General features: G+C 71.4%; 52 protein-coding genes (2 of these 52 cut by a window edge). 38 read left to right on the forward strand and 14 right to left on the reverse strand.

Going from position 1 to position 57671, the window contains the following annotated elements; genetic code table 11:
• The 4 genes from lepA to hemW all read left to right on the forward strand — a co-directional run.
• A protein-coding gene (gene lepA / locus IE107_RS05340) for a translation elongation factor 4 (RefSeq protein WP_189541567.1) crosses the window boundary here: on the forward strand, positions 1-1000 show its 3' portion. It extends 875 nt beyond the left edge of the window; 1000 of the gene's 1875 nt are visible here — the last part of the coding sequence; its start codon lies off the left edge, out of view; it ends in the stop codon at positions 998-1000.
• A gap of 336 nt (positions 1001-1336) precedes the next feature.
• Complete coding sequence (locus IE107_RS05345; RefSeq protein ID WP_189541569.1) at positions 1337-3226, forward strand: AMP-dependent synthetase/ligase; 1890 nt, start codon at positions 1337-1339, stop codon at positions 3224-3226.
• Between the two features lie 215 nt (positions 3227-3441).
• Positions 3442-5364 (forward strand): ATP-binding SpoIIE family protein phosphatase, encoded by a 1923-nt coding sequence (locus IE107_RS05350; protein WP_189542098.1) that lies wholly within the window; start codon positions 3442-3444, stop codon positions 5362-5364.
• A 72-nt stretch (positions 5365-5436) separates the two neighbouring features.
• Positions 5437-6678 carry a radical SAM family heme chaperone HemW gene (hemW, locus tag IE107_RS05355; RefSeq protein WP_189541571.1) on the forward strand — a complete coding sequence of 414 codons (1242 nt, stop codon included), beginning with the start codon at positions 5437-5439 and terminating at the stop codon, positions 6676-6678.
• Between the two features lie 44 nt (positions 6679-6722).
• On the opposite strand, the gene IE107_RS05360 is transcribed toward hemW, so the two are convergent.
• Both IE107_RS05360 and IE107_RS05365 read right to left on the reverse strand, forming a co-directional pair.
• Positions 6723-7559: a DUF3097 domain-containing protein gene (locus IE107_RS05360; RefSeq protein ID WP_189541573.1), complete on the reverse strand. Its 837-nt coding sequence runs from the start codon at positions 7557-7559 to the stop codon at positions 6723-6725.
• A gap of 23 nt (positions 7560-7582) precedes the next feature.
• Entirely contained in the window at positions 7583-8305 is a 723-nt protein-coding gene (locus IE107_RS05365) for an MBL fold metallo-hydrolase (RefSeq protein WP_189541576.1), read from the reverse strand.
• 199 nt (positions 8306-8504) lie between these two features.
• Between IE107_RS05365 and hrcA the strand changes: the two genes are divergently transcribed.
• The 9 genes from hrcA (at position 8505) to IE107_RS05410 (ending at position 18982) form a co-directional block, all read left to right on the forward strand.
• Positions 8505-9521, forward strand: a complete 1017-nt coding sequence (hrcA, locus tag IE107_RS05370; protein ID WP_189541578.1) for a heat-inducible transcriptional repressor HrcA — start codon at positions 8505-8507, stop codon at positions 9519-9521.
• Positions 9522-10661: a molecular chaperone DnaJ gene (gene dnaJ / locus IE107_RS05375; RefSeq protein WP_189541580.1), complete on the forward strand. Its 1140-nt coding sequence runs from the start codon at positions 9522-9524 to the stop codon at positions 10659-10661. It abuts the gene before it with no gap.
• Between the two features lie 123 nt (positions 10662-10784).
• Positions 10785-11858, forward strand: a complete 1074-nt coding sequence (locus IE107_RS05380; protein WP_189541582.1) for a nitronate monooxygenase — start codon at positions 10785-10787, stop codon at positions 11856-11858.
• A complete protein-coding gene (locus tag IE107_RS05385) occupies positions 11855-12601 on the forward strand; it encodes a 16S rRNA (uracil(1498)-N(3))-methyltransferase (protein WP_189541583.1) in 747 nt (248 codons plus the stop codon). The genes IE107_RS05380 and IE107_RS05385 overlap by 4 nt, the downstream gene beginning before the upstream one ends.
• Before the next feature lie 158 nt (positions 12602-12759).
• On the forward strand, positions 12760-13236 hold the full coding sequence (locus tag IE107_RS05390; protein ID WP_308434208.1) for a hypothetical protein: 477 nt from the start codon (positions 12760-12762) through the stop codon (positions 13234-13236).
• A 79-nt stretch (positions 13237-13315) separates the two neighbouring features.
• Positions 13316-16558, forward strand: a complete 3243-nt coding sequence (locus IE107_RS05395) for a S41 family peptidase (protein WP_189541585.1) — start codon at positions 13316-13318, stop codon at positions 16556-16558.
• Between the two features lie 107 nt (positions 16559-16665).
• Positions 16666-17025 (forward strand): histidine triad nucleotide-binding protein, encoded by a 360-nt coding sequence (locus IE107_RS05400; RefSeq protein ID WP_189541587.1) that lies wholly within the window; start codon positions 16666-16668, stop codon positions 17023-17025.
• A gap of 18 nt (positions 17026-17043) precedes the next feature.
• Positions 17044-17952, forward strand: a complete 909-nt coding sequence (locus tag IE107_RS05405; protein ID WP_189541589.1) for a ribonuclease Z — start codon at positions 17044-17046, stop codon at positions 17950-17952.
• A 37-nt stretch (positions 17953-17989) separates the two neighbouring features.
• Entirely contained in the window at positions 17990-18982 is a 993-nt protein-coding gene (locus tag IE107_RS05410) for an adenosine deaminase (RefSeq protein ID WP_189541591.1), read from the forward strand.
• On the opposite strand, the gene IE107_RS05415 is transcribed toward IE107_RS05410, so the two are convergent.
• Positions 18946-20301, reverse strand: coding sequence for an MFS transporter (locus IE107_RS05415; protein WP_189541593.1), 1356 nt, complete (start codon positions 20299-20301; stop codon positions 18946-18948). The two genes, IE107_RS05410 and IE107_RS05415, sit on opposite strands and share 37 nt — an antisense overlap.
• 340 nt (positions 20302-20641) lie before the next feature.
• On the opposite strand from IE107_RS05415, the gene IE107_RS05420 reads away from it, so the two are divergent.
• The 9 genes from IE107_RS05420 (at position 20642) to era (ending at position 29173) form a co-directional block, all read left to right on the forward strand.
• Positions 20642-21766, forward strand: coding sequence for a carbohydrate kinase family protein (locus tag IE107_RS05420; protein WP_189541595.1), 1125 nt, complete (start codon positions 20642-20644; stop codon positions 21764-21766).
• A gap of 142 nt (positions 21767-21908) precedes the next feature.
• Positions 21909-22940, forward strand: coding sequence for a PhoH family protein (locus IE107_RS05425; RefSeq protein ID WP_189541597.1), 1032 nt, complete (start codon positions 21909-21911; stop codon positions 22938-22940).
• A 9-nt stretch (positions 22941-22949) separates the two neighbouring features.
• Positions 22950-23447 (forward strand): rRNA maturation RNase YbeY, encoded by a 498-nt coding sequence (gene ybeY / locus IE107_RS05430; RefSeq protein WP_189541599.1) that lies wholly within the window; start codon positions 22950-22952, stop codon positions 23445-23447.
• Positions 23444-24736, forward strand: coding sequence for a hemolysin family protein (locus IE107_RS05435; protein ID WP_189541601.1), 1293 nt, complete (start codon positions 23444-23446; stop codon positions 24734-24736). The genes ybeY and IE107_RS05435 overlap by 4 nt, the downstream gene beginning before the upstream one ends.
• Positions 24733-25086 (forward strand): MmcQ/YjbR family DNA-binding protein, encoded by a 354-nt coding sequence (locus tag IE107_RS05440; RefSeq protein WP_189541603.1) that lies wholly within the window; start codon positions 24733-24735, stop codon positions 25084-25086. Before IE107_RS05435 ends, IE107_RS05440 begins: the two co-directional genes overlap by 4 nt.
• A 77-nt stretch (positions 25087-25163) precedes the next feature.
• Complete coding sequence (locus tag IE107_RS05445; RefSeq protein ID WP_189541605.1) at positions 25164-25517, forward strand: cytidine deaminase-like protein; 354 nt, start codon at positions 25164-25166, stop codon at positions 25515-25517.
• Between the two features lie 211 nt (positions 25518-25728).
• Entirely contained in the window at positions 25729-27108 is a 1380-nt protein-coding gene (locus tag IE107_RS05450; RefSeq protein ID WP_373302397.1) for a WxL domain-containing protein, read from the forward strand.
• A gap of 83 nt (positions 27109-27191) precedes the next feature.
• On the forward strand, positions 27192-28136 hold the full coding sequence (locus tag IE107_RS05455) for a WxL protein peptidoglycan domain-containing protein (protein WP_189541607.1): 945 nt from the start codon (positions 27192-27194) through the stop codon (positions 28134-28136).
• 62 nt (positions 28137-28198) lie between these two features.
• A complete protein-coding gene (era, locus tag IE107_RS05460; RefSeq protein WP_189541609.1) occupies positions 28199-29173 on the forward strand; it encodes a GTPase Era in 975 nt (324 codons plus the stop codon).
• A 236-nt stretch (positions 29174-29409) separates the two neighbouring features.
• On the opposite strand, the gene IE107_RS05465 is transcribed toward era, so the two are convergent.
• Together IE107_RS05465 and IE107_RS05470 are read right to left on the reverse strand one after the other, a co-directional pair.
• Positions 29410-29676 carry a protealysin inhibitor emfourin gene (locus IE107_RS05465; RefSeq protein WP_189541611.1) on the reverse strand — a complete coding sequence of 89 codons (267 nt, stop codon included), beginning with the start codon at positions 29674-29676 and terminating at the stop codon, positions 29410-29412.
• Between the two features lie 31 nt (positions 29677-29707).
• A complete protein-coding gene (locus IE107_RS05470) occupies positions 29708-30784 on the reverse strand; it encodes a M4 family metallopeptidase (RefSeq protein ID WP_189541613.1) in 1077 nt (358 codons plus the stop codon).
• Positions 30785-31078: 294 nt separating this feature from the next.
• On the opposite strand from IE107_RS05470, the gene leuA reads away from it, so the two are divergent.
• The 4 genes from leuA (at position 31079) to IE107_RS05490 (ending at position 35431) form a co-directional block, all read left to right on the forward strand.
• On the forward strand, positions 31079-32866 hold the full coding sequence (gene leuA, locus IE107_RS05475; RefSeq protein WP_189541615.1) for a 2-isopropylmalate synthase: 1788 nt from the start codon (positions 31079-31081) through the stop codon (positions 32864-32866).
• A gap of 238 nt (positions 32867-33104) precedes the next feature.
• Positions 33105-33782 carry a TerB family tellurite resistance protein gene (locus tag IE107_RS05480; protein WP_189541616.1) on the forward strand — a complete coding sequence of 226 codons (678 nt, stop codon included), beginning with the start codon at positions 33105-33107 and terminating at the stop codon, positions 33780-33782.
• Between the two features lie 45 nt (positions 33783-33827).
• Entirely contained in the window at positions 33828-34574 is a 747-nt protein-coding gene (recO, locus tag IE107_RS05485) for a DNA repair protein RecO (RefSeq protein ID WP_072483560.1), read from the forward strand.
• A 35-nt stretch (positions 34575-34609) separates the two neighbouring features.
• A complete protein-coding gene (locus IE107_RS05490; protein ID WP_189541617.1) occupies positions 34610-35431 on the forward strand; it encodes an isoprenyl transferase in 822 nt (273 codons plus the stop codon).
• Positions 35432-35465: 34 nt separating this feature from the next.
• On the opposite strand, the gene IE107_RS05495 is transcribed toward IE107_RS05490, so the two are convergent.
• The 4 genes from IE107_RS05495 to IE107_RS05510 all read right to left on the reverse strand — a co-directional run bounded on the left by IE107_RS05495 (position 35466) and on the right by IE107_RS05510 (position 38636).
• Positions 35466-35900 (reverse strand): Fur family transcriptional regulator, encoded by a 435-nt coding sequence (locus IE107_RS05495; RefSeq protein WP_189541618.1) that lies wholly within the window; start codon positions 35898-35900, stop codon positions 35466-35468.
• Positions 35901-35965: 65 nt separating this feature from the next.
• Entirely contained in the window at positions 35966-36859 is an 894-nt protein-coding gene (locus IE107_RS05500; RefSeq protein WP_189541619.1) for a metal ABC transporter permease, read from the reverse strand.
• A gap of 2 nt (positions 36860-36861) precedes the next feature.
• The gene (locus IE107_RS05505; RefSeq protein ID WP_189541620.1) at positions 36862-37644 is read right to left on the reverse strand and encodes a metal ABC transporter ATP-binding protein; all 783 of its coding nucleotides are present in this window, start codon (positions 37642-37644) and stop codon (positions 36862-36864) included.
• A 38-nt stretch (positions 37645-37682) separates the two neighbouring features.
• Positions 37683-38636: a metal ABC transporter substrate-binding protein gene (locus tag IE107_RS05510; RefSeq protein ID WP_189541621.1), complete on the reverse strand. Its 954-nt coding sequence runs from the start codon at positions 38634-38636 to the stop codon at positions 37683-37685.
• Positions 38637-38841: 205 nt separating this feature from the next.
• Here IE107_RS05510 and IE107_RS05515 point away from each other — a divergent pair, with 205 nt between their 5' ends.
• Both IE107_RS05515 and IE107_RS05520 read left to right on the forward strand, forming a co-directional pair.
• The gene (locus IE107_RS05515; protein WP_189541622.1) at positions 38842-40224 is read left to right on the forward strand and encodes a glycine--tRNA ligase; all 1383 of its coding nucleotides are present in this window, start codon (positions 38842-38844) and stop codon (positions 40222-40224) included.
• Positions 40225-40473: 249 nt separating this feature from the next.
• A complete protein-coding gene (locus tag IE107_RS05520) occupies positions 40474-40713 on the forward strand; it encodes a DUF6243 family protein (RefSeq protein ID WP_189541624.1) in 240 nt (79 codons plus the stop codon).
• A gap of 129 nt (positions 40714-40842) precedes the next feature.
• Here IE107_RS05520 and IE107_RS05525 read toward each other — a convergent pair whose 3' ends face one another.
• Positions 40843-42327 carry an MFS transporter gene (locus IE107_RS05525; RefSeq protein WP_189541626.1) on the reverse strand — a complete coding sequence of 495 codons (1485 nt, stop codon included), beginning with the start codon at positions 42325-42327 and terminating at the stop codon, positions 40843-40845.
• A gap of 70 nt (positions 42328-42397) precedes the next feature.
• Here IE107_RS05525 and dusB point away from each other — a divergent pair, with 70 nt between their 5' ends.
• From dusB to IE107_RS05545, 4 genes are all read left to right on the forward strand, one after another.
• Complete coding sequence (gene dusB, locus IE107_RS05530; protein ID WP_189541628.1) at positions 42398-43546, forward strand: tRNA dihydrouridine synthase DusB; 1149 nt, start codon at positions 42398-42400, stop codon at positions 43544-43546.
• Between the two features lie 603 nt (positions 43547-44149).
• Positions 44150-46897, forward strand: a complete 2748-nt coding sequence (ppdK, locus tag IE107_RS05535; RefSeq protein ID WP_189541631.1) for a pyruvate, phosphate dikinase — start codon at positions 44150-44152, stop codon at positions 46895-46897.
• 525 nt (positions 46898-47422) lie between these two features.
• On the forward strand, positions 47423-48397 hold the full coding sequence (locus IE107_RS05540; protein ID WP_189541633.1) for an ArsR/SmtB family transcription factor: 975 nt from the start codon (positions 47423-47425) through the stop codon (positions 48395-48397).
• Positions 48398-48599: 202 nt separating this feature from the next.
• Positions 48600-49004, forward strand: coding sequence for a VOC family protein (locus tag IE107_RS05545; RefSeq protein ID WP_189541635.1), 405 nt, complete (start codon positions 48600-48602; stop codon positions 49002-49004).
• Between the two features lie 36 nt (positions 49005-49040).
• On the opposite strand, the gene IE107_RS05550 is transcribed toward IE107_RS05545, so the two are convergent.
• On the reverse strand, positions 49041-49970 hold the full coding sequence (locus tag IE107_RS05550) for an oxidoreductase (RefSeq protein ID WP_189541637.1): 930 nt from the start codon (positions 49968-49970) through the stop codon (positions 49041-49043).
• Between the two features lie 85 nt (positions 49971-50055).
• Here IE107_RS05550 and IE107_RS05555 point away from each other — a divergent pair, with 85 nt between their 5' ends.
• Positions 50056-50844: a sulfite exporter TauE/SafE family protein gene (locus IE107_RS05555; RefSeq protein ID WP_189541639.1), complete on the forward strand. Its 789-nt coding sequence runs from the start codon at positions 50056-50058 to the stop codon at positions 50842-50844.
• Positions 50845-50901: 57 nt separating this feature from the next.
• Here IE107_RS05555 and IE107_RS05560 read toward each other — a convergent pair whose 3' ends face one another.
• Together IE107_RS05560 and IE107_RS05565 are read right to left on the reverse strand one after the other, a co-directional pair.
• Positions 50902-51525, reverse strand: a complete 624-nt coding sequence (locus IE107_RS05560) for a class F sortase (protein ID WP_189541641.1) — start codon at positions 51523-51525, stop codon at positions 50902-50904.
• A gap of 99 nt (positions 51526-51624) precedes the next feature.
• Complete coding sequence (locus IE107_RS05565) at positions 51625-52314, reverse strand: GVDTG sorting domain-containing protein (RefSeq protein ID WP_189542150.1); 690 nt, start codon at positions 52312-52314, stop codon at positions 51625-51627.
• A 568-nt stretch (positions 52315-52882) separates the two neighbouring features.
• On the opposite strand from IE107_RS05565, the gene IE107_RS05570 reads away from it, so the two are divergent.
• Positions 52883-53509 (forward strand): NADPH-dependent FMN reductase, encoded by a 627-nt coding sequence (locus IE107_RS05570; RefSeq protein ID WP_189541643.1) that lies wholly within the window; start codon positions 52883-52885, stop codon positions 53507-53509.
• Between the two features lie 76 nt (positions 53510-53585).
• Positions 53586-53924 (forward strand): divalent-cation tolerance protein CutA, encoded by a 339-nt coding sequence (gene cutA, locus IE107_RS05575; RefSeq protein WP_189541645.1) that lies wholly within the window; start codon positions 53586-53588, stop codon positions 53922-53924.
• A gap of 19 nt (positions 53925-53943) precedes the next feature.
• Here cutA and IE107_RS05580 read toward each other — a convergent pair whose 3' ends face one another.
• A complete protein-coding gene (locus IE107_RS05580) occupies positions 53944-54657 on the reverse strand; it encodes a SanA/YdcF family protein (protein WP_189541646.1) in 714 nt (237 codons plus the stop codon).
• 183 nt (positions 54658-54840) lie between these two features.
• Between IE107_RS05580 and IE107_RS05585 the strand changes: the two genes are divergently transcribed.
• From IE107_RS05585 to dnaG, 3 genes are all read left to right on the forward strand, one after another.
• Positions 54841-56166, forward strand: a complete 1326-nt coding sequence (locus tag IE107_RS05585; protein ID WP_189541649.1) for a deoxyguanosinetriphosphate triphosphohydrolase — start codon at positions 54841-54843, stop codon at positions 56164-56166.
• A gap of 92 nt (positions 56167-56258) precedes the next feature.
• Positions 56259-57518, forward strand: coding sequence for an NAD(P)/FAD-dependent oxidoreductase (locus IE107_RS05590; protein WP_189541651.1), 1260 nt, complete (start codon positions 56259-56261; stop codon positions 57516-57518).
• Positions 57519-57620: 102 nt separating this feature from the next.
• A protein-coding gene (gene dnaG, locus IE107_RS05595) for a DNA primase (protein ID WP_189541653.1) crosses the window boundary here: on the forward strand, positions 57621-57671 show its beginning. It continues 1860 nt past the right edge of the window; the window shows 51 of its 1911 coding nt (coding positions 1-51); it begins with the start codon at positions 57621-57623; the stop codon falls past the right edge of the window.

Here is a 57671-nt window from a genome sequence, read left to right on the forward strand (position 1 = left end):
CATCACCTCCCTGAACAAGGGCGCGAGCGAGGCGCTGGGCGGCTACAAGGACCCCAAGCCGATGGTGTTCTCGGGGCTGTACCCGCTCGACGGATCGGACTACCCGGACCTGCGCGAGGCGCTCGACAAGCTCCAGCTCAACGACGCCGCCCTGGTGTACGAGCCGGAGACCTCCGCCGCCCTCGGCTTCGGCTTCCGCGTCGGCTTCCTCGGCCTGCTCCACCTCGACGTGATCCGGGAGCGCCTGGAGCGAGAGTTCGGCCTCGATCTGATCGCCACCGCTCCCAACGTGGTCTACCGCGTCGACATGGAGGACGGCACCGAGCACACCGTCACCAACCCGAGCGAATTCCCCGAGGGCAAGATCGACAAGGTGCACGAGCCCGTCGTGCGCGCCACGATCCTGGCCCCCAGCGAGTTCATCGGCGCGATCATGGAGCTCTGCCAGAACCGTCGCGGCACCCTGCTCGGCATGGACTACCTCTCCGAGGACCGGGTCGAGATCCGCTACACCCTGCCGCTCGCCGAGATCGTCTTCGACTTCTTCGACCAGCTGAAGTCCAAGACGCGGGGTTACGCCTCGCTCGACTACGAGCCCACCGGCGAGCAGACCGCCCAGCTCGTCAAGGTCGACATCCTGCTCCACGGCGACAAGGTCGACGCCTTCTCCGCGGTCACCCACAAGGACAAGGCGTACGCGTACGGCGTCCGGCTCGTCGCCAAGCTGCGCGAGCTGATCCCGCGGCAGAACTTCGAGGTGCCGATCCAGGCCGCCATCGGCTCCCGGGTCATCGCCCGTGAGACCGTCCGCGCCATCCGCAAGGACGTCCTCGCCAAGTGCTACGGCGGTGACATCTCCCGTAAGCGGAAGCTGCTGGAGAAGCAGAAGGAAGGCAAGAAGCGGATGAAGATGGTCGGCAACGTGGAGGTGCCGCAGGAGGCCTTCATCGCCGTGCTGTCCACGGACGAGTCGGGCGGCGAGGGCAAGGGCAAGAAGTAGCCCGCCCGAGTCCGCCCCGGGCCCGGACCGCGGGCCGCGGCCGGTGTCCGGATCCGCCCGCCCCTGCCCCGTGGTAGTCCGAACGGGCTCCTGTGTCGCAGCACTTCGCGACACGGGGGCCCGTTTGTTATGAAGCGGCGGCCGCTTGCCCCTTACGCGGTGGACGCGGGCGCTCTACCCTGATCACGGCTTCGTAGTTACTCGCCAGTTAAACAAGCCGCGCGCGGAACAAGCCCCGCAGGACTGGCGCCACAGGATCAAGTACGCAGACACCCGCAGGATCAAGCAGCAACCAGCAGCCGGTCGTGAAGCACTGCCGCAGGCCCGGAGGACGTCGTGAGCGACACACAGACCTTGATCGAGAACCGACCGCCCTCCGTGGCGAATCTCTTCATCGACCGCGTGGCGGCCACCCCGGACGGGGAGGCCTACCGCTACCCCGTCCCCTCGGCCACCGGCGAGGGCCCCGATGAGTGGAAGTCGCTGAGCTGGGCGCAGGCCGCCGAGCGGGTCTACGCCGTCGCGGCCGGGCTCATCGGGCTGGGCGTGCGGCCGGAGGAACGGGTCGCGCTCGCCGCCAGTACGCGGGTGGAATGGGTCCTCGTCGACCTCGGTGTGCTGTGCGCGGGTGCCGCCACGACCACGATCTACCCGTCGACCAACGCGGAGGAGTCGGCGTTCATCCTCTCCGACTCCGGGAGCCGGGTGCTGGTCGCCGAGGACGCCGCCCAGCTGGCCAAGGCCCGCGAGCGCCGCGCCGAGCTGCCGGACCTCGCCCATGTCGTCGTCATCGACCCCGAGGGCGCCGGAGCGGCCGAGGGTGACCCGGAAGGCTGGGTGCTCACCCTCGCCGAGCTGGAGGCCCGCGGCACCGAGTACCTGGCGCAGCACCCGGAGGCCGTCAAGGAGCGGGTCGCCGCCATCACGGCCGACCAGCTGGCCACCCTGATCTACACCTCGGGCACCACCGGCCGCCCCAAGGGTGTGCGCCTGCCGCACGACAACTGGTCGTACATGGCCAAGGCCACCGTGGCGACCGGCCTCATCAGCGTCGAGGACGTCCAGTACCTCTGGCTGCCGCTCGCGCACGTCTTCGGCAAGGTCCTCACCTCCGGCCAGATCGAGGTCGGCCATGTCACCGCCGTCGACGGGCGGGTGGACAAGATCATCGAGAACCTTCCGGTGGTCCAGCCGACGTACATGGCCGCCGTGCCCCGCATCTTCGAGAAGGTCTACAACGGCGTCGCCGCCAAGGCACGGGCCGGCGGCGGGGCCAAGTACAAGATCTTCCAGTGGGCGGCCGGGGTCGCCCGCGAGTACGCGACGGTCTCGCAGGACAACTTCCGGCGCACCGGCACGGCTTCCGTCCCCTTCGCCCTCGGCGCCAAGCACAAGGTGGCCGATGCCCTCGTCTTCGCCAAGATCCGCGAGGCCTTCGGTGGCCGGCTCCGCGCCTGCATCTCCGGCTCCGCGGCGCTCGCCCCCGACATCGGCCTCTTCTTCTCCGGTGTCGGGATCCACATCCTGGAGGGCTACGGTCTCACCGAGTCCAGCGCCGCCTCCTTCGTCAACCCGGGCGAGGCCTACCGCACCGGCACCGTCGGCAAGCCGCTCCCCGGCACCGAGGTACGGATCGCGGACGACGGCGAGATCCTGCTGCGCGGCCCCGGGATCATGGAGGGCTACCACGGGCAGCCGGAGAAGACCGCCGAGGTGCTGGAGCCGGACGGCTGGTTCCACACCGGCGACATCGGCGAGCTGTCCGTGGACGGCTATCTGCGGATCACCGACCGCAAGAAGGACCTGATCAAGACGTCCGGCGGCAAGTACATCGCCCCGGCGGAGGTCGAGGGACAGTTCAAGGCGGTCTGCCCGTTCGTCTCCAACATCCTGGTGCACGGCGCGGACCGTAACTTCTGCACCGCACTGATCGCCCTCGACGAGCCCACCCTCCTCGGCTGGGCCGCCGAGAACGGCCTGGGCGGCAAGCCGTACGCCGAAGTGGTGGCCTCCCCGCAGGCCGTCGCGCTCATCGAGGGCTATGTGAAGCGGCTCAACGAGGGGCTGCAGCGCTGGCAGACCATCAAGAAGTTCCGGCTGCTGCCCCGCGACCTCGACATCGAGCACGGCGAGCTGACGCCCAGCCTCAAGCTGAAGCGGCCGGTCGTCGAGCGCGAGTACAAGGGCCTCATCGACGAGATGTACGCAGGGACCCGCGAGTCCTAGCGCCTGTCCGGGCCCGATCCGCCGGACAGGGGTCGTCCCCACGGTGTTTCTCCCCACTCATTTTCTCCGCTCACTTCGGCAACTCATTGCTTATGGGCATGGTCCATCTGTCACTCTGTCGGTGTCGTCAGCGCCGCCCAACGAGAACAGACAGACAGCAACGAGAACAGACAGAGCGAGAACAGGTCAGGAGCTGCACCGTGGGGTCCATTCCCTTGCAGCGGGACATCGTTCAGCGTCCCGGTATTCCCGCAGGCCGTGCGGATGCGCGGCCGGCCGCCCATACGTCCCTGCCCGGAAACCTCCTCGCCCCCTCCGCCGCCCGCCGGTTCGTCCGGGCCGCGCTCGGCGAGTGGACCGGGCTCGGCCTGCCGGCGGCCGTGGGCTTCAGCGAGCGCGTGGCCGAGGACGCGGAGATCGTCGTCAGCGAGCTGGTCACCAACGCGGTCGTGCACGCCGGGACCAACGTGGAGCTGGTCGCCCGGCTGGAGGAGGCCGCCGAGGACGAGGTCGCGGCCCTGGTGCTGGAGGTCTCCGACCACCACCCGGCCCGCGCCGTGCGCAGCGACCGCCCGGAGTCCGGGAGCGCGGCCGACGCGGCGGAGGGCGCCGGCCTCGTCGGCCCCGACGAACCCGCCGAGTACGGTCGCGGGCTCCAGCTCGTCGGCACCCTCTCCGAGCGCTGGGGCATCACCTACCGCACCGGCCTCAAGACCGTCTGGGCCCGGCTTCCCGTGGACGACTGGAACCCTTTTCCGGAAGCGGCGGCCGAGCCCGGATTCCAGCAGGGCCTGCGCGCCGCCGAGCTGCTCGCCCCCACCGCCCGCCGCGCGCTGCGCGACGACGCGGACTGGGCCGGCCGCGGCGCGCTCTCGTTCCTCGCCGAGGCCTCGGACCTGCTCGCCGGCCAGCTCGACGAGGACATCGTCGCGGCGCTCTCCGGGCAATTACTGGTGCCCAGACTTGCCGACTGGTGCGCGATCTGGCTGGAACCCGAGAACGGCGGCCCCTCGGCCGTCCCCCGGCTCGCCAGCGTCTGGCACCGGGACGAGGCCGAGACCGGAGAACTGCGCACCCTGCTGGAGCAGGACCCGATCCGGCTCCCCGAACGGGTCGGCACCGGGCCCGTCTCCATGCCGTGGCCCGGCGGCGAGGAGGGCGGGGAGACCGAGGAACGCGCCGTTTCCGCCCTCGCCTACCGGATCACCTCGGGCGGCCGGACCCTCGGCGCCGTACTTCTCGGCCGGGAGGGTCTCGCCCGCGTCCCCGACGAAGTGACCGCGCTCATCGAGGACTTCGTACGCCGGGTCGGGCTCGCCGTCGGCGCGGCCCGCGAGTACACCCGGCAGGCCACCATCAGCCGCATCCTGCAGCGCGCGCTGCTGCCCGGCAAGGTCGCCGACATACCCGGGGTCTCCAGCTCGCTGGTGTACGAGCCCAGCGACGACGGCGTCGTCGGCGGTGACTTCTACGACATCTTCCCGTGCCCCGGCGACCGCTGGTGCTTCGTACTCGGCGATGTGCAGGGCAGCGGCCCCGAGGCCGCCGTCGTCACCGGCCTCGCCCGGCCCTGGCTGCGGCTGCTGGCCCGGGAGGGCTTCGGCGTCGGCGAGGTCCTGGACCGGCTCAACCGGCTGCTCCTCGACGACGCGATGGAGGCCGCCGAGGCGGCCGCGCTCATGGTGGCCGCGGCCGGTGGCCAGCAGACGGCGGACACCGGCCAGTCCCGCTTCCTGTCCCTGCTGTACGGCGAGCTCGTACCGCTGCCCGGCGGCGGCGTGCGCTGCACCCTGGCCAGCGCCGGCCACCCGCTGCCGCTGCTGCTGCGGCCCGACGGCGAGGTGCGCCCGGCCGCCGAGCCGCAGATGCTGCTCGGGATCTTCGACGACGTGGCGTACGAGAGCCAGAGCTTCGAGCTGGCGCCCGGCGACAGCCTGCTGTGCGTCACGGACGGGGTGACGGAGCGGCGCTGCGGAACGCTGATGTTCGACGACGGGGACGGACTGGCCCAGGCGCTGGCCGGCTGCACCGGGCTGTCGGCGGACGGGATCGCGGACCGGATCAAGCGGGCGGTGCACGAATTCGCCGAGCGGCCGCCCGACGACGATCTGGCGCTGCTGGTGCTCCAGGCCGGGTGAGGACCCGCGTCCGGGGACGGGCGGCCCGAGTGATCACGGACGTGGCCGGGGCTTCTCCGGCGGCGAGCGACAATGGGCGGTATGCCTTCCGTACTGCCCGATGGTGAACCCGTACCCGACGACGGGGCGCTGCCCCGCCACGCCCTGGAAGGCGCGGCCGGCCGGCCGCTCGGCTTCTACCTGCACGTGCCGTACTGCGCGACCCGCTGCGGCTACTGCGACTTCAACACCTACACCGCCACCGAGCTGCGCGGCTCCGGTGGCGCGCTGGCCTCCCGGGACAACTACGCCGAGCATCTGATCGGCGAGGTCCGCCAGGCCCGCAAGGTCCTCGGCGACGATCCGCGCCCGGTCCGCACGGTCTTCGTCGGCGGCGGTACGCCGACCCTGCTGGCCGCCGCGGACCTGGTCCGGATGCTGGGGGCGATCCGTGCGGAGTTCGGCCTCGCGGACGACGCCGAGATCACCACCGAGGCCAACCCGGAGTCCGTCGGTCCGGCGTACCTCGCCGAGCTGCGGGAGGGCGGCTTCAACCGGATCTCGTTCGGGATGCAGAGCGCCCGGCAGCACGTGCTGAAGATCCTGGACCGCACGCATACGCCGGGGCGGCCCGAGGCGTGTGTCGCCGAGGCCCGGAAGGCGGGCTTCGAGCACGTCAACCTCGACCTGATCTATGGCACGCCCGGGGAGTCCGACGACGACTGGCGGGCTTCGCTGGACGCGGCGATCGGCGCGGGGCCGGACCATGTCTCGGCGTACGCGCTGATCGTCGAGGAGGGGACGCAGCTGGCCCGGCGGATCCGGCGCGGCGAGGTACCGATGACGGACGACGACGTCCACGCCGACCGCTATCTGATCGCCGACGAGGCGATGGCCGCGGCGGGCTTCTCCTGGTACGAGGTGTCGAACTGGGCCCGCACGCCCGAGGGCCGGTGCCTGCACAACGAGCTGTACTGGCGCGGGGCCGACTGGTGGGGTGCCGGGCCGGGGGCACACAGCCATGTCGGCGGGGTGCGCTGGTGGAACGTGAAGCATCCGGGGGCGTACGCGCAGGCGCTGGCCGAGGGACGGTCGCCGGGGGCCGGGCGGGAGATCCTCTCCGCGGAGGACCGGCGGGTCGAGCGGATCCTGCTGGAGCTCCGGCTCGCGGACGGGTGCCCGCTGTCGTTGCTGGCACCGGCGGGGCTTGCCGCTTCCCGCCGCGCCCTGGCGGACGGGCTCCTGGAGTCCGGGCCGTACGAGCAGGGGCGGGCGGTGCTGACGTTGCGGGGGCGGTTGCTGGCGGATGCGGTGGTACGGGATCTGGTGGACTGAGGGGCGGGGCCGTCGCCGGGGGCTCTGCCCCGGCCGCCCGCTCCTCAGCCGCCGGAGGGGCTCGTGTTCGGCGCTGTCACGAAGTCGATCAGGTGCTCCACCGAGCCCAGCAGCGCCGGCTCCAGGTCGCGGTACGAGCGGACCGTGGACAGGATGCGCTGCCAGGCCGCGCCGGTGTTCTCCGGCCAGCCGAGCGCGCGGCACACGCCCGTCTTCCAGTCCTGGCCGCGCGGCACCGCCGGCCAGGCCGTGATGCCCACGGAGGACGGCTTCACCGCCTCCCACACGTCGATGTAGGGGTGGCCGACCACCAGCACGTTCGCGTCCGACACCCGGGCGGCGATCCGGGACTCCTTGGAGCCGGGGACCAGGTGGTCGACCAGGACGCCCAGCCTGGCGTCCGGACCGGGGGAGAACTCGCCCACGATGGCGGGGAGGTCGTCGATGCCCTCCAGGTACTCGACGACCACGCCCTCGATCCGCAGGTCGTCGCCCCAGACCCGCTCGACGAGCTCCGCGTCGTGCCGGCCCTCCACATAGATCCGGCCCGCCCGTGCGACCCGGGCGCGCGCCCCGGGGACCGCGATCGAACCCGAGGCGGTACGGGCGGGGCGCACCGGAGCGGCGGACGAGGGGCGGACCAGGGTGACCACCCGGCCCTCCAGCAGGAAGCCGCGCGGCTCCATCGGGAACACCCGGTGCTTGCCGAAACGGTCCTCCAGAGTCACCGTCGGCCCCTGGGCCGTCTTCTCGCAGCGGATCACCGCACCGCAGAATCCCGTGGAGACCTCCTCCACGACCAGATCGGTTTCGACGGGGACCTCGGGAACGGGGGCGGACTTCTTCCACGGCGGGGTCAGGTCCGGCTGGTAGCTGCGCATCGGACGACGATAGGCCCTGAGGGTCACGACACGCCGAAGCGCACGGCCAGTTGTTCGCGCTGTTCCCGTACGAACGCCGCGTCCACCACCGCCCCGTGCCCCGGTACGTACACCGCGTCCTCACCGCCCAGCGCCAGCAGCCGGTCCAGCGCGGCCGGCCAGCGGGCGGGAAACGCGTCCCGGCCCGCCTGCGGTTCGCCGGACTCCTCGACCAGGTCGCCGCAGAGCACGATCGCGGGGGAGCCGGGGACGACCGCGACCAGGTCGTGGCCGCTGTGCGCGGGGCCCACGTCGGCCAGCAGCACCTCGCGCCCGCCGCCCAGATCGAGCGTCCGCTCGCCGCGCACCGGGTGCTGCGGGACCACCAGCGCCTCGACGGCCTCCGCCGCGTCGTGCTCATCGACCCCGTGGCGCACCGCCGAGGTGTGCAGTTCCGCCGTCTCCCGCTCCAGCAGCTCCGCCAGGCCGACCGCCCCGTACACCTCGGCGCCGGGGAACGCGGCGGTGCCCAGGACATGGTCGAAATGGGAGTGGCTGAGTGCGATATGCGTCACCCTCCGGCCCAGCAGAGCCCGCGCCTGGTCCCGTACCTCGGCGCCCTCACGGAGCGTCGATCCGGTGTCGTAGAGCAGCACTCCGTCCGTTCCGGCCACCAGTGCGACCGTTGCGTCCCATCCGGGAAGGCGCCGCCGGCCCACTCCGTGACCGATTCGCTCCCACCCGAACTCTTCCCAAGAGGCATCCATACCGGGACGCTATCGGCAAACGGCCTGTCCGGTCTCGCGGTGGCGTGGCCGGTCGCCCTTGCTAGGTCCCCACTCGGCCGCCGTACACTTGCCGGGGGATTGCTGGCACTCGCGTTGACAGAGTGCCAGGCGGATTCCTGGGCAGAGAAACAGGAACGTCCCGAGAACCACCGAGGAAACACAGCTGGAGGTGTGCGCGATGCTCAGTGAACGCAGACTCGAAGTGCTCCGCGCCATCGTCCAGGACTATGTCGGCACGGAGGAGCCCGTCGGCTCCAAGGCGCTCACCGAGCGGCACAAGCTGGGAGTCTCCCCGGCGACCGTCCGCAACGACATGGCGGTGCTGGAGGACGAGGGCTTCATCGCCCAGCCCCACACCAGTGCCGGACGCATCCCGACGGACAAGGGCTACCGCCTCTTCGTCGACAAGCTCGCGGGCGTCAAGCCCCTCTCGTCGCCGGAACGTCGCGCCATTCACAACTTCCTCGACGGCGCGGTCGACCTCGACGACGTCGTGGGCCGCACCGTACGGCTGCTCGCGCAGCTGACCCGGCAGGTCGCCATCGTGCAGTACCCCTCGTTGACCCGGTCGACGGTGCGGCATGTGGAGCTGCTGTCGCTGGCGCCCGCCCGGCTGATGCTCGTGCTCATCACGGACACCGGCCGGGTCGAACAGCGCATGATCGACTGCCCCGCCCCGTTCGGCGAGACCTCGCTGGCCGATCTGCGGGCCCGGCTCAACAGCCGGGTCGTCTCACGCCGCTTCGCGGACGTCCCGCAGCTGGTGCAGGATCTGCCGGAATCCTTCGAGAGCGAGGACCGGGCAACCGTGTCCACCGTGCTCTCCATCCTGCTGGAAACCCTCGTCGAGGAGACGGAGGAGCGGCTGATGATCGGCGGCACCTCCAACCTCACCCGCTTCGGGCACGACTTCCCCGTGATGATCCGGCCGGTGCTGGAAGCACTGGAGGAGCAGGTCGTGCTGCTGAAGCTGCTCGGCGAGGCCAAGGACTCAGGCATGACCGTACGGATCGGGCACGAGAATGCCCACGAGGGGCTCAACTCCACGTCCGTCGTCGCGGTCGGCTACGGTTCGGGCGACGAGGCAGTCGCCAAACTCGGCGTGGTCGGACCGACCCGCATGGACTACCCCGGAACGATGGGAGCGGTACGCGCAGTGGCACGTTACGTCGGACAGATCCTGGCGGAGTCGTAAGTGGCCACGGACTACTACGCCGTACTCGGCGTGCGCCGCGACGCGTCCCAGGACGAGATCAAGAAGGCATTCCGTCGGCTCGCCCGTGAGCTGCATCCGGATGTGAACCCCGATCCGAAGACCCAGGAGCGGTTCAAGGAGATCAACGCCGCCTACGAGGTGCTGTCGGACCCGCAGAAGAAGCAGGTCTACGACCTCGGCGGCGACCCGCTGTCCGCCTCCGGCGGCGGTGGTGGCGCGGGTGGATTCGGACAGGGCGGCTTCGGCAACTTCTCCGACATCATGGACGCGTTCTTCGGTACGTCGTCGCAGCGCGGACCCCGTTCGCGCACCCGGCGCGGCCAGGACGCGATGATCCGCCTGGAGATCGACCTGGCCGAGGCCGCGTTCGGCACCACCAAGGACATCCAGGTCGACACGGCCGTCGTCTGCACCACGTGCAGCGGCGAGGGCGCCGCCCCCGGCACCTCCGCCCAGACCTGTGACATGTGCCGCGGTCGCGGTGAGGTCTCCCAGGTCACCCGTTCCTTCCTCGGCCAGGTCATGACCTCGCGGCCCTGCCCGCAGTGCCAGGGCTTCGGGACGGTCGTGCCGACCCCGTGCCCGGAGTGCGCCGGCGACGGCCGCATCCGGTCGCGGCGCACGCTCACCGTGAAGATCCCCGCCGGTGTCGACAACGGCACCCGCATCCAGCTCGCGGGCGAGGGCGAGGTCGGCCCCGGCGGCGGCCCGGCCGGCGATCTGTACGTGGAGATCCACGAGCTCTCGCACGCGGTGTTCCAGCGCCGCGGCGACGATCTGCACTGCACGGTCACCATCCCCATGACGGCGGGCGCGCTCGGCACCAAGGTGCCGCTGGAGACGCTCGACGGCCTGGAGGAGGTCGACATCCGGCCGGGCACCCAGTCCGGCCAGTCGGTCCCGCTGCACGGGCGCGGCATCACGCATCTGCGGGGCGGCGGGCGCGGCGACCTGATCGTGCACGTCGAGGTGACGACCCCGACGAAGCTGGACCCGGAGCAGGAGCGACTGCTGCGGGACCTGGCGAAGATGCGCAACGAGGAGCGGCCCACCGGCCAGTTCCAGCCCGGCCAGCAGGGGCTGTTCTCCCGGCTGAAGGACGCCTTCAACGGCCGCTGACCGGCCCCGCACACCGTTTCCGGACGCCGGACGGGCCCGCTCGGCGGGGCCGTCCGGCGTTTGAGTACAAAGCGGACCCCTCCCACGCGCCCCGCGCGGCGCCGGACGTGACACGATGCGGTCATGTCATCCGCGTTGACCGATCTCTGCCGGTATCCGATCGTGCAGGCCCCGATGGCGGGCGGCACGTCCGGTCCGCAGCTCGCCGCAGCCGTCTCCGAGGCGGGCGGGCTCGGTTTCCTGGCCGCCGGGTACAAGACGGCCGACGGTATGTACAACGAGATCAAACAGCTGCGCGGGCTGACCGGTCAGCCCTTCGGCGTGAATCTCTTCATGCCGCAGCCGGCGCTCGCCGACCCGAGCGCCGTGGAGGTGTACCGGCATCAGCTCGCGGGCGAGGCCGCCTGGTACGAGACCCCGCTCGGCGATCCGGACTCCGGCGGCGACGACAACTACGACGCCAAACTCGCCATCCTGCTGGAGGACCCGGTCCCGGCCGTCTCGTTCACCTTCGGCTGCCCGACCCGCGACACCCTCGACGCGTTCGCCGGCGTCGGCACGTACACCGTCGTGACGGTCACCACCCCCGAGGAGGCCCAGGCCGCCCAGTGGGCGGGCGCCGACGCGGTCTGCGTCCAGGGCGTCGAGGCGGGCGGCCACCAGTCCACCCACCGCGACGACCCGCAGACCGACGGCGCCGGGATCGGGCTGCTCTCGCTGGTGTCCCAGGTCCGTGAGACCGTGCAGATCCCGATCGTCGCCACGGGCGGGCTGATGCGCGGCTCCCAGATCGCCGCGGTGCTGGCCGCGGGTGCGGAGGCGGCGCAGCTCGGCACGGCGTTCCTGGTCTGCCCCGAGTCGGGGGCGAGCCCGCTGCACAAGCAGGCGCTGACCAACCCGCTGTTCGTACGGACCGCCCTGACCCGGGCGTTCTCCGGCCGCCCGGCCCGGGGCCTGGTCAACCGGTTCATGCGCGAGCACGGACCGTACGCCCCCGCCGCCTATCCCCAGGTCCACTATCTGACCGCCGGGCTGCGCAAGGCGGCGGCGAAGGCCGGGGACGCGCAGGGCATGGCCCTGTGGGCGGGCCAGGGGCACCGAATGGCACGCGAGCTGCCCGCGGGCCGGCTGGTCCGGCTGCTCGCCGAAGAACTGGACGCCGCACGGACGGCAGTGAGCACAGGGAGTACGCAGTGACCGCACCGGTCTTCGTCGTCGAACAGGTCCCCGAGGGGCCCGAGTTCGTCCTGGAGGGACCCGAGGGCCGGCACGCCGTGTCGGTGAAGCGGCTGCGCGCCGGTGAGGAGGTCGTGCTCACCGACGGGCGCGGCCACTGGACCGAAGGCGTCGTCGGGGCCGCCGAGGGCAAGGACCGGCTCGTCCTCACCGGCCTGGGCGCGGTCCGGGAGGAGCCCGTGCCCGGGCCGCGCATCACCGTCGTCCAGGCCCTGCCCAAGGGCGACCGGGGCGAGGTCGCCGTGGAGACGATGACGGAGACCGGTGTCGACGCGATCGTGCCCTGGCAGGCGGCGCGCTGCATCACGCAGTGGAAGGGCGACCGCGGGCTCAAGTCCCTTGCCAAATGGCGCAACACCGCCCGGGAGGCGGGGAAGCAGTCCCGCCGGGTGCGCTTCCCCGAGGTGGCCGACGCGATGACGACCAAGCAGGTCGCCGCGCTCCTGGCCGCGGCGGACTTCGCCGCCGTGCTGCACGAGGACCGGGAGCACGACAGCGAGCCGCTGGCCACCGTACGGCTCCCCGCCCAGGGCGAGATCGTGCTCGTCGTGGGTCCCGAGGGCGGTGTGTCGCCGGACGAGCTGGCGGTCTTCGCCGCGGCAGGCGCCCGGACCTGCCGGCTCGGGGCGAGCGTCCTGCGTACGTCGACGGCGGGCACGGCGGCGGCGGCACTGTTGCTGGGGCGCACCGGCCGCTGGTCGTGACCTCGTTGTGAGCCCGCTGTGCGCCCCGGCGCGTACGACGGAGCCGCCCGCGGTTCCGCCCGCAAGCCGTCTACCGTTTCACGGGCGAACGGTGGGAAGCTGCCCGTATGGGGACATCGAGGGCATGGGCCCGGGGAAGAGAACGGCGCTTTCTGGCCGTGTCCGCACTTGTGGTCGCGGCGGGTGCCGTCGCCTGTGAGCCGGCGGGCGGACTGAATTCCGCGTCCATCGCCGTGACCACCGACCAGGTCGGCACCGGCGCACTGGAGCGCAACGGGGTCGTCGTGCGATGGCTGAACTGCACCGCCGGGGTCGACGGGAACGGGATCGCGGCCGCCTCGCCCGCCGCCTCGGCCCGCCGGACCGCGGACGTCAACTGCACCGGCAAGACCGGGGGCGGCGAGGCCATCATGCTCACCGGCAAGGTCACCCAGGCGCTCAGCGGGCGGTGCGTGCGCGGCGATCTGACCGCGACGGCGGGTGGGAGGTCCGTCTTCCGGGCGGATGCGCTCGGCAACTGCGACGCCACCCCGTCGACCGTCGTGGTCGACCCGCCGCCGGCCGGTGGCGGCGTCGGCTTCCGGCCGACGGTCACCGTCACGGTGACGGTGACCGAGAGGCCCATGGGCAAGTGAGCCCGGCGGCGTTCCGCGGCCCGTCGCACTCCGGCCAACCCGGTTACGCAGAGCAGGGCCGCGGCCTAGGGTGAGCGGTGTGACACAGCTTGCCTACCTCCGATACCCCCATGTCCAGGGCGATTCGATCGCCTTCACCGCCGAGGACGATGTCTGGCTGGCGCCGCTGGACGGCGGCCGGGCCTGGCGCGTCAGTGCCGACAACCGGCCTGTCACCGGCCCCCGGATATCACCCGACGGGACCCGGGTCGCCTGGACGTCCACCCGGGACGGGGTGCCCGAGGTGCACATCGCGCCGGCCGGCGGCGGCCCCTCGGAGCGGCTCACCTACTGGGGCGACGAACGGACCGCCGTCCACGGCTGGACGCCCGGGGGCGAGGTGCTGGTCGTCAGCGCCCAGGGGCAGGCGTCGCACCGGCGCACCTGGGCCAGGGCCGTCCCGGTCGACGGCGGTCCCGCCCGGACCCTGCCGTACGGGCCGGTCGGATCGCTCGCGTACGGGCCCGGCGGCCGGGTCCTGCTGCTCTCGGTCACGATGGGGCGCGAGGCCGCCACCTGGAAGCGCTACCGGGGCGGCACGGCAGGCAAGTTGTGGATCGAGCAGGAGCCCCCGGCGGACGGACCGGCGGAGTTCGTCCGGCTCCACGCGGAGCTCGACGGGAACATCGAGTGCCCGATGTGGGTGGGGGAGCGGATCGCCTTCCTCTCCGACCACGAAGGCGTCGGCGCGCTCTACTCCTCGCTCCCGGACGGCTCCGACCTGCGCCGCCACACCGGCGTCGACGGCTTCTACGCCCGCCACGCGACCACCGACGGCACCCGTGTCACCTACGCCTCGGCCGGTGAACTCTGGCTGCTGGACGGCCTGGAGGGCGACGCTTCCCGCCGCCTCGACATCCGGCTCGGCGGCCAGCGCACGGACCTCCAGCCGCACTCCGTGCACGCCGCCGGCCACCTCGACTCCGCCTCCCCGGACCGCACCGGCCGCGGCAGCGCCGTCGGGACACGCGGCGCCGTCCACTGGGTCACCCACCACGGGGGCCCGGCCCGCGTGCTCGCCGCGGAACCGGGCGTACGGGCCCGGCTGCCCCGCACCTTCCAGGCCGACGGCGACCAGCACGTCGTCTGGGTCACCGACGCCGAGGGCGACGACGCCCTGGAGTGCGCACCCGCCACCGGCACCGCCCCCGGCGCCGCACCGCGACGCCTCGCCGCGGGCCGCATCGGCAGGGTCCTGGACCTCGCCCCGTCCCCCGACGGCAGCCGGTTCGCCGTCGCCGCGCACGACGGGCGGGTCCTGATCGTCGAGCGGGAGAGCGGCGAGGTCCACGAGGTGGACCGCAGCGAGCACGGCGACGCCTCCGGCCTCGTCTTCTCACCCGACTCCTCCTGGCTCGCCTGGTCCCACCCCGGGCCCGAGCCGCTCAGCCAGCTCAAGCTCGCGCACCTCGCCGATCTCTCGGTCACCGAGGCCACCCCGCTGCGCTTCCGGGACTTCTCCCCGGCGTTCACCGGCGACGGCAAGCACCTCGCGTTCCTCTCCGAGCGGTCCTTCGACCCGGTCTACGACGCCCATGTCTTCGACCTGGCGTTCATCGGTGCCTGCCGCCCGCATCTGCTGACGCTCGCCGCCACCACGCCCTCCCCGTTCGGGCCGCAGCGCCACGGCCGCCCGACGGAGAAGGAGAAGGGCGGCGGCGAGGGCGACCAGGACAACCCGACCGCGCTGCCCGTCACCCGCATCGACCTCGAAGGGCTCGCCGACCGGATCCTGCCGCTGCCCGTCGGGGCCGCCAACTGCTCCACGCTGCGGGCCGCGAAGGACGGGCTGCTGTGGCTGTGCCACCCGGTGACCGGGGTGCTCGGAACGAGCGGCGCCACCCCCGACTCCGGGCGGCCCGAGACCGTGCTGGAGCGGTTCGACCTGGAGAAGCTGCGCTGCGAGGAACTCGCCTCGGACGTCAGTGACTTCGCGGTCAGCGGGGACGGCAGGCGGGTCGTCCTGCACACCCGGGGCAAGCTGCGCGTCGTGCCGTCCGACAGCCATGTCGCCGCCGACGACGAGGACGGCGGCAGCGACGGCGGCGTCACCGTCGATCTCTCCCGGATCCGGCGGACCCTCGAACCGGCCGCCGAATGGCGCCAGATGTACGACGAGGCCGGGCGCATCATGCGGGACAACTTCTGGCGCCCCGACATGGGAGGCCTCGACTGGGACGGGGTCCTGGAGCGCTACCGCCCGGTGCTGGAACGGGTCGCCACCCACGACGACCTGATGGACCTGCTGTGGGAGGTGCAGGGGGAGCTCGGCACCTCGCACGCCTATGTGGTGCCGCCCGGTGGATGGCGCGACGACTCGGCCCGGCAGGGGCTGCTCGGCGCGGACATCTCCCGTACGGAGGCGGGCAGTTGGCGCATCGACCGGATCCTGCCGTCCGAGACCTCCGACCCGGAGGCCCGCTCGCCGCTCGCCGCGCCCGGGGTGGCGGTGCGCTCCGGGGACACGATCCTCGCCGTCGACGGCTGCCCGGTCGACCCGGTGACCGGGCCCGGCCCGCTGCTCACCGGCTCGGCGGACAAGCCGGTCGAGCTGACGGTCTCTCCGGTGGACGGCGGCGACCCCCGCCATGTCGTCGTCGTACCCCTCGCCGACGAGGAGGCGCTGCGCTACCACGCGTGGGTCGCGGACCGGCGGGCGTATGTGCACGAGCGCTCCGGCGGGCGCCTCGGCTACCTCCACGTCCCCGACATGGTCGGCTCGGGCTGGGCGCAGCTCCACCGCGATCTGCGGGTCGAAGTGGCCCGTGAGGGGCTGGTCGTGGACGTCCGGGAGAACCGCGGCGGCCACACCTCACAGCTGATCGTGGAGAAGCTCGCCCGCCGCGTCGTCGGCTGGGACATGCCGCGCGGCAGGCGGCCCTTCAGCTACCCGCAGGACGCGCCGCGCGGGCCGGTGGTCGCCGTGGCCAACGAGTTCTCCGGCTCGGACGGCGACGTCGTGAACGCCGCGATCAAGGCGCTGGGCATCGGGACGGTCGTCGGCACCCGGACCTGGGGCGGCGTGGTCGGCATCGACGGCCGGTACCGGCTGGTGGACGGGACATCGGTCACCCAGCCCAAGTTCGCGTTCTGGCTGGAGGGTTACGGCTGGGGTGTGGAGAACCACGGGGTCGATCCCGATGTCGAGGTCGTGATGACGCCGCAGGACCATGTGGCGGGGCGGGATCCGCAGCTGGACGAGGCGATCCGGATCGCGCTGGCGTCACTGGCACGGACACCGGCGAAGCGGGCGCCGGAGCTGCCGGAACTGCCGGGGGCATAGGGGGAGCGGAGGCGGTGTGCCTGCGGCGGGCAGGGGAGCAACACCCGCCGCAGGCGGCCCGATAGCATGCGGTACAGCGATCACCGTCAACCCGAGGAGCCGGCCCCATGGCAGGAGAACCGCAGCCCGACTGCCTGTTCTGCAAGATCGTCTCGGGCGAGATCCCGGCAACCATCGTCCGCGAGACCGAGACCACCGTCGCCTTCCGGGACATCAACCCGCAGGCTCCCACCCACGTACTCGTCATCCCGCGCGTCCACCACCGTGACGCCGCCGCGCTCGCCGCCGCCGAGCCGGCGATCGCCGCCGACATACTGCAGGAGGCCGGGCGGGTCGCCGCCGACGAGAAGATCGTGGACACCGGGTACCGGGTCGTCTTCAACACCGGCTCCGGTGCCGGCCAGACCGTCTTCCATGCGCACGCCCATGTCCTGGGCGGCCGCGGACTGCAGTGGCCCCCCGGCTAGAGCGGCCGGTCGCACACCGTGTCCGTACGCGAACTCGTGGTCCTCGGCACCGCCAGCCAGGTCCCGACCAGGCACCGCAACCACAACGGCTATCTGCTGCGCTGGGACGGCGAGGGCATCCTCTTCGACCCCGGTGAGGGCACCCAGCGCCAGATGCTGCGGGCCGGTGTCGCCGCGCACGACATCGACCGGATCTGCGTCACGCACTTCCACGGCGACCACTCGCTGGGCCTGGCCGGGGTGATCCAGCGGATCAACCTCGACCAGGTCCCGCACCCGGTCACCGCTCACTACCCGGCGAGCGGGCAGCAGTTCTTCGAACGGCTGCGGTACGCCACCGCCTACCGCGAGTCCGTGGAGCTGACCGAGGCCCCGGTCACCGCCGACGGGGCGCTCGCCACCACCGACGCGTACACGCTCAGCGCCCACCTGCTCTCGCACCCCGTCGAGTCGTACGGCTACCGGCTCGTCGAGCCCGACGGGCGACGCATGCTGCCCGAGAAGCTCGCCGCGCACGGCATCAAGGGCCCGGACGTCGGCCGGATCCAGCGCGAGGGCGCCCTCGGCGGCGTCACGCTCGACGACGTCTCCGAGCGCAGGCGCGGCCAGCGGTTCGCGTTCATCATGGACACGAGGCTCTGCGAGGGCGTGCATGTGCTCGCCGAGGGCTGCGACCTGCTGGTCATCGAGTCGACCTTCCTGGACGAGGACGAACGGCTCGCCACCGAACACGGCCATCTGACCGCCGGTCAGGCGGCCCGGGTGGCCCGGGACGCGGGCGTACGGCACCTCGTGCTGACGCACTTCTCGCAGCGGTACGACGACCCGGCCGCCTTCGAGACCCAGGCCCGCGCGGCGGGGTACGAGGGCGAACTGACCGTCGCCCAGGACCTCGGCCGGGTCCCCGTGCCGACCCGGCACCTCTGAACACATCGGCACCACTGTCTGTGAGCGTGAAAAACCCGTGCATCTCCCCAAAGCCGAACTCCACCTCCACATCGAGGGCACCCTCGAACCCGAACCGGCCTTCGCGCTCGCCCGGCGCAACGGCGTGCGGCTGCCGTACGCGGACACCGAGGAGCTCCGCACCGCCTACCTCTTCGAGGACCTGCAGAGCTTCCTGGACCTGTACTACGCGCTGATGGCGGTGCTCCGGACCGAGGAGGACTTCGAGGAGCTCGCCGACGCGTATCTCGCCCGCGCCGCCGCGCAGGGCGTCAGACACGCGGAGATCTTCTTCGACCCGCAGGCGCACACCGCCCGCGGCGTCCCGATCGGCACCGTCGTCGAGGGGCTCGGCCGGGCGCTGGACCGCAGCGAGGAGAAGCACGGCATCTCCACCCAGCTGATCATGTGCTTCCTGCGTGACCAGTCGGCCGAGTCGGCGCTGCGGACCCTGGAGGCGGCGAAGCCGTATCTGCACCGGATCAGCGCGGTCGGCCTCGACTCGGCGGAGGTCGGCCACCCGCCCGCCAAGTTCCGCGAGGTGTACGAGGCGGCCGCGGCGCTCGGGCTGCGCAAGGTCGCCCACGCGGGCGAGGAGGGCCCGCCCGAGTACATCCGGGAGGCCCTGGACGTCCTCGGGGTGGAGCGCATCGACCACGGGCTGCGCTGCATGGAGGACCCGGAGCTGGTGAAGCGGCTGGTCGCGGACCGGGTGCCGCTCACCCTCTGCCCGCTGTCCAACGTCCGGCTGCGGGCCGTCGACACCCTGGAGGAGCACCCGCTGCGGGCCATGATGGCCGCCGGACTGCTCTGCACCGTGAACTCCGACGACCCCGCCTACTTCGGCGGATACGTAGGGGACACCTTCCACGCCGTCCACGGGGCGCTCGGCCTGGACCACGAGCAGTTGCGCACACTGGCCCGCAACTCCTTCGAGGCGGCCTTCCTCGACCACGACGAGGAGCGCAGGGCGCGCTATCTGGCCGAGGTCGAGGCGTACGCGTTCGACTGACCGGCTCCGTCCGCCGGACCGGCCGTCCGGAACGCGCCCCGGACCGGGCGCCTGCGGCGCACGGGCAGGCTGATCTCCGTGACGGCCTGCTCGGGCGCGCCCAGCTCGGGCACGGCGCCCGGCACCGCTCCGGTGGTGACGGCGAGCAGCGCGGCCGGTGCGCCACCCCTGCGGCGCACCGATCCCGGCACCAGCGGGCGGCCACCGGTGTGCAGGGCGACGGCCGTGACCGGGGCCGCGACCAGCAGGGTGAGGGCGCCCAGGATCAGGCCCATGACGGGGTAGCCGGCCTGCTCGGACAGCACACTGCCGAGGACCGGCCCGCAGGCCACGCCGACGGAGGACGCCGAGCCCGCGAGGACCGCCCAGCGGCCGCGTACGTCCAGGGAGGCGGCCAGACCGATCAGGTACGACAGGACCACGGGGTAGATCGTGTTCCAGAGGATCTCGCCGGTCGCGAACCGGCCGAGGCTCCCGGCGGACGAGCTGAGCACGATGCTCGCCGCGATGATCACGGTGCCCAGACCGATCGGCACCGCCCGGCCGAGCCTGGAGCCCAGCACCCCGGCGCCCATCACCCCGAGCAGGCCCGCGCCGAGCGCGGCGGCGAACACCGCGCCGATGGTGACCTCGGAGAGCCCGACCTGGTCCACCCCGATCCGGCTGCTGACGCCCCACAGCGCGTTCTGCGCCATGGACCAGACGAGCATGCCGCCCGCGAGCACCAGACCGGAACGGCGGTGCGGCAGCCGGGAGGCGGCCGGGGCGGCGGGGCCGACGGGCACGACGCCGCCGAGCCGTGCGGTGGCCGGCCAGACGACCAGGGCGACCAGGGCGATCGAGGCGAACGGCAGCCGGTGGCCGCCGCCGAGGTGCGGGATCGTCAGATAGAGGGCGCCCGCCGTCGCGGAGACGCTGAGCAGCCCGAGCGAGGAGGTCCGGTGCGGATCGCGCTGGGCGGCGATGCCCGAGGCGGCCACCGCGGTGGCCGTGCCGGAGCCGAAACCGCCGATCACCGCGCCCAGGACCACCAGCGGCACCGACCCGGCCAGGGCGGCGCAGCCGTACCCCGCCATGGCCAGCACCAGTCCGATCCGGGCCGGCCGCCGCGGCCCGTACGTCTCGACCCGGCCCGCCAGCGCGAACCCCGCGGTCGCCGAACTCAGCAGCAGGGCGCTGCCGACCAGCCCGGACTGCGCCGTACTGAGACCGAGACAGACGGAGAGCCGCCCGACGATGGTGGGGAGCAGATAGGCGGCGAGGTAACCGGCGGTGAACACGGCGACCAGGGGCCACGCGGCGCGAGGGCGCGGGGACATGGGCGTTCCTGAAGACATGCCGGTGTACGGCAGGGAAGGCAGGGGAGGGCAATGCGGGAAATACGGGAAGGTCGGGCCACTCGTCGGCAACCGTCGCCGAAGGGGCTCGCGGGCCAATTTGTATCAACCGCGGCCAGTTGACCGAAAGGCACCCTCGTGTGATCTGGATCACTTGTGCGTTTACACTCTGGGAGTGCGGGTAGCAGCGCATGTTTATGCAGGTCAGCGACTGGATGAGAGGCGCCGCGACGAGCCCTCCGGGCGCCGACGGCGCGCACCCGCCGGTTGCGGCGGTGAATCGGGCACACTGGCCGGATCTGCCACGACCGGGGAGTGCAAGGTGAGCACGGACATTCCAGGTATCGACCCACTGGACGGGCTGCGCGCCCCGCAGGACCCGGACTGCGACGTCTTCCTGACCGGCACGGTCTTCCTCGACATCATCTTCACCGGCCTGGACAGCGCCCCGGTGCGCGGCACCGAGTCCTGGGCGCGCGGCATGGGCTCCAGCCCCGGCGGCGTCGCCAACATGGCCACCGCCCTGGCGAGACTGGGGCTGCACACCTCGCTGGCCGCGGCCTTCGGCGACGACCACTACGGGGAGTACTGCTGGGACGCCCTGGAGCAGGGCGAGGGCATCGACCTGTCCATGTCGCACACCGTCCCCGGCTGGCACTCGCCGGTGACCGTCTCGATGGCGTACGAGGGCGAGCGGACGATGGTCTCGCACGGCCACGAGGCCCCCGGCCCCGAGGGCGCCCACGGCGCCGCCCTCCCCGCCGGGGAGCCGTGCTTCCCGCGCTGCCCGCCCCGCGCCCGCGCCGCCGTCGCCTCGCTCGCCCCGGGCCGCACCGAACCGTGGGTCGCCACCGCGGCCCGCAACGGCGCCCGGATCTTCGCCGACACGGGCTGGGACGACACGGGCCGCTGGGACCTGGACGCCCTCGCCGATCTGGAGCACTGCCAGGCCTTCCTCCCCAACGCCGAGGAGGCGATGCGCTACACCCGCACCGACTGCCCCCGTGCCGCCGCCCACGCCCTGGCCGAGCGGGTACCCCTCGCCGTGGTCACCCTGGGCGCGGAGGGCGCGTACGCGGTGGACTCGGCGACCGGGGAGAGCGCCGAGGTGCCCGCGATCGAGGTCGAGGCGCTCGACCCCACCGGTGCGGGCGACGTCTTCGTCGCCGGTTTCGTCACGGGCACCCTGGCGGGCTGGCCGCTGGCCGACCGGCTGGCCTTCGCCGGGCTGACCGCGGCGCTCTCGGTCCAGGAGTTCGGCGGATCGCTGTCGGCGCCGGGGTGGGCGGAGATCGCCGCCTGGTGGCAGCAGATCCGTACCCTCGCCGACCAGGACCCGGCCGCGCTCCAGCGGTACGCCTTTCTGGAGGAACTGCTGCCCGCCGCGGCGCGGCCCTGGCCGTTGCGCCGCGCGGTCCCGACGATCGGCTTCCGGCGTCCCGCCTGACGACCGGGTGCGCCTGTTCGTGAGCGTGTGCGAAAAAGCCCTCGGTGTTGCCGGTGCGGAGTCGTAGGCTTGTAAATCCGAGAGGTTGTCGATCGGCGAGAACCTTGCAACGGGAGGTATGTGCAGGCCACAGAGCCGGCCCATGACTCAGACACCCACAGCCCAGACCCCTGCGCCGAGGCAGGCGCGAGCCCACTTCACCGTCCCCCCCAGCCATCCGATGGTGACCGTTCTGGGTTCCGGCGACGCCTTGCTGCGCGTGATCGAGACGGCCTTCCCGGCGGCCGACATCCACGTCCGGGGAAATGAGATCAGCGCCGCCGGAGACGCGACGGAAGTCGCTCTGATCCAGCGCCTGTTCGACGAGATGATGCTGGTGCTCCGCACCGGTCAGCCGATGACGGAGGACGCAGTGGAACGCTCGATCGCCATGCTCAGGGCGACGGAGAGCGGCGAGGGGGACGGCGAGGAGACGCCGGCCGAGGTGCTCACCCAGAACATCCTCTCCAGCCGCGGTCGCACAATCCGCCCCAAGACGCTCAACCAGAAGCGGTACGTCGACGCGATCGACAAGCACACGGTCGTCTTCGGCATCGGCCCCGCCGGTACCGGCAAGACCTATCTCGCCATGGCGAAGGCCGTCCAGGCCCTTCAGTCCAAGCAGGTCAACCGGATCATCCTGACCCGGCCCGCGGTCGAGGCGGGTGAGCGGCTCGGCTTCCTGCCCGGCACGCTCTACGAGAAGATCGACCCGTATCTGCGTCCGCTCTACGACGCGCTGCACGACATGCTCGACCCCGACTCCATCCCCCGGCTGATGGCCGCGGGCACGATCGAGGTGGCGCCTCTGGCGTACATGCGTGGGCGGACGTTGAACGACGCGTTCATCATTCTGGACGAGGCGCAGAACACCAGCGCCGAGCAGATGAAGATGTTCCTGACCCGGCTCGGTTTCGACTCGAAGATCGTCATCACCGGTGACGTCACCCAGGTCGACCTGCCGAACGGCACCAAGAGCGGACTGCGCCAGGTCCAGGAGATCCTGGACGGCGTCGAGGACGTCCACTTCTCCCGGCTCACCTCCCAGGACGTTGTCCGGCACAAGCTCGTCGGCCGTATCGTCGACGCGTACGAGAAGTACGACAACCGAGACAGCCACAACGGGAAGCAGTAGCAGCGCACCATGTCGATCGACGTCAACAACGAGTCCGGAACCGAGGTCGACGAGCAGGCGATCCTCGACATCGCCCGCTACGCACTCGCGAGGATGCGGATCCACCCGCTCTCCGAGCTCTCGGTGATCGTGGTGGACACCGACGCCATGGAACAGCTCCACATCCAGTGGATGGACCTTCCGGGCCCGACCGATGTCATGTCCTTCCCGATGGACGAGCTGCGTCCGCCGGCCAAGGACGACGAGGAGCCCCCGCAGGGGCTCCTCGGTGACATCGTGCTCTGCCCGGAGGTCGCCCAGAAACAGGGCGAGGAAGCGGCGACCCGGCACTCCATGGACGAGGAGCTCCAGCTCCTCACCGTCCACGGAGTGCTGCACCTGCTCGGGTACGACCACGAGGAGCCGGACGAGAAGGCCGAGATGTTCGGCCTCCAGGCCGCGATCGTCGACGGCTGGCGCGCCGAGCACGGCCTGACCGGCCCCTCGCCCGCCCCCACCGTCTCGTGAGCGTTCCTTTCGTCCTGGGTGCCGTTCTGCTGGTCGTCCTCGGCTGGCTCGCGGCCTGCGCGGAGGCGGGCATCGCCCGGGTCTCCAGCTTCCGGGCCGCCGAGGCGGTCCGCTCCGGGCGGCGCGGCAGCGGGAAGCTGGAACAGGTCGCGGCGGACCCGACCCGCTATCTCAACGTCGCCCTGCTGGTGCGGGTCGCCTGCGAGATGTCGGCCGCGGTGCTCGTCACGTACGGCTGCCTGAAGGAGTTCCCGCGGACCTGGGAGGCGCTGGCCGTCGCCATGGGCGTGATGGTCCTCGTCTCCTATGTCGCCATCGGCGTGTCGCCGCGCACCATCGGCCGCCAGCACCCGCTGCACACGGCCACCGCCGCGGCGTACGTGCTGCTGCCGCTGGCCCGCGTCATGGGCCCGATCCCGCAGCTGCTGATCCTGATCGGCAACGCGGTCACCCCGGGCAAGGGCTTCCGCAAGGGGCCGTTCGCCAGCGAGGCCGAACTGCGCGCGATGGTCGACCTCGCCGAGGCGGAGTCGCTGATCGAGGACGAGGAGCGCCGCATGGTGCACTCCGTCTTCGAGCTCGGCGACACGCTGGTGCGCGAGGTCATGGTGCCGCGGACGGACCTGGTCTGCATCGAGCGCTACAAGACGATCCGGCAGGCGCTCACCCTGGCCCTGCGCTCCGGTTTCTCGCGGATCCCGGTCACCGGGGAGAACGAGGACGACATCGTCGGCATCGTGTATCTCAAGGACCTGGTCCGCAAGACCCACATCAACCGCGAGTCGGAGGCCGACCCGGTCTCCACCGCGATGCGCCCGGCGGCCTTCGTGCCCGACACCAAGAACGCCGGTGACCTGCTGCGCGAGATGCAGCAGGAACGCAGCCACGTCGCCGTCGTGATCGACGAGTACGGCGGCACGGCGGGCATCGTCACCATCGAGGACATCCTCGAGGAGATCGTCGGCGAGATCACCGACGAGTACGACCGCGAGCTCCCGCCCGTCACGGAGCTGGGGAACGACTGCTACCGGGTGACCGCGCGCCTCGACATCGGCGACCTCGGGGAGCTGTTCGGCTTCGACGAGTACGACGACGAGGACGTGGAGACCGTCGGCGGACTGCTGGCCAAGGCGCTGGGGCGGGTCCCGATCGCCGGGGCGTCGGCCGTCGTCGACCTGCCGGACGGCCGTCGGCTGCGGCTGACCGCGGAGTCCCCGGCGGGCCGCCGCAACAAGATCGTCACGGTGCTGGTCGAGCCCGTGGCGCCGCAGGGGGAGGACGAGGGGTGACCCCGCAGCAGCTGAGGGCGTTCTGCCTGGAGTTCGACGCGAGCGCCGAGGAGTTCCCGTTCGGCCCCGAGACCTCCGTCTTCAAGGTGCTCGGCAAGATGTTCGCGCTCAGCGCGCTGGACGCCCGGCCGCTGACGGTGAACCTGAAGTGCGACCCGGACGAGGCGGTGCGGCTGCGGGAGAAGTACGACGCGGTGGTGCCGGGCTGGCACATGAACAAACGGCACTGGAACACGGTGACGGTGTCCGGGGTGCCGGACCGGGTGCTCCGCGAGCTGATCGAGGACTCCTACGACCTGGTGGTGGCGGGGCTGCCGAAGGCGGACCGGCTGCGGCTCGACCGGCCGTAGGGCCTCTCCGGCGGATCAGGGCCGAACAGGCCCTGGGTGGTGCGCGGGCCGGCGCGCCCGGTTCGTATGCTCGGCACATGACTGACAGCACCGACCTCGGCGCCGAGGACCGCAAGATCGTCACGCTGGCGCGCAGCGCCCGCGCCCGCAACGGCGTGCCGGAGGGCGCGGCCGTACGGGACGAGACCGGGCGTACGTATGTCGCGGGCACCGTACGGCTGGAGTCGCTGAAGCTCAGCGCGCTGCAGACCGCCGTGGCGATGGCCGTGGCCAGCGGGGCCACCTCCCTGGAGGCGGCCGCGGTGGTCTCCGAGGCCGAGACGCCGTCGGACGAGGACCGTGCCGCGGTACGGGACCTGGGCGGCCCGGACACCCCCGTACTGCTCGCCGGACCCGACGGCACACTGCGGGTCAGCGTGACGGCGGGCTGACACCGGCACGACCGCACACCGTGCACGAACGCCCCGCACCGACCGGTGCGGGGCGTTCGCATGCCGGGCGCGGGCAGCACGGATCTTGACAGCATCTGATGGGTCATCAGCCGATGTGTTCCGCTCCCATTGACTTCTTCGGGGCCGGAGCCGTCAATGGGCCCCCGTCGGCGCGGAGAGCCGCCGCGCCGCATCCGCAGGAGGGGGCTCCATGCGCCAGTCCGTCCGAAGTATCAGCATGCGAAGATCCGGTGCCCGAAGACGGCGTGCGCCGGGCCGTCGCTGGGCCGCCGCGCTGGGCGTCGGCGCGCTCGTCCTGGCCGGGGGAGGGGGACTCGCGGGCCCCGCGCAGGCCATGGCCACCGCCTCGGTGCCGGTGGACTTCCCCACCCACTGCATCCCGCCGGCCATCGCGGGCATCCCGCCGATCGACGGGCCCACGAAGGCCGAGATCACCGTCGACAACGCCGCCCCGAAGGTGGGCGACACGGTCACGGTCACGTACACCGTCGTCGAGCCGGCCGCCGGGAACCCGGTCGACCTGGCGCTGCCCGCCGACATCATGACGCCGACCGGGAAGGTCACCGTCGGCGGTGCGCAGAGCGCGAGCGTCACCGTCGCGGGCCCGAAGAAGAACGACCCGGTCCCCGGCAAGGGTGCCTTCCCGTCGTTCTCGATGACCGGCACCTTCACGGTCACCGCACCCGGACAGATCACGCTCTCGCCCGGCGACTACAACATCCACACCAGCTACATCATGGAGCTGGACACCCCCTGCACGGTGACGGACCCGCCCGCTCCCGTCTCCGAGACGATCATCGCGACGGACGAGGGCGGCCAGGTCAACGAGCGTGCCATCCAGCTCGGCGCCGCGTCGGGCAGGGCGGGCGACGCGGTCACCGTCACCGGGTCGAAGTTCACTCCCGGCGCGGACATCACCCTCGCTGGCCGGGCCGGTGACGCAGCGACCGCCGACACGGCCACCGCCAAGGCCGACGGCTCCGGCAACTTCAGCGGTCGGCTCACCGTCGACGATCCGGCGACCACCGGCATCGTCGCCTACGAGGGCGGCAGCTGGGACCCGGCCAGGGGCGCCGGACCGCAGTCCTACACCGTCACCGGTGGCGGCGGGATCCCGGACGGCAGCCAGCGGCTCAACACCTCCATCGAGGCGGGCACGCTCTCCATGGTCCAGGCCGGGGACGCCGTCGAGATGTCGGCAGTCGACTTCGGCCGCGGCGGCGCCTCCCGGGGCTCCCTGCAGACGGTCACGGTCGAGGACTTCCGCGGTGGCCCCGCGGGCTGGTCCCTGACCGGAAAGGTCACCGACTTCAAGGGCCCCGGCGGCACGACGATCGGCGCCTCCGCACTCGCCTGGACCCCGGTCTGCGCGACGAAGCCCGGCAGCCCGAGCACCTGCGCGGCGGGTTCCGCGGGTCCGGTCGGCAGCGCGGGCGCCACCCTGGCGTCCACGCCGAACGGGACCGTCACCGGCGGCGAGTTCACCGTCGACGCCCGGCTCGCGCTGAACGTACCGGCGTACACCGCCCCCGGCGCGTACTCCGGCGTGCTCACCCTCACCCTCACCTGACCGAGCGGTCCCGACCAGCAGGCGGACCGGGCGCGCACCCGCCCGGACCGCCCGTCCCGACCACCATCCGGGGGCTTCGCACCGTGCGCACCGTCTACCTGACTCTCCTGGCCGGCGCCCTCCTGCTGATCGGCGCGCCCGCCGCCCACGCCGCGGACAACGGCAGCTGGTCGGTCTACCCGGCCACCGAACGGGCCGGCCTGCGCCCGTACTTCTACCTCTCGGCCGACCCCGGCGCCACGCTCCACGACAAGGTCACCGTCACCAACAAGACGGACCGGCCGCAGACCTTCCGGCTGTACGCGGCCGACGCCTACAACACCGCGCGCGACGGCGGCTTCGCCGTACGGTCCCGCGACGAGCGACAGCGCTCCGTCGGCGCCTGGGCGCGGACCGACCGCGACCGGGTCACCGTGGAGCCGCACGGCTCGGTCACCGTCCCGCTCACCATCACCGTCCCCGAGGGCGCCGAACCGGGCGACCACCCCGGCGCGCTCGTCGCACTCGACGAGCGCGTCGACCCGGCCGACGCCGGTGCCGTCGCCGTGGGCATCCAGAAGGCGGTCGGCGCCCGGATCTACCTGCGGGTGAACGGCCCCACCATGCCCGCCATCTCCGTGGACGACATCCGGGTCGAGCACACCCGGCCGCTGGTCCCCGGCACCGGACGCAGCCGGGCCGTCATCTCGTACACGCTCCACAACCGGGGCAATGTCACCCTCAGCCCCAAGGTCGCCCTCAAGGCCGAGGGGCTCTTCGGCCGCACCCTGCTCGCCCGGGACCTGAAGCGGATCCCCTCCGAGCTGCTGCCCCGCCAGAAGGTCCGGCTGACCGAGCAGTGGGCCGACGCGCCCCAGCTGGAATGGGGCGAGATCCGGCTGACCGCGAGCGCCCGGCAGACCCGCGAGTCAGCCTCCGTCCCGTACTTCGCCCTGCCCTGGCTGATGGCCGGGGTCCTGCTGGTGATCGTCGGCGGGGGCACGGCGATGTGGATACGGGCCCGCAGGGGCCGTGCCCGCACCGCCTGAGGCGACACCCGGCGCGCCCCGCCGCGGCCCTTGGTGCGGCGAGGCCCCCGGGATCGGGGACAATGGGCGTCATGAGCGTTCGACCTGACACAGAAGCCGCTGCGCAGCAGGCCGCGGACAAAGCCCCCCACCGGGCCGGTTTCGCCTGCTTCGTGGGCCGCCCCAACGCGGGCAAGTCCACCCTGACGAACGCTCTGGTCGGCCAGAAGGTGGCGATCACCTCCAACCGGCCGCAGACCACCCGGCACACCGTGCGCGGCATCGTGCACCGCGACGACGCGCAGTTGATCCTGGTCGACACGCCCGGCCTCCACAAGCCGCGCACCCTGCTCGGCGAGCGGCTCAACGACGTCGTGCGGACCACGTGGGCCGAGGTCGACGTCATCGGCTTCTGTCTGCCCGCCGACCAGAAGCTCGGCCCCGGCGACAAGTACATCGTCAAGGAACTCGCGGGCATCAAGAAGACCCCGAAGATCGCCATCATCACCAAGACCGACCTGGTCGACTCCAAGCAGCTCGCCGAACAGCTGCTCGCCGTCTCCCGCCTCGGCGAGGAGCTCGGCTTCGAGTGGGCGGAGATCATCCCGGTCTCCGCGGTCAAGGACACCCAGGTCGATCTGCTGGGCGACCTGATCGCCCCGCTGCTCCCTCAGAGCCCGCCGCTCTACCCGGAGGGCGACCTCACCGACGAGCCCGAGATGGTCATGGTCGCGGAGCTGATCCGTGAGGCCGCGCTCGAGGGCGTACGGGACGAGCTGCCGCACTCCATCGCGGTCGTCGTCGAGGAGATGCTGCCCCGTGAGGGCCGCCCGGCGGACAAGCCGCTGCTCGACATCCACGCCAATGTCTACATCGAGCGGCCCAGCCAGAAGGGCATCATCATCGGCCCGAAGGGCAGGCGGCTGAAGGACGTCGGCACGAAGTCGCGCAAGCACATCGAGGCGCTGCTCGGCACGCCGGTCTTCCTGGACCTCCATGTGAAGGTCGCCAAGGACTGGCAGCGCGACCCGAAGCAGCTGCGCAAGCTGGGCTTCTGAGCTCTGCCCGGTCCGGCGGCCGGAGGGCGGCGCGGCTGCCCGAAGCCGCTGAGGCCCCCGGGCCGAAGGGCGCGAGGGCGGCAGTGGAGACGGGTCCCGAAGCAGCTGCGCACGCTGGGCTTCTGACGGGCCCGGGACGGACGACCCGGGCCCCGGTCGGACGGACGACCCGGCCGGCCGGTCGACCCGCTTCTGCGGTGGGACGGATGACGCCCCGGGTCACCGGGAGGCCGGCCTCACGCGCCCTCCTTCAGGACGCGTGAGACCAGTGCCCGCTGGGCGTCGGTCAGCCCGGGGTCCGCGCAGTGGACCGTCCGGTCGTCGACCGTGATCCGGTACCGGAAGCCGTCCGGCACCCCCTCGGGCGGGGTGGCGTGACCCGCGGCCAGCGCCGATTCGGCCAGCGCCTCCCACTCCGGGGCGTCGTCCCGCCCGGCGGTGTCGACCTCGCTGTGGCGTGCGATGCCGGCGAAGCCGCCGGTCCTGCTGACCTGAATCCGCATGCGATGTCCTCCAACGCCGGACGCCCGTGCCTCACGCGGTCGGTACGCCCACCTCCGACCATGCCTTCAGGACGGCCTCGGCCTCGTCGCCCTCGCCGTAGCGGCTGCGGGCCGCGGCGACCGTCAGCCGGGCGAAGTCCGCGAAGTCGGCGTCCACGGCCAGTTGACCACCTGTGAGCACATCGAACCAGAGCCGGCCGGCACGTTCCCACGCATTGCCGCCGAGGGCCGTCGCCAGCAGATGGAACGCGCGGTTCGGAATGCCGGAGTTGAGGTGCACCCCGCCGTTGTCCTCGCTGGTGTGGACGTAGTCCTCCATCTTCGCGGGCTGCGGGTCCTTGCCCAGCACGTCGTCGTCGTACGCCGTGCCCGGCGCCTTCATCGAGCGCAGTGCGACGCCCTGGACACCGGGCGCCAGCAGCCCGGCGCCGATCAGCCAGTCCGCCTGGTCGGCACTCTGGCCCAGCGAGTACTGCTTCACCAGGGAGCCGAAGACGTCGGACATGGATTCGTTGAGCGCGCCGGACTGGCCGTAGTAGCTCAGATTGGCGGTGTACTGGGTCAGGCCGTGGGTCAGCTCGTGGCCGATCACGTCGATGGCGACGGTGAAGTCCAGGAAGATCTCGCCGTCCCCGTCGCCGAAGACCATCTGCTCGCCGTCGAAGAAGGCGTTGTTGTACTTCTCGTCGTAGTGCACGGAACCGATCAGCGGCAGTCCGTTGCCGTCGATCGAACGGCGGCCGTATGCCTTGAGCAGCAGTTCGAAGGTGGCGCCGAGCCCCGCGTACGCGCGGTTGACGCTCGCGTCCTTTGTCGGATCCTGGCCCTCGGACCGGACCTTGGTGCCGGGCAGCCGGGTGCCGTGGCGGCAGTCGTAGAGCGTCCGGTCGGGCTTGTCGGAGGCTTCCTGCTCGGTCGCGGGGGCGACGGGCACGGTGACGACCGTGGCCATCTGACGGCGGGTGCGACGGGCCGCGTCGCCCTCCAGGGTGCGACGGGAGGGGCCGGCGAGATCGGGGTTGTCGGACTGCGAGAGCTTGTCGAGGACATGAGGCGGAACGATCGTGCAGAAGACGGGGTGGAACCCGTGCGATGACTGAGGCTGCATACCGCCGACTGTGGCACCAGGTAATCGTGATGTCACTGGTTGCGATCAGGATTGGCGAAATGGAGTGATCGGTCACTCTTGGGCGTTTCCTGTGCCCGGTCCCGCATACTGATACGGGACCGACGTATCAGGCGCCTCTCGGTTAGTCTCTTTGCATCATGCGTTTCGGGCTGCTTCTTCTTAGCTGCCGCGGCGAGGGCCTGTAGTCGTAGGCCGACCCCCTCCCCGCGGAGTCTTGTGTTGCAGCGACACAGTCGGCCGTCCCGTTGGTTGGACCCCGAGGAGCCCTACGCCATGACCGCCGCAAATCCCGCCCAGACCTCCGCCGAATCCGCCGTCGGCCGTCCGACGCCGATCACCAACGCGACTCAGCTGCAGAAGCCGTCCGGGATGCCGATCCACAAGTACGGCACCTACGAGGCCGTCGACATCCCCGACCGCACCTGGCCGGACAAGCGGATCACGGTCGCGCCCCGCTGGCTCTCCACCGACCTGCGCGACGGCAACCAGGCCCTGATCGACCCGATGTCGCCGGCCCGCAAGCGCGAGATGTTCGATCTGCTCGTACGCATGGGCTACAAGGAGATCGAGGTCGGCTTCCCGTCCTCCGGTGAGACCGACTTCGCCTTCGTCCGCTCCATCATCGAAGAGGGCGCGATCCCCGAGGACGTGACGATCTCCGTCCTGACCCAGGCCCGCGAGGACCTGATCGAGCGGACCGTGGAGTCCCTGATCGGCGCCCACCGCGCCACCGTGCACCTGTACAACGCGACGGCGCCCACCTTCCGCCGGGTCGTCTTCCGCGGCTCCAAGGACGACATCAAGCAGATCGCCGTGGACGGCACGCGGCTGGTCATGGAGTACGCGGAGAAGCTGCTGGGCCCGGAGACGACCTTCGGCTACCAGTACAGCCCCGAGATCTTCACCGACACCGAGCTGGACTTCGCCCTGGAGGTCTGCGAGGCGGTCTGCGACGTCTGGCAGCCGGAGGAGGGCCGCGAGATCATCCTCAACCTGCCCGCCACCGTGGAGCGTTCGACGCCGTCCACGCACGCGGACCGGTTCGAGTGGATGTCGCGCAATCTGTCGCGCCGCGAGTTCGTCTGTCTGTCGGTCCACCCGCACAACGACCGCGGCACCGCGGTCGCCGCCGCCGAGCTGGCCATCATGGCCGGTGCGGACCGGATCGAGGGCTGCCTGTTCGGCCAGGGCGAGCGCACCGGCAACGTCGACCTGGTCACCCTGGGCATGAACCTGTTCTCGCAGGGTGTCGACCCGCAGATCGACTTCTCGCAGATCGACGAGATCCGCCGCACCAGCGAGTACTGCAACCAGATGGAGGTCCACCCGCGCCACCCCTACGCGGGCGACCTGGTCTACACCGCTTTCTCCGGCTCCCACCAGGACGCCATCAAGAAGGGCTTCGACGCCATGGAGGCCGACGCGGCGGCCCAGGGCAAGACGGTGGATGACATCGAGTGGGCGGTGCCGTACCTGCCGATCGACCCGAAGGACGTCGGCCGCAGCTACGAGGCCGTCATCCGGGTCAACTCCCAGTCCGGCAAGGGCGGAATCGCCTACGTCCTGAAGAACGACCACAAGCTGGACCTGCCGCGCCGGATGCAGATCGAATTCTCCCGGATCATTCAGGCCAAGACGGATGCCGAGGGCGGCGAGGTCACCCCGACGCAGATCTGGTCCACGTTCCGCGACGAGTACCTGCCCAACCCGGAGAACGCCTGGGGCCGCGTACAGCTGCGCACCGGCCAGACCACGACCGGCTCCGACGGCCAGGACACGATCACCGTCGAGGCGACCGTGGACGGCGCGGACACCGTGCTGACCGGCACCGGCAACGGGCCGATCTCCGCGTTCTTCGAAGCGCTGCAGGCCATCGGCATCGACGCCCGGCTGCTGGACTACACCGAGCACACCATGAGCGAGGGCGCCAGCTCCCAGGCCGCCTCGTACATCGAGTGCGCGATCGACGGCAAGGTCCTGTGGGGCATCGGCATCGACGCCAACACCACCCGGGCCTCGCTGAAGGCGGTCGTCTCCGCCGTCAACCGCGCCAACCGCTGACCCGGCGCCCGCGAGGGCGTCGGGCCGCACGGCCGAAGACCCCGCCCACCCGCATCCGGGGGGCGGGGTTCGGCCATCTCCGGACGGTTGTGACGAGCGAGGTACTGACGCCGAATCACGACTGTGGTTAACATCACGTCCACACGGCAATGGTGCCGGAGGGGCACTCCCGTGCCGTCAGGGCTACGGGGGAGTTACGGAGGTGTGCGACGTGCGGTCGGCCCTGGGACAACGCGCCATGAAGCTGCGTATCTGCGGCATCCGCACCATCTGGGACCCCGTGGGCGACGGCGAGTTCTTCTGCCCCGGCTGCGGCGGCGACCGCAACTACCGCCGCCTCACCGGCCGTCGGCGTTTCGCGGTGCTCGGCGTGCCGATGCTGGCACGCGGCACGGTGGGCCCCGTCGTCGAATGCGCCGCCTGCCGCGAGCACTTCGGCACCGACGCGCTCGACCACCCCACCACCACCCGGCTCTCCGCCATGCTCCGGGACGCCGTCCACACCGTCACGCTCGGCGTCCTCGCTGCGGGCGGCACCACCTCCCGTACGGTGCTGGAGACCGCGGCCGCCATCGTGCGCGGCGCCGGATTCGACGGCTGCACCGAGGAGCAGCTCTGCACCGTCGTCGAGGTGCTCGCCGCCGACACCGGCAACGGCTCCGCCTTCGACCCCGCGGCCGAGGCCTGCGGGGCGGCCCTCGCCATCGAACTGCACGAGGCGCTGGAACCCCTCGCCCCGCATCTGGCCCCCGCCGGACGCGAATCGCTCCTGCTCCAGGGCGCCAGGATCGCGCTCGCCGACGGCCCGTACGGACAGGCGGAGCGCGAGGTGCTGACCACGGTCGGCGGCGCGCTCCAGCTCTGCGCCCAGGACACGGCCCGGCTGCTCGCCGAGGCGGCGCGCACGCCCTCCTGACCGCCCGGGGGCCGGTGAGCCGGCTCCGTACCGGACAATGGTCGTATGAGCTTGTTCCGGGACGACGGCGTGGTGCTGCGTACGCAGAAGCTGGGCGAGGCCGACCGGATCATCACGATCCTGACCCGCGGCCACGGCCGGGTCCGCGCCGTCGCGCGCGGGGTGCGGCGCACGAAGTCCAAGTTCGGGGCGCGGCTGGAACCCTTCTCCCACGTCGACGTGCAGTTCTTCGCCCGCGGCAGCGAACTGATCGGACGCGGACTGCCGCTCTGCACGCAGAGCGAGACGATCGCCCCGTACGGCGGCGGCATCGTCACCGACTACGCCCGCTACACCGCGGGCACCGCGATGCTGGAGACCGCCGAGCGGTTCACCGACCACGAGGGCGAGCCCGCGGTCCAGCAGTACCTGCTGCTCGTCGGCGGGCTGCGCACCCTCGCCCGCGGCGAACACGAGCCGCATCTCATCCTCGACGCGTTCCTGCTGCGCTCGCTCGCCGTCAACGGCTACGCGCCGAGCTTCGAGGACTGCGCCAAGTGCGGAATGCCCGGTCCGAACCGGTTCTTCTCCGTCGCGGCGGGCGGCGTCATATGCGGCGACTGCCGGGTGCCCGGCAGCGTCGTACCCTCGGCTGAGGCCGTCACCCTGCTGAGCGCGCTGCTCAGCGGCGACTGGGAGACGGCGGACGCGTGCGAGGCACGTCATGTCAGGGAGGGGAGCGGACTGGTGTCCGCCTATCTGCACTGGCATCTGGAGCGCGGGCTGCGCTCACTGCGGTACGTAGAGAAGTGACTCAGGCAGATCAGGCACAGGGAGCGAGACAGTTCATGGCAGTACGCGGGATGCTCGGCGGCCGTAATCGGCGCGACTACAAGACCCCGGAGCCGCACCCCTCCGGTGCCACGCCCCCGAAGATCCCCGGCGAGCTGGTGCCCAAGCACGTGGCCGTCGTGATGGACGGCAACGGCCGCTGGGCCAAGGAACGCGGCCTCCCGCGCACCGAGGGCCACAAGGTCGGCGAGGGCGTCGTCATGGACGTGCTCAAGGGCTGCATCGAGATGGGCGTGAAGAACCTCTCGCTGTACGCGTTCTCCACCGAGAACTGGAAGCGGTCCCCGGAGGAGGTGAAGTTCCTGATGAACTTCAACCGGGACGTGATCCGCCGCCGCCGCGACGAGATGGACGAGCTGGGCATCCGCATCCGCTGGGTGGGCCGCATGCCCAAGCTGTGGAAGTCCGTCGTCCAGGAGCTCCAGGTCGCCCAGGAGCAGACCAAGGACAACGACCGGATGACGCTGTACTTCTGCGTCAACTACGGCGGCCGGGCCGAGATCGCCGATGCCGCGCAGCGCATCGCGCAGGATGTCGCGGCCGGGAGGCTGGACCCCTCCAAGGTCAACGAGAAGACCTTCGCGAAGTACATCTACTACCCGGACATGCCGGACGTCGACCTCTTCGTCCGCCCCAGCGGGGAGCAGCGCACGTCCAACTATCTGATCTGGCAGAGCGCCTACGCCGAGATGGTCTTCCAGGACGTGCTCTGGCCGGACTTCGACCGCCGCGACCTGTGGCGGGCCTGCCTGGAGTACGCCCAGCGGGACCGGCGCTTCGGCGGTGCGCAGGAGGCGGCCCAGGAGCCGAAGGGCTGAGCGGCGGGGGTCCGGGGGCGGCGCCCCCGGACCGTCACTTCTTCGCGTCCGCGCACTCCGCGCACGTACCGAAGATCTCCACCGTATGGGCCACGTTCACATAGCCGTGCTGGGCGGCGATGGCCTCCGCCCACTGCTCCACCGCGGGCCCCTCGACCTCCACTGCCTTGCCGCACATCCGGCACACCAGGTGGTGGTGGTGCTCCCCGGTCGAGCAGCGCCGGTACACGGACTCGCCGTCCGTGGTGCGCAGCACGTCGACCTCGCCGGCGTCGGCTAGGGACTGGAGGGTGCGGTAGACGGTGGTCAGCCCGACCGAGTCGCCGCGGTGCTTGAGCACGTCGTGCAGCTCCTGGGCGCTGCGGAACTCGCCCACCTCGTCGAGCGCCGCAGCCACCGCCGCCCGCTGCCGGGTCGACCGGCCGCGTACCGGGGCCGCGTTCGTTCCACTGATCGGCGCCGTCGCCACAGCAGCCTCCTCGTGTCGCCCGTACCTGTGTCGGGCCATTGTGCCAGCCCGTCCCGGCGCCACGGTCAAACCCGGAGCTCGTCCGGGGCCGGACGGGAGGCCGGTACCTCCAGGGTGCACTCCTCGGACGCCGCTTCGCTCCGGCGGGCGCGGCTTCTGGCCAGCGGGGTCGCCAGCAGCGTCAGCGCGACGAAGACCGCGATGGCCAGCAGCACGATCGTCGCGCCGGGCGGGACGTCCTGGTAGTACGAGGTCACGGTGCCCGCCAGGGTCACCGCGGTGCCGATGACGACCGACAGCACGAACGTCACCCTGAAGGACCTGGAGATCTGCTGCGCGGCCGCGACCGGCACCACCATCAGCGCGCTGACCAGCAGCAGGCCGACGACCCGCATCGCGACGGTGACGGTCACTGCCGCGGTCACGGCGACCAGCAGGTTCAGCGCGCGCACCGGCAGCCCGGTGACCCGGGCGAACTCCTCGTCCTGGCTGACCGCGAAGAGCTGACGGCGCAGCCCCAGGGTCACCAGCAGCACGAAGGCGGCCAGCAGGCAGATCGAGGTGATGTCCTCGGAGGAGACCGTGGACAGCGAGCCGAAGAGGTACGAGGTGAGGTTGGCGTTGGAGCCGGTGTCGGAGAGGTTGATCAGCAGCACACCGCCCGCCATGCCGCCGTAGAACAGCATGGCCAGCGCGATGTCGCCGCGGGTGCGTCCGTACCAGCGGATCAGCTCCATCACGACGGCACCGGCGACGGCGACCGCGGTGGCCATCCAGACCGGGCTGGTGGAGAGCAGGAAGCCGAGGCCGACACCGGTCATCGCGATGTGGCCGATGCCGTCGCCCATCAGGGCCTGGCGGCGCTGGACGAGGTAGACGCCGACGGAGGGCGCGATGACGCCGACGAGCACGGCGGCGAGCAGGGCCCGCTGCATGAAGGGAGGGTCGAGGAATTCCATGGTCAGCTCAGCAGTCCCGTCCGGACGGGCCCGGTGGCCGCGTGGGGGTGTACATGGTCGTGTCCGGGCAGGGCGTGCTGGCCCAGCGCCTTCGGAGGCGGCCCGTCGTGCATCACACAGCCGTCGCGCAGCACGATCGCGCGGTCGATCAGCGGCTCCAACGGGCCGAGCTCGTGCAGCACCAGCAGCACCGTGGCGCCGGCCGCGACCTGCTCGCGCAGGGTCGCGGCGAGGATCTCCTGGCTGGCCAGGTCCACGCCGGCCATCGGCTCGTCCATGATCAGCAGCTCGGGTTCGGCGGCCAGCGCGCGGGCGATCAGCACCCGCTGGTGCTGTCCGCCGGAGAGCGCGTCCACCGGGTCCTTGGCGCGGTCGGCGAGGCCGACGAGCTCGATGGCCCGGTCGACGGCGGCCCGGTCGGCCCTGCGGATCAGGCCCAGCCTGGTGCGGGACAGCCGCCCGGAGGTGACGACCTCGCGGATCGTGGCGGGGACGCCGCCGGCCGCCGTGGTGCGCTGGGGCACGTAGCCGATCCGTGCCCAGCCGCGGAAGCGGCGCAGCGGGGTGCCGAACAGCTCGACGGAGCCGCCGGTGAGCGGGACCTGCCCGATGACGGAGCGTACGGCGGTCGACTTGCCCGAGCCGTTGGCGCCGAGCAGGGCGGCGACCTCGCCGCGGTGGACGGTCAGGTCGATGCCCCGCAGCACCGGCCGTGCGCCGAGCGTGGCCGTGGCGCCCCGCAGGGCCATCACGGGTTCGGCCGTGGTGCTCCCGGTTTCGGGCATGAGTGCCTCCGATGCTGCTGTGGCGGGGGTTACGGGGGTCACTTCGCGCCGAGCGCCTTCTGCAGGGCGGCGAGGTTGGACTGCATGACCTCGATGTAGTCGGCCCCCTTGGACTTGCCCGTGATTCCTTCGAGCGGGTCCAGGACGTCGGTCTTCAGGCCGGTGTCCTTGGCGACGGTCCTCGCGGTCCTGTCGCTGGCGAGCGTCTCGAAGAATACGGTGGTGGCCTTGTTCTTCTCCGCGATGGTGTGGATCTCGCTGATCCGCGCGGGGCTGGGCTCGGCCTCGGGGTCGACGCCGGCGATGCCCTCCTGGGTGAGCCCGTAGCGCTCGGCGAGGTACCCGAAGGCGGAGTGGGTGGTGATGAACGTCTTGGTGGAGGTGTTCTTCAGCCCGTTCACGTACGCCGTGTTCAGACCGTCGAGCTTGGTGACCAGCGCGTCCGTGTTCTTCCGGTAGTCCGCGGCGTGGGCGGGGTCGGCCTTCTGCAGGGACGCGCCCACGCCCTTGGCGACCTCGGCGTACTTCACCGGGTCCAGCCAGATGTGCGGGTCGGCCCCGGCCTCGTCGCCGTGGTGCTCGTGGCCGTGCTCGTCGGCGCCGGTCTCGGTGCCGTGGTCCTCCAGCGTGGTGAGCTTCGAGGCGTCGGTGACGTTCTTCGCGCCGGACTGCGCGATGGCGTCGTCCACGGCGGGCTGGATGCCCTTGAGGTACAGGACGAGGCCGGCGTCGGTGAGCCCGCCGATCTGCCGCGGGCTGAGCTCCAGGTCGTGCGGCTCCTGGCCGGGCTTGGTCAGCGTGGTGACGGAGACGTGCTTCCCGCCTATCTGCTCGGCCAGGAACTGCATCGGATAGAACGAGGCCACCACGTCCAGCTTGTCGCCGTTCTTGCGGTCCCCGGCGTCGGAGGAGGAGCAGGCGGTGAGGGCGGTGAGGCCGAGGACGACTGCTCCGGCGACGGCGGCGGTGGGTATGAGGCGGCTTACGTTCATGACAGTCATTTTCAACAAAATTGGAAACGATTGTCAACAAGGCTTATGAGATGACTTCCCGGCCGACGGCGCCCCCACCGATTTGATCCAAGGGGCGTGCCCGCCGGTAATCTGAAGCATTCGCCCACCCGTCTCCCGACCACCACCCCCCACCGAGGCGCTTCGCGCCACCCCTGTCCAATTTCGTCGCAATGAAGAGAGCACCGTGGCCGCCGACAAGATCGACTCCATCGTCAGCCTGAGCAAGCGCCGTGGCTTCGTCTACCCGTGCAGTGAGATCTACGGAGGCCAGAAGGCCGCCTGGGACTACGGGCCGCTGGGCGTCGAGATGAAGGAGAACCTCAAGCGCCAGTGGTGGCGCTACATGGTCACCTCGCGCGAGGACGTGGTCGGCATCGACTCGTCGGTCATCCTCGCCCCCGAGGTCTGGTCCGCCTCCGGTCACGTCGCCACGTTCACCGACCCGCTGACCGAGTGCACCTCCTGCCACAAGCGCTTCCGCGCCGACCACCTGGAAGAGGCGTACGAGGAGAAGCACGGCCACGCGCCCGCGAACGGCCTGGCCGAGCTCAACTGCCCCAACTGCGGCAACAAGGGCACCTTCACCGAGCCCAAGCAGTTCTCGGGCCTGCTCTCCACCCACCTCGGCCCGACCCAGGACTCCGGCTCGGTCGCCTATCTGCGTCCCGAGACCGCCCAGGGCATCTTCACCAACTTCGGCCAGGTGCTGCAGACCTCGCGCAAGAAGCCGCCGTTCGGCATCGCCCAGATGGGCAAGTCCTTCCGGAACGAGATCACTCCGGGCAACTTCATCTTCCGTACCCGCGAGTTCGAGCAGATGGAGATGGAGTTCTTCGTCAAGCCGGGCGAGGACGAGCAGTGGCAGCAGTACTGGATGGACCAGCGCTGGAACTGGTACACGGACCTGGGTATGCGCGAGGAGAACATGCGCTGGTTCGAGCACCCGAAGGAGAAGCTCTCCCACTACTCCAAGCGCACCGCCGACATCGAGTACCGCTTCCGCTTCGGCGGCAGCGAGTGGGGTGAGCTGGAGGGCGTCGCCAACCGCACGGACTACGACCTCAAGGCGCACTCCGAGGCCTCCGGCTCCGACCTGGCCTTCTTCGACCAGGAGGCCGGCGAGCGCTGGACCCCGTACGTCATCGAGCCGGCGGCCGGTGTCGGCCGGGCGATGCTCGCCTTCCTCCTCGACGCCTACATCGAGGACGAGGCGCCCAACGCCAAGGGCGTCATGGAGAAGCGCACCGTGATGCGTCTCGACCCGCGCCTCGCGCCGGTCAAGGTCGCCGTCCTGCCGCTCTCCCGGAACCAGCAGCTGTCGCCGAAGGCCAAGGGCCTCGCCGCCGACCTGCGGAAGAACTGGAACATCGAGTTCGACGACGCGGGCGCCATCGGCCGCCGCTACCGCCGTCAGGACGAGATCGGTACGCCGTTCTGCGTCACCGTCGACTTCGACACCCTCGACGACAACGCGGTGACCGTGCGCGAGCGCGACACCATGAAGCAGGAGCGCGTCTCCCTGGACCAGATCCAGGCCTACCTCGGCGCCCGTCTGCTGGGCTGCTGACCCACCGCGCTCCACGGGCGGAGCCCCGGTCCCCCGCGCGGGGGACCGGGGCTCCGCCGTACCACGGCACCGGCCGCCGGCCGCCCGAAATGCGGGTGCGGCGGCGGGGCGGGCCGGGGTACGGTTCCGGCATGTCTTCGTTCTTCCAGATCTACGAGTGAGAGCGCGGCGGGCTCGATCACCCGCCGCCCACCGGACCGATTCCAGGTCGCCTCAGACCTCACTTCGCACTACGAACCGGAGAACGCCGTGGCCAAGAGCCGTAACAACCTGCTCGGTGTGGGCGGACAGCGCAAGAAGCTGTCCCGTGCGGGGCAGCAGGGCGCCGGCCCTGCGCGCGACGCCGACCGCAAGGCGGCCGCCGACCAGAAGCAGGAGCTGCTGCGCAAGATGCGTGAGCGCGCGCAGTCGGGCGCCGCGACAGAGTCCCCGTCGGGCGACACCGCGCAGCCGGAAGCGACCGGGCAGGACGCCCCGGCGCAGAGCTGACGCCTCCTCACCACCCGTACGGCCGTGGGCCCGGATCACCCGTGATCCGGGCCCACGCCCTTTCGTCCGCGCCCGTCGCCGTGGAACTCGCCCCGGCAGAAGGCGTACGCGGTGAACGGCGCGCCGCCTTCACGCCCTGGAGCTCGCCGACGCCTGATCCCCGGACGGGGCGCCCGTCTGCTTCTCCAGCCGCTGCGCGGTCCGGCGTGCGGTCTCCCGTGCCCACCGCCCGCTGGTCAGCGCCCCCACCAGCAGGACGCACAGCCCGCACCCGCCGAGGATCCACCAGGCGGGCGTGCTCGCGTCCACGAAGGCCGCCGCGTACCCGGCGCTGCGCGGCGAACCGGCCCCGGCCACCCCCGCCGCCAGCACCGCGCCGATCACGGCGACCCCGAGCGTCCCGCCGATCTGCCGACTGGTCGAGGCGACCGCGGCCGCCACCCCGGCCTGCGAGCGCGGCATCCCGGAGACGGCCGTATTGGTGATCGGCGCGTTCACCATGCCGAAGCCGAGACCGAACAGCACATAGCCGGTGAACAGCAGGACGTCGTCGGTCTCCGCGTCGAACACGGCGAACAGCAGCCCGCACGCCGTCATGGTCACGCCCGCCACGAGCAGCGGCAGCCGCGACCCCCGGCTGCCGACGAGCCGCCCGGACAGCGGTGCGCAGACGAAGGTCAGGGCCGCCATCGGCAGCATGTACAGACCGGCGTGCAGCGCGCTCAGACCGCGCACGTTCTGCAGATAGAGGGTGTTGAGGAAGAGGAACCCGCTCAGCGCGGCGAAGGCGCAGACCGCGATGACGGTGGCCCCGCTGAACGGGGCGCTGCGGAAGAAACGCAGATCGATCAGGGGCTCGGCACGCCGGGGCTCGTACAGCAGCAGCCCGACGAGGGAGCACCCGGCGAGCGCGGCGAACAGCAGGATCCGCGGCGAGTCCCAGCCCTGGGAGGGCGCCTCGATGATCGCGTACGTCAGCGAGCCGAGCAGTCCGATCACCAGCAGCTGCCCCACCGGGTCGGGGCGGCGCGGCCTCGGGGCCCGGGACTCCGGGACGTAGCGCCAGGTGAGCAGGAGCGCGGCGAGACCGACCGGCAGATTGATCCAGAAGATCGACCGCCAGCCGACCGAGTCCACCAGCAGCCCGCCGATCACCGGGCCCGCCGCCATGGAGATGCCGACGACACCGCCCCACACCCCGATGGCTCGGGCCCGCTCGCGCGGGTCGGTGAAGGTGTTGGTGATGATCGACATCGCGACGGGGTTGAGCATCGAACCACCCACGGCCTGCACCATCCGGAATGCCACCAGCGACTCAAGGTTCGGCGCCAGGGAGCAGAGCAGCGAACCGAGGGTGAACAGGACGAGCCCGGCCTTGAACACCTTGCGGCGCCCGATCCGGTCGGCGGTGGAGCCCGCGAGCATCAGCAGCGAGGCCAGGACGAGGGTGTAGGCGTCGATCGTCCACTGCATGCCGGCGACGGAGGCGTGCAGCTCCTTCTGCACGGCGGGCAGGGCGACGTTGAGCACGGTGTTGTCGAGACTGACGATCAGCAGGCTCATGCAGCAGATCGCCAGTACCAACTGCCGTCGGCGGAGACTGGGCTCGGGCATACATGGATAGTACGGTTAACTAACGAACTCCGCTGCCGGAGGGACCGGCCCCGTACGCGACAATGGAGCAATGACCACGCTCGCCCCTTCCCTCCCGCTGCTCCGGATCGGCCCGCACACGGTGCAGCCGCCGGTGGTGCTGGCCCCCATGGCCGGCATCACCAACGCCCCGTTCCGCACCCTGTGCCGGGAGTTCTCCGGCGGCAAGGGGCTGTTCGTCAGCGAGATGATCACCACCCGGGCGCTGGTCGAGCGCAACGAGAAGACCATGCAGCTGATCCACTTCGACGCGAGCGAGACCCCGCGCTCGATCCAGCTGTACGGGGTGGACCCGGTCACCGTCGGCAAGGCCGTCCGGATGATCGTCGACGAGGACCTCGCCGACCACATCGACCTGAACTTCGGCTGCCCGGTCCCCAAGGTGACCCGCAAGGGTGGCGGCTCGGCGCTCCCGTACAAGCGGCCGCTGCTGCGCGCGATCCTCAACCAGGCGGTCTCCAACGCGGGTGATCTGCCGGTCACCATCAAGATGCGCAAGGGCATCGACGACGACCACATGACCTACCTGGACGCGGGCCGGATCGCGGTCGAGGAGGGCGTCACGGCTGTCGCCCTGCACGGCAGGACGGCCGCCCAGCACTACGGCGGCACCGCCGACTGGGATGCCGTCGCCCGCCTCAAGGAGCACGTCCCGGAGATCCCCGTCCTCGGCAACGGCGACATCTGGTGCGCGGACGACGCCCTGCGGATGATGCGCGAGACCGGCTGCGACGGCGTGGTCGTGGGCCGCGGCTGCCTCGGCCGCCCCTGGCTCTTCGGCGACCTGGTGAGCGCCTTCGAGGGCACGGGGACACGGCAGGCGCCGGCGCTCCGGAAGGTCGCCGACGTGATGCTGCGGCACGCGACGCTGCTGGGGGAGTGGATCGGTGACGAGACGCGCGGGGTGATCGACTTCCGCAAGCATGTCGCCTGGTACCTCAAGGGCTTCTCGGTCGGCTCGGAGATGCGCAAGAAGCTCGCGGTCACCTCCTCGCTGGAGGAGCTGGGCGGACAGCTGGGGGAGCTGGACCTGGACCAGCCGTGGCCGGACGGCGCGGACGGGCCGCGCGGACGCACCTCGGGCAACAACCGTGTCGTGCTGCCGGACGGCTGGCTGAAGGACCCCTACGACTGCGCGGGCGTGAGCCCCGACGCGGAGCTGGACACCTCGGGCGGCTGAGGGCGGATTGCCCGGTCACCCGGGACCCACTGGGCACGCGGGCGCCACAGGCACCGCGTGCCTCTTCTTTTACCCCGCTCATCTGAGCGCAACATTCAGCCGGTTTCGGCGGCAGTTCGGTCAGCGGGTGACCGGATCGGGCCGACCGCCTCGTCGTGTGGCCACTCCCGGCACTCTCAGGTCTTCCTCCGTGATCGCCGAGTGACGGGCAGTTGCCGATCGGGCGTCCGAATGGTGACATCTGAGCGCCATGCGCGGAGTGATTCTCGCCACCTTGAGGACCTTCGCGCTCAGATGAGCGCAATTTCGAGGGCTGCATTTCTCAAATGATGGCACTCGGTGCCAGAGGGCTCAAATTTTATCGATCGATGCTTTCGCTGCTTTGTGTGATTGGAGTGGGAGGATTCGGTAGCTCTCGGTGCTACTTCGTTCAAGAAGTGAACGCATGGCTCCGGTTGGGCGACAGGTCATCTCACTTTCGATCTGCTGGCGGACGGGTGGTTGAGGCCTCGTGACGCGCAAGTGGACGTACCCAGACACCTTCGATCTGGGTATGTTCCTCGCCGTCAGGGCAGCCACCGCGTCCTCGAGGAGCCGAGACCCGTGTCGGAAAACAAAGATCCCCACGTAACCACCCCGGAATCCCGGGAGCCCCAGGGCGAGAAGTTCGTTTATGACTTCACGGAGGGCAACAAGGATCTGAAGGACCTCCTCGGCGGCAAGGGTGCGAACCTCGCCGAGATGACCAACCTCGGGCTCCCCGTCCCTCCGGGATTCACCATCACCACCGAGGCGTGCAAGGTCTACCTCGAAAGCGGCGAGGAGCCGGCCGAGCTGCGTACCGAGGTCAGTGCGCACCTCGACGCCCTTGAGGCACGGATGGGCAAGAAGCTCGGCCAGGCCGACGATCCGCTGCTGGTCTCCGTCCGCTCCGGCGCGAAGTTCTCGATGCCCGGCATGATGGACACGGTCCTCAACATCGGCCTCTCCGACGAGTCCGTGGTCGGTCTCTCCGCCCAGGCCGGTGACGAGCGGTTCGCGTGGGACTCCTACCGCCGCCTCATCCAGATGTTCGGCAAGACCGTCCTCGGTGTCGACGGCGACCTCTTCGAGGAGGCGCTGGAGGCCGCGAAGGAGGCCAAGGGCGTCACCGTCGACGTCGACCTCGACGCGGCCGACCTGAAGAAGCTGGTCGAGCAGTTCAAGAAGATCGTCGCCCGGGACGCCGGACGCGACTTCCCGCAGGACCCGCGCGAGCAGATGGACCTGGCCATAAAGGCCGTCTTCGACTCGTGGAACACCGACCGGGCCAAGCTCTACCGCCGCCAGGAGCGCATCCCGGGCGACCTGGGCACGGCCGTCAACGTCTGCTCGATGGTCTTCGGCAACCTCGGCCCCGACTCCGGTACGGGTGTCGCGTTCACCCGTGACCCGGCCAGCGGCCACCAGGGCGTCTACGGCGACTACCTGCAGAACGCGCAGGGCGAGGACGTCGTCGCCGGTATCCGCAACACCGTGCCGCTCGCCGAGCTGGAGTCGATCGACAAGAAGTCATACGACCAGCTGATGCAGATCATGGAGGCCCTCGAAACGCACTACAAGGACCTGTGCGACATCGAGTTCACCATCGAGCGCGGCCAGCTGTGGATGCTTCAGACCCGGGTCGGCAAGCGCACCGCCGGTGCCGCCTTCCGGATCGCCACCCAGCTCGTCGACCAGGGCCTGATCGACGAGGCCGAGGCGCTCCAGCGGGTCACCGGCGCGCAGCTGGCGCAGCTGATGTTCCCGCGCTTCGACGACGAAGCGAAGACGGAGCTGCTGGGCCGCGGCATCGCCGCCTCGCCGGGCGCCGCGGTCGGCAAGGCCGTCTTCGACTCGTACACCGCGGTCAAGTGGTCCCGGTCCGGCGAGAAGGTCATCCTGATCCGCCGCGAGACCAACCCCGACGACCTCGACGGCATGATCGCGGCCGAGGGCATCCTGACCTCGCGCGGCGGCAAGACCTCGCACGCCGCCGTCGTCGCCCGCGGCATGGGCAAGACCTGTGTCTGCGGCGCCGAGGACCTGGAGGTCGACACCAAGCGCCGCCGGATGACGGTGGGCGGCCGGGTCATCGAGGAGGGTGACGTCGTCTCCATCGATGGCTCCACCGGCAAGGTGTACCTGGGCGAGGTGCCCGTCGTGCCGTCCCCGGTCGTCGAGTACTTCGAGGGCCGGATGCACGCCGGCGCCGACGACGCCGACGAGCTGGTCGCCGCCGTGCACCGGATCATGGCGTACGCCGACCGGGTGCGCCGGCTGCGGGTGCGGGCCAACGCCGACAACGCCGAGGACGCGTTGCGGGCCCGCCGCTTCGGCGCCCAGGGCATCGGCCTGTGCCGCACCGAGCACATGTTCCTCGGCGAGCGCCGCGAGATGGTCGAGAAGCTGATCCTCGCGGACACCGACGCCGAGCGCGAGACCGCGCTGGAGGAGCTGCTTCCGCTCCAGAAGGCCGACTTCGTCGAGCTTTTCGAGGCGATGGACGGACTGCCCGTCACCGTACGGCTGCTCGACCCGCCGCTGCACGAGTTCCTGCCGGACATCACCGAGCTCTCGGTGCGGGTCGCGCTCGCCGAGTCCCGCAAGGACGCCAACGAGAACGATCTTCGCCTGCTCCAGGCCGTGCACAAGCTGCACGAGCAGAACCCGATGCTCGGTCTGCGCGGGGTCCGTCTCGGTCTCGTCATCCCCGGCCTGTTCGCCATGCAGGTGCGGGCGATCGCGGAGGCCGCGGCCGAGCGCAAGAACGCCAAGGGCGACCCGCGCGCCGAGATCATGATTCCGCTCGTCGGCACGGTCCAGGAGCTGGAGATCGTCCGCGAGGAGGCCGACCAGGTCATCGCCGAGGTCGAGGCCGCCACCGGTACCAGCCTCAAGCTCACCATCGGCACGATGATCGAGCTCCCGCGCGCCGCGCTGACCGCGGGCCAGATCGCCGAGGCCGCGCAGTTCTTCTCGTTCGGTACGAACGACCTGACCCAGACGGTGTGGGGCTTCTCCCGCGACGACGTGGAGGCCTCGTTCTTCACCGCGTACCTGGAGAAGGGCATCTTCGGGGTGTCGCCGTTCGAGACGATCGACAAGGACGGCGTCGGCTCGCTGGTCCGCAGCGCCGTCGCGGCCGGCCGGGCCACCCGCCCGGACCTGAAGCTCGGCGTCTGCGGCGAGCACGGCGGAGACCCGGAGTCGGTGCACTTCTTCCATGAGGCAGGCCTGGACTACGTGTCCTGCTCCCCGTTCCGCATCCCCGTCGCGCGGCTCGAAGCGGGCCGGGCGGCGGCGGGTTCGACCGGCAGCGACAGCCGCTGATCCGGCACCGAATCCCCCGACTCCGCGTCCGGAGTCGCCGTCGGCCCCTCAGGACCCTCACCGGTTCGACGGCGACTCCGGAACACCCGAGACGGCGGCACCCTGTGCGGGGGTGCCGCCGTCTCGTTTCGTTCTGGGGAAATCGTTGTTCGGCAATGTTCTTTTTCTTTGCGGATGAGACAGGGTTTTGCACATAAGACGGGGTTCGTTCAATACGCAAAGAAATGGGTGGGGAGCGGGCCGGGATGCGGTCCATGGATCCCCGTCCATGGACCGCACCCGGGTTACCCCCGTCGGGCGCGGTGCCGCACCGTCGTCCACCGCCGCCGGGCGCGCGAAACCCCCCACGGCCTTCACTCGCCCTTCCGGTGGCGCCGGAATCGTGCCCGACGCCGTACAGCTTTTCGGGTGACGGCGGGTGGATGCGAGGCGTTTCACCTCTGGCCGAAACCCCGTGGTGACGTGCTGTTACGGATCACCTACCCTGGGGTGGGGGCAATTGCACGTGCAACAGGTGGGGGACCGGTGCTGCGTATCCATATGTCCGGAGTGGACCTTTCCAAGGTGCGGATGGCCACCCGGCCGGACGCGCTGTGGGAAACCGCTCTGAGTTTCCACCGGCTGCGGGACCGGCGCGGTTCCGCGGTGTTCGGGAAATGGCGTACGGAAACCCGGTGTCGGTTGAATGGTGAAGTACGCCTGTTGTCCGCGGTGATTCCACCCCGCGGCTATTTCCCGGACTTTCTGACGCCTTCTCAGGAAAATGGCGAACCGTACGGCATCGACGCGGGAATGGAGGCGTTACGTGGCACCCCGCCCGGCCGGGTCCTCGCCGAACTCGCCCTGCTCGCCGCCGAGCGCCGCGACCCGGGCCGCTTCCCGGACGGCCGCGCGCAGTCCGTCGGCCGCCTCGCCGACGCCCTGCGCAGCTACCACCGCGCCGCCGTCGAGCCGTACTGGCCGCACATCCGGGCCAGCATCGAGGCCGACCGCGCCGTCCGCGGCCGCGCCCTGCTGGACGGCGGCGCGGACGAACTGCTCGCCTCCCTCCCGCCGATGATCCGCTGGCGGGCCCCCGTGCTGGAGGCGGACTACCCCGTCGACCGGGACATCTGCCTGGACGGCCGGGGGCTGCTGCTCCAGCCGTCCTTCTTCTGCCGCGTCACCCCTGTGGTCTACCGCGACCCGGGGCTGCCGCCGGTCCTGGTCTACCCGGTCACCCACTCCCGCGCCCCGGTCTTCGCCGAACCGGGCCCCTGGCTCGGCCGGCTCCTCGGCAGCACCCGCTCGACGGTCCTGAGCGCCATAGGGAATGGCTGCACGACCAGCGAGCTCGCCCTCCGGGCCGGAGTGTCCCTCGCCTCGGCGAGCCAGCACGCCTGTGTGCTGCGCGAGGCCGGCCTGATCCACACGCTGCGGCACGGCGGCTCGGTCCTCCACACGCTGACCCCCCTGGGCGGATCGCTGCTCCGGGGCGGCGCACCGCTCGCCCTGTCCTGAGGCGGGCGGGCCGGGCGCGGCAGGCGACCGGCTCCGCGGCAGCGGGCGGCCGGGTCTCGCGGGGCCGGGCGGTCGGGCCTCGCGGCGACAGGCGCGCGGGGGCCGTAGCGGCGAAAATTCTTTCGCGGGCGGCGATGAGTTCCGCGACGCCCCGCCGTCTACCTGTCGTACACGTTCGAACAACAGAGAGAGCGAAGCGGCCATGCCTCAGATGATCTTCGTCAACCTGCCGGTCAAGGACCTCGAAGCAACCAAGGCCTTCTTCGGCAAGCTGGGCTTCTCGTGCAACCCGCAGTTCAGCGACGAGAACGCCGCGTGTCTCGTCATCAGCGACACCATCTTCGCGATGCTCCTCACCGAGCCGCGCTTCAAGGAGTTCACCAAGAAGGAGATCTCCGACTCCTCGAAGTCCACCGAGGTGATCCTCGCCCTGAGCGCCGAGAGCCGGGAGAAGGTGGACGAGCTGGTCGACACCGCTCTCGCGTCCGGCGGATCACCCGCCAACGAGACGATGGACTACGGCCACATGTACGGCCGTTCCTTCCAGGACCCGAACAACCACATCTGGGAGGTCGTGTGGATGGACCCCGCGGCCGTCCAGGGCTGAGGGCTGTCCAGCACTCCCTGGCGGGCGTGGTCCGGCTCAGGGGGCGAGGCCCGGATACGTCACCCCCGTGAGCTGCTCGGACGCCACCCAGAGCCGCTCGCTCGTCACATCGTCGCGCGTCCAGCGCGCCCGCCAGGACGGCGCGGGCGCGCCGCGCCAGCCCAGTGGCCCCGGCCCGGTGAAGGAGTCGGGGCGCACACCGGGCGCGGTGGCCGCGTACAGTGTGGGCAGCGCACCGGCCGAAGCGGGCTGGGCGACGATGCGGTTGCCGAGCTCGAAGAACCGTTCCACCGCCCTGCGGTTCTCCATCCGGGCGGCGGCGGACTGGAGGTTGGTCGCCGCATACCCCGGGTGCGCGGCGGCGGCCACCAGACGGGAGCCGGCCCTGGTGAGCCGGCGCGCCAGCTCGTGGACGAAGAGCAGGTTGGCGGTCTTCGAGCGGCCGTAGGCGATCCAACGGCGGTAGTTCCGCTCGCTGTTGAGATCCCCCATGTCGAGGTCGGACAGGGCGTGCATCCCGCTGGAGACGGTCACCACCCGGGCCCCGGGGGTGTCGAGGAGGCGGGGGAGCAGCAGCCCGGTCAGGGCGAAGTGCCCCAGGTGGTTGATGCCGAACTGCCTCTCGAAGCCGTCGGCCGTCGTCCCGTACGGGAGGGCCATCACGCCCGCGTTGTTGATCAGCAGATCGAGCCGGGCGGGAGCGTGGGTCGCGGCGAACTCGCGCACCGAGCCCAGATCGGCCAGATCGAGCGGTACGAACGCCACGTCCGCGCCGGTCACGGCCTTCCGGATGCGGGACTCGGCCTCCCTGCCGCGCGTCTCGTCACGGCAGGCGAGCAGGACCCTCGCTCCGTGCCGGGCCAGCTCCCGCGCGGTGTGCAGGCCGAGACCGCTGTTGGCCCCGGTGACCACGGCCGTACGGCCCCTCTGGTCGGGTATGTCGTTCGCGTTCCAGCCGTGGCTCATGGGCCCAGCGTACGGCGGCTCGGGAACCTCAGGTTTGGCTCAATCCGATGGACGATGCACGAATCGCCTCCCTAGGGTCGCGATCATGCCCGATATAACCTTCACCACCCTGATCGTCCTCTGCCTCGCCGCAGCCGCCGCGGGCTGGATCGACGCGGTGGTCGGCGGCGGCGGACTGCTTCTGCTGCCCGCGCTGCTCCTCGGACTGCCGCACGTCCCGGCCGCGCAGGTGCTGGGCACCAACAAGGCCGTCGCGATCGTCGGTACGTCGGGCGCCGCCGTGACATACGTGCGCAAGGCACCGGTGAAGGTCGGGACCGGGGTGCGGATCGGGCTCGCGGCGCTGGCAGGATCGATGGCCGGGGCGTTCTTCGCCGCCGGTATCAGCAGCGACGTGCTCCGGCCGGTGATCATGGTGGTGCTGCTGGCCGTCGCGGCGTTCGTGATGCTGCGGCCCTCGTTCGGCAAGGACACGGACGACGGCGTGCGGCAGCAGGTCACCCGGGCCCGCACGATCACCGCCATCGTGCTGGTCGGCGGCGGAATCGGCTTCTACGACGGGCTGTTCGGCCCCGGCACGGGAACGTTCCTGGTGCTGGCGCTGACCGCGGTGCTCCGCCTCGATCTGGTGACGGCGTCCGCCACCGCCAAGATCGTCAACGTCTGCACCAACGCCGGCGCGCTGGCGATGTTCGCGTACCAGGGCAGTGTGCTGTGGCAACTGGCCGCGCTGATGGCCGTGTTCAACCTGGCGGGCGGGCTCCTCGGCGCGCGGATGGCGCTCAGGAAGGGCAGCGAGTTCGTCCGCGGTGTGCTGCTGGTCGTGGTGTTCTCGCTGGTCGCGAAGCTGGCCTTCGACCAGTGGACGGCGTGAGGAGCCATGCCCGGAAGCCGGGTGGCGGTCCGAACGGCCCGTGTCCGGAGGGCGGGTTCAGCGGACGGCGGTCAGGTGCGCGTACGCCACCACGTTGCCCTGGTAGCCGGTCGCCTTCGAGAAGCCGCCGCCGCAGGTGATCAGGCGCAGCGACGCGAAGGGCGAGGCCCCGTAGACCCGCTGGTCGGGGAAGTTCTCGTTCTCGTAGACCTCGATCGCGTCGATGGAGAAGGCGGCGGTGCGGCCGTCCTGGCGGACCACCTCGACCGTGCTGCCCTTCTGCAGGGCGCCGAGGTCGTAGAAGACCGACCGGCCCTGCGCGTTGTCCACATGACCGGCGACGATCGCGCTGCCCTCGGAGCCCGGGGGAGTGCCGTCCCGGTACCAGCCGACGATGTTGCGGTTCCCGGCCGGCGGCACGTCGAGACTGCCGTCGGGCCCGAGCCCGAGGCGCATCATCGGGGCGTCGACCCGGATGCTCGGGATGCGGATGCGTACGGGGGCGGAGGGCTTCAGCGGTTCGGCGACCGGCGATCCCGGCTGCGGTGTCGGGCCACCGGTGAAGGCCTGGGCGGCGGTCGGCGCGGGCGGGACCAGTTGGGTGTCGGCACCGTTGCGGATCAGCCAGACACCGGCCAGCGCCGCGATGACCAGCAGCCAGCCCTTGGCCTTCTGGGTCACGTTCGTCCTCCGGGTGACGGGATGGGGACGGTCCCGTCCCGGTGGCGCGCGGCCACCGGGACAGAACCCGGGCGGTACGGAGACGTGAATCCGTCTCCGTCAGCCGGCTCCCTGCGTGCCGCTCGCCCGGCGACGCAGGAGCCAGGCTCCGCCGACGGCGGCCGTGGCGAGAACGCCGGCGCCCGCCGCGATCTGGGTGGTGTCGGGCCGGACGCTGCCGCCGACTCCGGTTTTGACGTGCCCGGTGGGGCCGGTGGGGGTGTCCCCGGGGCGTTGCCCGGAGGCCGAGCTGTCGTGTCCCGACGAGGAGGAGTCGTCGCGCTTGCCCGAACCCTCCTTTTCGGACGGACTCCAGCTCTCACGCCCGCCCGAGCCGTCGTGCTTGGACGAGGACGAGCTGTCGTGCCCGGACGAGCTCTCGCCCCGGTCGGTGTCCTCGTCCTCGGACGGGTTGTCGTCTTCGCCCGGGGCATTGAGTCCGGAGAAGGCGCCCCCCGAGGCGGAGTCGAGCAGCGAGGGCGCGTTGAGACCGGAAAGGGTGTCGAGGCTGAACGGATTGCCCGTGCCGGATCCGGCCTCGTCGCCCCCGGCTCCGTCGTCCGGGATCTCGTCGCCGGTGGTGGCCCGTGTCCCGAGGTCGCCGGTGGTCCGCGACACGGCACCGGCCGCGCCGGTCCGCGGTGTGTCGGCGTCACCTGCGTACGCGGACGGCCCGGCGGTGAGGAAGCCGAGTGTGGCTATGGTGACCGCGGATGCGGCGGTACCGGTCACTAGACGGGCAGGACGCATGGGGGATTCCTCCGGCGATGGCGCGAGTAGGTGTCCTGACCCCGAGCTAACGGGCGGTCCGCCGCCGATGCCTGCTGACACCGAGTCAGCTTTCACTCGAACTGACCGGCGCGGCATCCTTGCCAAGGTGTAATCGCGCAGGTCACGGCGGTGATCGAGGTGGCCGGAGCCGGCCCCGCGCCACCCGGTGCCAATCGGGTGACGCCACCCCGCAATAAAGTGGCGTACGTCACACGCATGACCTCTCGGGGGTCGGGCACATGTCTCACACCCCCCACGGGACGGTGCGCGAGGCCGCCCCCGGCCACCGCCCCCACCGGGCCCCCGTCCCCCCTGGGCCCGGTGGGGGCGGATCCGTGCCGGACGGGATCGGGACGCACACGCACCGCCGCATCCCGCCGCATCCCGCGGCACCCACCGGGCGGCTCCGGGGCCCTCGCGACCGGCGACGTCATGCGGTGCGCCGACCCGGCGCCACCGCACCGCGGCAGGGGCGGCCGGGCCCGGCGCAAGGGGGGCGGCCGAACGGGCTTGACCTCAACCATGGTTGACGTACGAGCCTTCCCGCATGGACCTCACCACAGCTCCCGCATCCACCGCATCCACGACCGGCACCACCGCACCCCTGAAGGTCGCGGTCGTCCTCGCCAGTAATCGCGAGGGACGGTTCGGCCCCGTCGTCGCCGACTGGTTCCTTTCGCACACCGGCCCGCACCCCGGCATCGAGACCGATCTGATCGACGTCGCGGAACTCGGCCTCCCGGTCGCCCTCTCCTACCGGCCCGACGCCGACGCACAGGCCCGGCTCGCAGCCGCTTCGGCCCGGCTGGCGGCGGCCGACGCCTTCGTCGTCGTCACCCCCGAGTACAACCACTCGTTCCCGGCCCCGCTGAAGAACCTCATCGACTGGCACCGCGCCGAGTGGCAGGCCAAACCCGTCGCCTTCGTCTCGTACGGCGGGGTCTCCGGCGGGCTGCGCGCCGTCGAGCACCTGCGACAGGTCTTCGCGGAGCTGCACACCGTCGGCATCCGCGACACCGTGTCCTTCCACGACGCGGGCGCCCTGTTCGACGACGAGGGCAGGCACCGGGACCCGGCGGGCTGCGACGCGGCGGCCAAGGCGCTGCTCGACCAGCTGATCTGGTGGGGGCACACCCTGCGCGACGCCAAGGCCGTCCGCCCTTACGGCGCCTGACCGCAAGCGCCGCACCGCGCCGTCCCCGACAATCGACGGGTACCGGGACACAGGACCGACCCTGCAGGAGCCGAAGGTGACGACGCCGACATGGCTGACCGTACTGACCACGACGGACAGTAAGGAGAAGGCGCACTCCCTGGCGCAGGGCGTGGTGGAGGCGCGGCTCGCCGCCTGCGTACAGATCTCCGCGCCCGTCACCTCGGTCTACCGCTGGCAGAACGCCATCGAGACCACCGAGGAGTGGCAGCTGCTGTTCAAGACGACGACCGAGCGGTACGAGGAGCTGGAGGCCCATCTCCGGGCGGCGCACGACTACGAGATCCCGGAGATCGTCGCGATCCCGGTGGTACGGGGCAGCGCCCCCTACCTCGCCTGGGTCTCGGCCGAAACCGCCCCGGTCACGTCGCTGTAGCCCCGGGCCCGCCCCGGGGCTACCGCCCGCGCTCCGCCGCCAGCGCCTCCACGATCCCCGGCTCCCGCGGCCCCAGGAAGTGCGGGTCGGGCTCGAACACGGCGTCCAGCGCCGCCTTCCCCGCGGCGAACACCTCCCGTGTCCCGCCGTAGTACCAGGTCGCGTCGTGCTTGGCGTCCACGCCGACCCCGTACGCGTCGATCCCCGCGGACCGGCACAGCGCGATCGCCCGGCGGATGTGGAACCCCTGGCTCACCAGCACCGCGCGGTCGACCCCGAAGATCTTCTTGGCCCGCACGCACGAGTCCCAGGTGTCGAACCCGGCGAAGTCGCTCACGATCCGCTCGTCCGGCACCCCGTGCTCCCTGAGATAGGTGCGCATGGCATCCGGCTCGTCGTACTCCTTCCGGCTGTTGTCGCCGGTCACGAGCACGACCTTCACCTTCCCGTCCCGGTACAGCTCGGCGGCGGCCCTCAGCCGGTTGGCGAGATACGGCGACGGCCTGCCCTGCCAGAGCCCCGCACCGAACACCACGGCCACCTCGTGCGCGGGCGCGTCCGCCGTCGTCCCGACCCGGGCGTCCGCGACGGCGTACGTCCAGGCCGAGGGCGCCAGCGCGAGCACACAGGCGGCCATCACCCCCTGCACGGCCCGCCGCTGCCCGCGCCGCGTCCGCGGCCACCGGGGCCGCACCCGCCCGAGCAGCTGTCGTCCCGGTCTCTTCACCCGCATGGGACCCCCTTCGTTCCGTACCGTGCTCCGTCGTTCCACCCGGTGGGACGACTCACGGGCCGAAAGGGTTCTCGAACGGGCAGAACGGGCACCGGTGGAGCCCGGAGGGGAAACCATGACCGACGGACATCTCCGGCCGCCGCCTGAGCCGTCCTGTCGGCCCGGCCGTTTACTGTCGGAACCATGGACGGCATGGACGGTACGCACGGCACACAGGACCACGGCGGCGCTCCCTACGGCGCGGCCGACTCCGAGCGCTGGGACACCGAGCCGGACAAACGGCCGGGCCGTACGGCATTCCAGCGCGACCGTGCCCGGGTGCTGCACTCCGCCGCGCTGCGGCGGCTCGCCGGGAAGACCCAGGTCGTCACCCCGGGCACCCGCAGCAACGCCTGGGACGCCAGTCCCCGCACCCGGCTCACCCACTCCCTCGAATGCGCCCAGGTCGGCCGCGAGCTCGGCGCGGCGCTCGGCTGCGACCCCGACCTGGTCGAGGCGGCCTGCCTCGCCCACGACCTGGGCCACCCGCCGTTCGGCCACAACGGCGAGCAGGCGCTCAACGACTTCGCGTCGGACTGCGGGGGCTTCGAGGGCAACGCCCAGTCGCTGCGGCTGCTGACCAGGCTCGAACCGAAGCGGTTCGTCCCCGACACCCGCACCGGCGAGCTGGTCAGCGTCGGGCTCAACCTGACCCGGGCCGCCCTGGACGCCGCCACCAAGTACCCCTGGCCGCGCGGAGCGCACCCCACCGACCCGGGCTCGCCGAAATTCGGGGTGTACGAGGACGACCTGCCGGTCTTCGCATGGGCCCGCAAGGGGGCACCGAAGGACCGCAAGTGCTTCGAGGCCCAGGTCATGGACTGGTCCGACGACGTCGCCTACTCCGTGCACGACTTCGAGGACGGGCTGCACGCCGGTCACATCGACCCCGACTGCCTCTGTGCCGAACCGGAGCGGAACGAGATCTGGGCGGTCGCCATCGGCCGCTACGTACCGGCGGACACCGAGCCCCAGGAGCTGGCCGAGGCCCTGGACCGGCTCATCGCCCAGGACTGGTGGCCGTACGGCTACGACGGATCCGCCGTCGCCCAGGCCCGGCTGAAGGACGCGACGAGCCAGCTGATCGGCCGGTTCTGCCTCGCCGCCGAGAGCGGCACCCGGCACGCGTACGGGACGGGCCGCCTCGGGCGGTACGCCGCCGAGCTGGTCGTCCCCCGCGAGGCCCGCAACGAATGCGCCGTGCTCAAGGCGGTCGCCGACCGTTACGTCATGCAGCGCGCCGAGCAGGAGGCGATCCGCGCCGACCAGCGGATCGTGATCGCCGAGCTGGCCGCCGCACTGACCGCGCGCGCCCCCGAAGGGCTGGAACCGCAGTTCCGGGCACTGTTCGACACCGCCCGCGACGACCGGGCCCGCAAGCGGGTCCTGGTCGACCAGATCGCCGCCCTGACCGACGCCTCGGCACGCTCGCTGCACGCGTCGCTCACGGAACGCAGACACCGGGTGTGACCTGATCGGTGTACACCCTCTTTCGCCATCACGCTGCGTGCGGGACGCTCGCAGGTGGCGGCGCCGCGAAGCAAGCACCCAGGAGGCATCAAGTGGTCGACGCACATCGGACGTTCGTCATCGTCGGCGGAGGGCTGGCGGGGGCGAAGGCAGCCGAGACGCTCCGGGCGGAGGGATTCAGCGGCCGGGTGATCCTGCTCGGCGACGAACGGGACCATCCGTACGAACGGCCGCCGCTCTCCAAGGGCTACCTCACCGGCAAGGAGGAGCGGGACAGCGTCTTCGTCCACGAGACCGCGTGGTACGCGGGCGCCGACATCGAGCTGCACCTGGGGCAGCCCGTCACCTCGCTCGACCGGGAAGCCCGCGCCGTCACGCTCGGCGACGGCACCGTCGTCCACTACGACAAGCTGCTGCTCGCCACCGGGGCCGAGCCGCGCCGCCTCGCCGTTCCGGGGACGGAACTGGCGGGCGTCCACCATCTGCGCCGCCTCGCCCACGCCGACCGGCTGCGCAACGTCCTGGCCGCACTCGGCCGCGACAACGGCCACCTGGTGATCGCCGGGGCCGGCTGGATCGGCCTGGAGGTCGCGGCCGCGGCCCGCGGCTACGGCGCCGAGGTCACCGTCATGGAGCCGGAACCGACCCCGTTGCACCAGGTCGTCGGCCCCGAGCTCGGCCAGATCTTCACCGATCTGCACAGCGACCACGGGGTCCGCTTCCACTTCGGCGTCCGCCTCACCGAGATCATCGGCCAGGACGGCCTGGTGCTCGCCGTCCGCACCGACGACGGCGAGGAGTACCCCGCCCACGACGTGCTCGCCGCGATCGGCGCCGCGCCCCGTACCGCCCTCGCCGAGACCGCCGGGCTCGCCATGGCCCCGCGCGCGGACGGCGGCGGCATCGCCGTCGACGCCTCCCTGCGCACCAGCGACCCGCACATCTTCGCGGCCGGTGACGTCGCCAACGTGGACCACCCGCTGCTCGGTGTCCGGCTGCGCGTGGAGCACTGGGCGAACGCCCTGAACACCGGCCCGGCCGCGGCCCGCGCCATGCTCGGCCAGGAGGTCGGCTACGACCGGGTGCCGTACTTCTTCTCCGACCAGTACGACCTCGGTCTCGAATACTCGGGCTGGGCGCCGCCGGGCAGTTACGACCAGGTGGTCATCCGGGGCGACGCGGGGAAGCGGGAGTTCATCGCCTTCTGGCTGAAGGACCGCCGGGTGCTGGCAGGGATGAACGTCAACGTGTGGGACGTCACCGAGACCGTGCAGGGGCTGGTCCGGTCCGGCCGGCAGATCGACCCGGACGCGCTGGCGGACCCGTCCGTACCGCTGGAAACCCTGTCCTGAGCCGTGCTGGCCCGGCCCGGCGGGTCCGCGCGTCGCCTCCGGGTTCCACGGATCACAGCGGCGCACGGCACGGCTGTCGTACCCCACCCGTAGAATTCACGCGTGGCAGGCAGGATCAATGACGACGACGTGAAGGCGGTAAGGGACGCGGTC

The organism is Streptomyces gelaticus, from assembly GCF_014649535.1.
Taxonomy (GTDB): domain Bacteria; phylum Actinomycetota; class Actinomycetes; order Streptomycetales; family Streptomycetaceae; genus Streptomyces; species Streptomyces gelaticus.

What these genes read in the sequence shown, in the direction of transcription:
- hemW (WP_189541571.1), top strand. Translation starts at nt 5,437, where the DNA reads ATGGGCGGTATGCCTTCCGTACTGCCCGATGGTGAACCCGTACCCGAC.
- IE107_RS05360 (WP_189541573.1), bottom strand. Translation starts at nt 7,559, where the DNA reads ATGCGCAGCTACCAGCCGGACCTGACCCCGCCGTGGAAGAAGTCCGCC.
- IE107_RS05365 (WP_189541576.1), bottom strand. Translation starts at nt 8,305, where the DNA reads ATGGATGCCTCTTGGGAAGAGTTCGGGTGGGAGCGAATCGGTCACGGA.
- hrcA (WP_189541578.1), top strand. Translation starts at nt 8,505, where the DNA reads ATGCTCAGTGAACGCAGACTCGAAGTGCTCCGCGCCATCGTCCAGGAC.
- IE107_RS05380 (WP_189541582.1), top strand. Translation starts at nt 10,785, where the DNA reads ATGTCATCCGCGTTGACCGATCTCTGCCGGTATCCGATCGTGCAGGCC.
- IE107_RS05400 (WP_189541587.1), top strand. Translation starts at nt 16,666, where the DNA reads ATGGCAGGAGAACCGCAGCCCGACTGCCTGTTCTGCAAGATCGTCTCG.
- IE107_RS05415 (WP_189541593.1), bottom strand. Translation starts at nt 20,301, where the DNA reads ATGTCCCCGCGCCCTCGCGCCGCGTGGCCCCTGGTCGCCGTGTTCACC.
- IE107_RS05425 (WP_189541597.1), top strand. Translation starts at nt 21,909, where the DNA reads ATGACTCAGACACCCACAGCCCAGACCCCTGCGCCGAGGCAGGCGCGA.
- ybeY (WP_189541599.1), top strand. Translation starts at nt 22,950, where the DNA reads ATGTCGATCGACGTCAACAACGAGTCCGGAACCGAGGTCGACGAGCAG.
- IE107_RS05445 (WP_189541605.1), top strand. Translation starts at nt 25,164, where the DNA reads ATGACTGACAGCACCGACCTCGGCGCCGAGGACCGCAAGATCGTCACG.
- IE107_RS05450 (WP_373302397.1), top strand. Translation starts at nt 25,729, where the DNA reads ATGCGCCAGTCCGTCCGAAGTATCAGCATGCGAAGATCCGGTGCCCGA.
- era (WP_189541609.1), top strand. Translation starts at nt 28,199, where the DNA reads ATGGGCGTCATGAGCGTTCGACCTGACACAGAAGCCGCTGCGCAGCAG.
- IE107_RS05465 (WP_189541611.1), bottom strand. Translation starts at nt 29,676, where the DNA reads ATGCGGATTCAGGTCAGCAGGACCGGCGGCTTCGCCGGCATCGCACGC.
- IE107_RS05470 (WP_189541613.1), bottom strand. Translation starts at nt 30,784, where the DNA reads ATGCAGCCTCAGTCATCGCACGGGTTCCACCCCGTCTTCTGCACGATC.
- leuA (WP_189541615.1), top strand. Translation starts at nt 31,079, where the DNA reads ATGACCGCCGCAAATCCCGCCCAGACCTCCGCCGAATCCGCCGTCGGC.
- IE107_RS05480 (WP_189541616.1), top strand. Translation starts at nt 33,105, where the DNA reads ATGAAGCTGCGTATCTGCGGCATCCGCACCATCTGGGACCCCGTGGGC.
- recO (WP_072483560.1), top strand. Translation starts at nt 33,828, where the DNA reads ATGAGCTTGTTCCGGGACGACGGCGTGGTGCTGCGTACGCAGAAGCTG.
- IE107_RS05490 (WP_189541617.1), top strand. Translation starts at nt 34,610, where the DNA reads ATGGCAGTACGCGGGATGCTCGGCGGCCGTAATCGGCGCGACTACAAG.
- IE107_RS05500 (WP_189541619.1), bottom strand. Translation starts at nt 36,859, where the DNA reads ATGGAATTCCTCGACCCTCCCTTCATGCAGCGGGCCCTGCTCGCCGCC.
- IE107_RS05505 (WP_189541620.1), bottom strand. Translation starts at nt 37,644, where the DNA reads ATGCCCGAAACCGGGAGCACCACGGCCGAACCCGTGATGGCCCTGCGG.
- IE107_RS05510 (WP_189541621.1), bottom strand. Translation starts at nt 38,636, where the DNA reads ATGAACGTAAGCCGCCTCATACCCACCGCCGCCGTCGCCGGAGCAGTC.
- IE107_RS05525 (WP_189541626.1), bottom strand. Translation starts at nt 42,327, where the DNA reads ATGCCCGAGCCCAGTCTCCGCCGACGGCAGTTGGTACTGGCGATCTGC.
- dusB (WP_189541628.1), top strand. Translation starts at nt 42,398, where the DNA reads ATGACCACGCTCGCCCCTTCCCTCCCGCTGCTCCGGATCGGCCCGCAC.
- IE107_RS05545 (WP_189541635.1), top strand. Translation starts at nt 48,600, where the DNA reads ATGCCTCAGATGATCTTCGTCAACCTGCCGGTCAAGGACCTCGAAGCA.
- IE107_RS05550 (WP_189541637.1), bottom strand. Translation starts at nt 49,970, where the DNA reads ATGAGCCACGGCTGGAACGCGAACGACATACCCGACCAGAGGGGCCGT.
- IE107_RS05555 (WP_189541639.1), top strand. Translation starts at nt 50,056, where the DNA reads ATGCCCGATATAACCTTCACCACCCTGATCGTCCTCTGCCTCGCCGCA.
- IE107_RS05565 (WP_189542150.1), bottom strand. Translation starts at nt 52,314, where the DNA reads ATGCGTCCTGCCCGTCTAGTGACCGGTACCGCCGCATCCGCGGTCACC.
- IE107_RS05570 (WP_189541643.1), top strand. Translation starts at nt 52,883, where the DNA reads ATGGACCTCACCACAGCTCCCGCATCCACCGCATCCACGACCGGCACC.
- IE107_RS05580 (WP_189541646.1), bottom strand. Translation starts at nt 54,657, where the DNA reads ATGCGGGTGAAGAGACCGGGACGACAGCTGCTCGGGCGGGTGCGGCCC.
- IE107_RS05585 (WP_189541649.1), top strand. Translation starts at nt 54,841, where the DNA reads ATGGACGGCATGGACGGTACGCACGGCACACAGGACCACGGCGGCGCT.